Consider the following 54513-nt stretch of genomic DNA (forward strand, 5'->3'; position numbering starts at 1 on the left):
GGCCGGTGGGGCCGGGCGGCCGGTGGGGCCGGGCGGCCGGTGGGGACGGGCGGCCGGTGGGGACGGGCGGCGGCGGGACGGGCGGCGGCGGGGCCGGGCAGCGGCGGGGCCCGGGGGCCGGGCGGCGGCGGGAGCGCGCCCGCGCCGAGCGTGCGGGATCCGCCACTCGAGACACGACGGCGCGAGGATTGACGAATGGCGCACGCAGGGCGTGCTCGATCCGTCACTCGGCGGAGGCCCGGGCCGACCTTGGCGGATCCTGCACGTTCCTCGAGCGGCCGTTCCGGGCCGGCCCTGCCCGAGCGACCGTCCCGGGTCACGCCGGCGGATCGTGGCGCAGCCGTCCTGGGCGGACGACCGACCCGCGCCTCGTCAGCCGCCGAGCGCGAACGCGACGATCGCCGCCGCGTACGGGAAGATCGCGCAGAGGGTCATGCGGGTCGACATGGACGGGAGCGTACCCGCGAAGCGTTCGGCGCCCGCCACCCGCGCTCATCCTCCGCCCGCCCGCACACCCCCGCCCGCACGACGTCCCGCCCGCACGCACACCCCCGCACGCACAACGTCCCGCCCGCACGACGTCCCGCCCGCGCCGCCCCCGCCGTGCCGCGCCCCCGCCCACGGCGCCCCGTCCCTCGTCCGCCCCGCCCCCGGCATGCGTACCGTCGGGTGATGTCGAACCGGTCCGGACTCCTGCGCAACCCGCGGACGTGGACCGTCGTGCCCGCCGCCGTCGCCGTCACGGCCTTCGCGCTGGGCTACCTGATCTGGCTGCTCGTCGGACTCGACAGCGGCCTGGAGTGCCGGGAGACGGCCCTGTCCTGTGGCGGCGGGGGGTGGCGGGCGCTGATCGGGGTGCTGTGGACCGTCGCGGCCGTGACCGGGACGATCGCCCTCGGGGCACTGCTCACCATGGTCGTGCGCAGCGTGCTGGGGGCCTTCGCCCAGCTGCGCGACTGACCGCCCGCCCCGCGGCACCCGCCGACCGGGCGCCCGCCCTCTCCCCTACGCCTTGCCCATCAGGGCCCGCTCGATCAGGTCGATCGACGACTCGAGCTGCTCGACCGTCGCGTCCTGGACCCGGGTGATGCCGATCTGCTTGTTCACCCAGGCGTTGACCTCGCGCTGGGTGGCGCGACGGGTGCGGCCGAGCTCGCCGACGAGGCGGTGGCGGGTCTCACGCAGGCGCTGCCGCTGCTGCCAGAGCGGGACCTCGGTCGCCGCGAAGCCGCCCACGCCGCCGGCGTAGAACGCGTGGCCGCCCGGGCCCGCGCCGACCGGCTGGATCGGTGTGCCCGTCGTCGTCCCGGTGCTCATCCCCGTGCCCGTCGTGGACGCCTGCGGCTTCAGCGGCGTGGCGCCGCCGAAGAGGTCGAGCTGCGCCTCGGCCGCCATGTCGGCGTTCAGGGCCTTGAACTCGGCGACGAGGCCCAGTTCGTCCTCGGGCGTCTCCCCCGGCTCGTCGAGCAGCTGCTCGGGCGCGTCGGGATCGGCGTCCTCCTTGCGACGGAGGAACGGCACGAGCTCCTTGGCGATCTCGCCGGCGTGCGCGCGGAGCGTCGGCTCGGCGGGGATGTAGAGCCAGGAGCCCTCGATCGGGCGGTTCGGGATCGTCCGGACGAAGCGCCCGACGATCTGGCGGAAGATCATCGCCGTCTTCGACGCGGTGGCGTAGACGCCGACCCGCAGGCGCGGGATGTCGACGCCCTCGGAGACCATGTTGACCGCCACGATCCACGGGTCGGTGCTGTGGGTGAACGACTCGAGCTTCTGGTGGGCGGCCTGGTCCGTGTGCATGACGACCACGGGGGGCGTGCCGGTGATGCGGTGGAGGGTCGCGGCGACCTTGCGGGCGTGCTCGCCGTCGGCGGCGACCACGAGACCGCCCGCCTCGGGGTGGGAGTCCGCGCGCAGGCGCGCCAGGCGCCCGTCGGCCTCGCGGAGGATCTTCGGCAGCGCGCCCTCGAGGTCGGTCGAGATCGCCGTCCGGTACCGGCGCGCCCGCTGGTCGCTCGAGACCGCGTCGGCGAACGACGCCTCGACCGTGTCGTCGCCGGACTGCCACGACATCGTGCCGTCGAACGGGATGAACGACACCGGCCGGCAGACGCCGTCGCGGACCGCGTCCGCGTAGCCGTAGGAGTAGTCGGGCTGGGTGACGCCGTCGGAGTCGTACTCGACGCCCGGGATCGCGGACTGGTCGGAGCGGAAGGGCGTCCCCGACAGCAGCAGCCACTGCCGTGCCCTGCCGAAGGCCAGGTCGAAGCCCTTGCCCCACGCCAGCTCCTCACCGAGGTGGTGGGCCTCGTCGGCGATGACGATCGTCGACTCGGTGCACTGCTGCGCGAACCGCTGCGCGGACTGGGCGACGCGGGCGTAGGTGACCGCGACGCCGTGGAAGCCGGCCGGCGGCGTCAGCTCGGGGGCGTCGGGGGCCAGGTGGACGCCCAGGCGGGCGGCGGCCTCGGCCCACTGACGGGTCAGCGGCGCGGTCGGGCAGATCAGCGCGATGCGGTCCGCCTGGCGCGCGTAGAGCATGCGGACGGCCTGCTCCAGGGCGGGTCGGGTCTTGCCCGCGCCGGGTGCGGCGGCGATCAGGAAGACGCCGCGGTCCCACGCGGACATCTTCTCGAGGACCTCCTGCTGCCAGACGCGCAGGCCGGGGGGGATGGGGAGAGCGGTGCTCACGCGACCGACCATCTTGGGGGATCCCGCGGACGGCTGCAGAACCCCTGCTCAGGGCCACGGACGTCTCAGCGATTCCTCACGATCGGGCCTCGTGGCGCTGGCGCCCTCCCGCTATCGTCCGCGCCATGGGGTTCGCCATCGCCATCGTCGTCCTGGTCCTGATCGGCGTCGCCGTCGTGGTGGTGCTGCGCAACCGGTCCGCCGCCGAGGGCTCCGCGCTGCCCGCGCCGAAGGACCCGCTGGCCGACGCGACGGGCAGCCCGCTCGACGCGCTCGGGGTCGGCGCGGTCGTCTCCCACGGCGGCCACGACTACGTCGTGCGCGGCCAGATCCGCTTCGACGAGGACGGCTACGTGTGGTCGGAGTACCACCTCGACGCCGGGCAGGACGTCCGCACCTGGCTGTCGGTCGACCTCTCCGACGGGACCGACGTCGCGCTCTGGAACGCCGTGGAGGCCCCGGGCGGCCTGTCCCCCGACGGCGGCGCGGTGACCTTCGAGGGCCGCACCTACAAGAAGGTCGAGTCCGGTAGCGCGACCTTCACGTCGACCGGCACGACGGGTCTGCCGGACTCCGGCAGGGCGCGGTACGCGGACTACAAGGCCGAGGGCGGCCGCCTGCTGTCGTTCGAGCAGTGGTCCGGCGACGGCTCCTGGGAGGTCTCCACCGGCTCGGCCGTCGGCACCCACCTGCTCGAGATCTACCCCGCCGGCACGGCCGCCGGGGGCGTGGCGTGAGCGACGCCGCCCCGGCCGGGGGGCCCGCACCGAGCCCGCCCGGTGCCGAGGCGCTGGCCGCCGCGCAGCAGGCCCTGGACGCCGCCCGCGAGGCCGTCGGCGCCCTCGTCACCGTCCGCGCCAAGGCGCTGAAGGAGGGCGTCCGCCTGCGGGAGCGGGCCGAGGTCCCCGGCATGGCGGGTCTCGGCGAGGACGCCGCCCTGCAGGAGCGTCGCGCCGAGGCCCTGGAGCCCCGCATCGAGCAGCTCCGCGACCTCGCCCGGCGGGCGGAGCTGGCCTACGAGGCGCTGCGCTCCGACCGGCCGGCCGATGGCCGCTCGACGGACGCACACCGGACCGCCGACGACCGTCCCTCCGGCGCGCCCGACGCCGCGACCGGCGACGCCGACGAGCCCGAGGACCGCTGACGTGCGCGCCCTGATCGACGTCCCCTTCCGCGACGCCGCCGCGACCGACCTGGCCTGGGCCCTGGAGCCCGACGCCGCGCCATCGGCGGGCCTGGCCCACGTCGACGTCGTCACGGGGGCGTTCGACCTGCGGCTGCACGTGCTCGGCGCGTCGCACGCGGTCGAGCTCCTGGTGCCCGGCGGGCGGCGCGTGACCGAGACGGTCGCCTGCGGCATCGCCGGGGGCGTCGCGCTGGACCGCGCCCCGGGGCGGATCGACGCGCACGGTCTGCGCTACGCGTTCTCCGCCGACGTCGAGACCGCCGGCACCGCCGCCGTGGTCGCGCTGGCGGACGAGCTGCACCGGACCCTGACCGAGGACCCCGCCGGCATCGTCGCGACCTTCCCGGGCGCGCCCGGCGCGGCGACCGGCCTGCGGGCGCACGCCACGGCGGACGGGGCGGCCTGGGACACCTGGCACCTCTACCCCGAGCGCGGCGAGGTCGTCCGGACCCGGTCGTCGGTCGCACTGCTGGGGCACCACGTCGCGGTGGATCCCGCCGGCACGCCGGGCACCCGGGCCGCCGGTCCGGCGCCGACCGGGGTCCCGGGGTCCGGCCACGCCGCTCCGCCGACGGTCGACGACCGTCCCCTCACGACCACCGGGGAGGCCCGTCGATGAGCCTGCGCGGCAAGTCCACCGCCACGATCGTCGCCGGCGGCGCGCTGCTGGTGATCGCCCTGGTGCTGCTCGTGGGCGGTCTGTCCTCGTGCGGGTCCTCCCCGCGCTCGTGGGTCAAGGACCACTACACCTCGGCCGGCAAACGCGGCGGTGCCGACGTCTACCGGACCACCCAGAACGTCGCGAAGGTCACGAAGGACCTCACCGACGCCTGGAAGCCCGCGGACCGGCTCACCGACCCCGGCGCCGTGTTCCTGCGCTACCGCGACGACCTGGTCGTCGTCCGGCCGCGCACGGGCGGGGGCACCGAGATCGCGGTCGACGACGCCGACCGCGGCTACGCCAGCTCGTACCCGTACGTGGGCGGGTGGTTCGGCACGTACTCCGGCCGGGCCGAGGGCTTCCGCGGCGGCGGACCGGGGACGGGCAAGTGAGCGTCCGCCGTCGGACCGCCGTCCTCGCAGCGACGCTCGCGCTGCTCCCGACCGTCGGCATCGGGCAGGCCGGGGCCCAGTCGACGCTCTCGGACCCCCCGGAGTTCGGCCGGACCACGACCACGTCGGCCGCGCCACCGACGACCACCGGCACGACCTCGACGGCGCCGACCACCACGCAGCCGACGATCACACGACCCGAGATCACGGCGGCCGAGGCCGGCGACGGCATCCTGCTGTCGGCCGAGGACCGCGTCGAGCTGGCCAACACCCTCGCGGAGGCCACGTCCGAGTCCGGCGTCTGCTTCGGGTACCAGGTCGACCTGGGCGGAACCGGGGCGTCGGACCGCAGCGAGACGCTCTCCGGCGGGGGGCCCGACAAGACGCCCGCCCCGTCGACGTGCCCGAAGGGCTCGGTCATGCTGCGGGTGGGCCTGACCTACACCAGCTCCTCCTCGGAGTCCGAGGACAGCGCGTCGTACTCCGTGAGCTCCACCGCACCCGGCACGCCGAGCAACCCGACGGCGGCCCTGAAGGACCTCACCGGCGTCGGCGACGACCAGCTCCTCGGGGACGACGACGACCTCGCTCTGCGCAACCTCGCCGCCGCGCTGCCCCTGCTGCTCGACGACGCCGAGCCCGCCGAGCTCGCCGCACCGGCCGCGAAGGCCCCCAACGGCGACCGGCTGACCGGCTCTCCCGGCGGGGACTGGATCCGCGCGCACGGCATCGGCATCGGCATCGCGTTCGCCCTGCTCGTGCTCGCCGGCGTGCTCGTCGTCGGCGGCCTGATCGGCCGGCGCCAGGCCGGCCAGCCGAAGCGCCCCTCGCGGCGCACCCGTCCTTCGTCCTCGGGCTCCGGCTCCGACGGACCCTCGTCCTCCACCACGACCACCTGAGCCGGCCATGAACGACACCCTGAACGACCTCCTCAACGGCCTGGGCAGCGCCGCCGCCTACTCCGTCGTCGGCCTGCTCGTGCTCGTCGCGGGCTTCGTCGCCGTCGACCTGGCCACGCCCGGCGACCTGCGCAAGCAGATCTGGACGGACCGCAACCGCGACCTCGTCGCCGTGCTCGCGTCCGGCCTGGCCGCCAACACGATGACCGTCGTCACGGCGATCCTGACCTCGGACGACGACCTCGGCAAGGGTCTCGTCGACGCACTCGGCTACGGGCTGCTCGGCGTCGTCCTGATCGGCCTGGTCTTCAAGGTCGTCGACCTGCTCACCCCCGGGGACCTCGGCGAGATGGTCGCCCACGACGACCACCACCCGGCGGTCTGGATCACCGTCGTGACGCACCTGGCCGTCGGGGCCGTGGTCGCCGCGTCGATCTCGTGACCGCGGACGGCGCCGCGGGCGCCGTCCCCCACGGACGGCCGGAGCGGGACGCGGCGGCCGTCGGGCCGGATCCCGACGCGCCGTCCCCGTCGACCGACGCCGGGACGACCGGCCGCCCGGACGCCGCCGTGGACGACCCGATGAACGGACCCGCCGCGGCACGCCCGATCCGCGCGCTCCTGCTGCTGGCCGCCGGCGCGTGCGCCGCGTGCGCGCTGGTCTACGAGCTGGCGCTGATCGCCCTGGGCGGCGTCCTCGTCGGCGCGACCGTCACGCAGACGTCGCTGGTCGTCTCGCTCTTCGTCTTCGCCCTCGGCCTGGGCGCGCTGGCCGCCAAGCCGCTCCTGAAGCGCCCGCTGCCCGCGTTCGTGGCGATCGAGGTCGGGGTCGCCGTCGCCGGCGGCTTCTCGGTGCTCGCCTGCTACGCCGCCTTCGCCTACGCCGGGGTCTACACGCCCGCCGTGGTCGTCGCGTCGCTGCTCGTCGGCGGGCTCGTCGGTGCCGAGCTGCCGATCCTCATGGAGCTGCTGCAGCGCATCCGCAAGCAGGCCGCCGCCCGGGCGCTCGCCGACCTGACCGCCGCGGACTACGTCGGCGCCCTCGTGGGCGGGCTCGCGTTCCCGTTCGTCCTGCTGCCGCTCTTCGGACAGATGCGCGGTGCCCTGGCCGCCGGCCTCGTCAACCTCGTCTGCGCCGCCCTGATCGTCTTCGTCGTCTTCCGCGGCGACCTGTCCCGGCGCCTCCGGGTCGGCTCCGCCGCCGTCCTGCTGGTCGGCGCGCTCGCCGTCGTCCTCGGGCTCGCCTACGCCGGGCGGTTCGAGGTCTCCGCCCGGCAGCAGCTCTACGACGACCCGATCGTCGTCTCGGAGCGCACGCCCTACCAGGAGATCGACCTCACCGAGAGCCTCACCGTGCGCGGGACGCCCGACGTACGGCTGTACCTCAACGGCGACCTGCAGCTCTCCAGCCGCGACGAGTACCGGTACCACGAGGCCCTGGTCCACCCCGTCCTGGCGGCGACGAGCGCCGCGGCGCGTGGCCGGGGCCTGCGCGTCCTCGTGCTCGGCGGCGGCGACGGGATGGCGGTGCGCGAGGTGCTGCGCCGGCGCGACGTCGCGTCCGTCCACCTCGTCGACCTCGACCCGGCGATGACGCGGCTGGCCCGCACCGACCCGCGGCTGCGCTCCCTGAACCGCGGATCGCTCGACGACCGCCGCGTGCGGGTGACGAACACCGACGCGTTCAACTGGGTGCGCGACCACGAGCAGGACGCCACCGACGACCGCTACGACGCGGTGATCGTCGACTTCCCCGACCCCGACGACCAGGGCCTCGCGCGGCTCTACAGCGCCGAGCTCTACGGCATGGTCCGCACCCGCGTCCTCGCGCCCGGCGGCGTCGCCGTCGTGCAGTCCGGGTCGCCGTACTTCGCCCCGGACGCGTTCTGGTCCGTCGGCCGCACCCTGCAGCTCGGGGGCTGGCGCGCCCGGCCGTACCACGTCGACGTGCCGACGTTCGGCGACTGGGGCTTCTGGCTGGCGGGCCCCGCGGACGGCTCCCGTCCGGCGCCGGCCCTGACCGTCGGGAACCCCGCCGTCCCGGGGCTGCGCTTCCTCGACGAGGCCACCCTGCGCGCCGCCGCGACCTTCCCGGCCGACCGCGGCCCCCGCGACGTCCGGCCGACGACCCTGAACCGCCCGGCGATCCTGGACTACACGCGGCGCGGCTGGGCCGATTACTAGGTCGGTCGGGCCCGCGCCAGGACATCGGCCGGGCCCGACCGGCGCGTTCGACGGCCAGGGGCCGGTCGGCCCGAGGACCTGCACCACCGGCACGGGCCCTCCGGGGGTCCGTGCCACCGTTCCTCGGAACGTTCGCCCCGTCGAGCGAGGTGAACGTTCTCGAGAACGGCAGGCGTGCCGCCGGTCGCCATGCGCGGGCCCCTAGGTCGGTCGGGCGCCCGGGAAGCGGGCGTGCAGCCACATGTCCCACCGGGGGCGCTCGGCCTGGGCGACCATCGCGCCGCCCGGCCCGAAGAGGTGGGCCTGGAGCAGGATCGCCGTCGACTGCCACGTGTGGACGGACAGCTCCACGAGACCCGGCGCCGGGGCCGTGGTGCGCACGAGGAGGTTCGTCGGCCCGACCTCCTCGACCGTCCCGGCCAGGAGCGGCGCGCCGGCCGCGCCGACGATCTGATCGCCCATCGTCGCGTCCTGCAGGCCCAGCGCCCCGAGCAGCGCCGTCCAGGCCTCGTCGCGGCCCGCCGACACGCTCCGCACGACGAACACCCCGCCCGCCGGCTGCCCCGGGAAGTGCTCGCGCGCCAGGACGAGGTTGCGCAGCCCGGCGGCCCAGCCCTCCTCGGTCCCCGCCACCGCCGCGCGGTAGCGGTCGCCCTCCACGGTCAGCCCGCTGGTCAGACGCACCCGGCAGGTGGCCTCGTCGACCGCCTCGACGACGACCTCGGTCCGCCACGGCGGGACGTCGGTCCCCCACTCGCGCTCCTCGTAGGCGAAGCGGTGCGGCTCGTCGTACGCGGTGACCGTGCCGTGGCTGTGGCCGAACGGCCCGTGGTCGGTGACCACCGCGCCGCCGACCCGTGCCTGCACGCTCGCGGGGACGAACCACGTGCTCAGGCCGGCCCCCGTGGCCACCGCCCACCAGACGTCCGAGGGCGTCCCCGGGACGACGGCGGGGACCCGGACGAGGGCGACGTCGGGGGCGTCGGGATGGTCGGCGAGGAGGGGCGGGTCGGTCATCGGGAGACGGCCATCGCAGCAGGCACGCGGAGCCGTGTCAACGCGACGCCCGCGGGTCGGCCGGTCGCGCACCGCCGCGTGCCCGCCCCTATCGTGCGGGGGGTGCTGCTCGCGATCGTCATGGGCATCCTCGCGATCGCGTCGCTCGTCGCGTTCGTCGTGCCCCTCCGGATCGCGATGCGCCACGAGGACGGGCCGCGGACGGTCGGCGGCGGCGTCGCGCCCGGGACCACCGAGTTCGTCGGGCTCTCCCACCTCGAGGTCGGGGTCGAGCTGAAGTTCGACCGCCAGACGTGGTTCGTCTGCGGCGTCCAGCACGTCACCGCCCCGGACGGGGCGACCTGGTCGGCCTGGCACCTCGACGACCGCGGTCAGGGCGGCTGGATGGCGACCGGCGGGCCGGACGAGGACGTCGTCTTCGCGGTCCGTGCAGAGAGTCCGGAGACGATCGATCCCGCGCTCGACGCGGTCACGTGGCGCAAGCACGAGTGGGCGCGCACCACGGTCGACGGCGGGACGGTCCGGGCCGAGGGCGAGCGACGCCTGGCCCGCCGGGGCGGCATGGCCCCCGTGGCCCCGACCGACCTCGAGCGGGTGGTCTTCGCCCGACCGGACCTGCCGGCGCGGCGCCTCGTGCTCGAGCGCTCGGCCGGCGACGAGACCTGGAACGCGTGGATCGGCACCGCCGTGCCCGGCAGCATGATCGACGTCTGGCCGCCCGCCGGCGCGCTCGCGGCGCCCGCGGGCCCTGGGACGGCCGCGGCGCCCGCGCCCGGCGCCTAGCCCTCGTAGACCGCCCCGGCGCCCACGATCGCCTCGACCTCGATCTCGACCTTCAGGCGCGGGTCGACGAGCGCCGAGACGCCGAGGGTGGAGATCGTCGGGCGGGCACCGCGGAGGGCCTCGCCGTACGCGCTGAGCACCGGGCCGCCGTTGACGGGCAGGTCGACGACGAACACGCGCGTGCGGATGACGTCGCGCAGCTCCGACCCGGCCTGCTCCAGCGCGTGCTCGATGGTCTCCAGCGCGAGCCGGGCCTGCTCGCCGGCATCCTCGGGGATCGGATCGTCGCCGCGCGCGGCCGTGGTGCCGGAGACCAGGACGCGGTCACCGACGCGGATCGCGCGGGAGTAGCCCACCTCGGTCTCCCACGGTCCGCCGGAGTGGAAGCGCTGGACGCGGTCCTGGTCGCGGCTCATGCGTCGTAGGTTACGGCGATGTTGCCGGGCGCCCTTGGACGCCCGTCCCACGTCCCCCCTCCCCCGTGCGCCCGACCACGGGCCACGGGGACGGGCGGGAGGGCGTGAGCGGACGCCTCCGGGGGTAGGGACGACGTGCCGATGCCCGTGCCCCACTCCCCCACCGATCGTGCCGGCTCGCGCCGCGACCCCACCTCCGCGCGCGCCGCCAGGCTGGGCATCCCCCTGGTCCTCGTCGTCCTCGCGATCGTCGCGGCGATCGCGGTCTCTGGGCTGCTGGCGGCGGTGTTCCTCGGCGCGGCGGTCGTCGCCGTGGTCGCGGACCTCTGGATCCGTCTGGGCATCCGCAGCCAGGACGATCGCGACGACGAGGCCCGCGCCCGGCGGATCTTCCGCCGACGCGGCCGCTGGCCCTCCGACGACTGACGCGCCTCCGGCGCCGCCCGCGGGTGGATGCCGCCGCTCGCGCTAGTGGCGGAAGTGGCGACGACCGGTGAAGACCATCGTCGCGCCCGTCGCGTCGGCGGCCTCGATCGACAGCTCGTCCCGCATCGAGCCGCCCGGCTGGATCACGGCGGTGACGCCGGCGTCGAGGCCGATCTGCAGGCCGTCGGGGAAGGGGAAGAACGCGTCGGAGGCCATCGCCGCGCCCGTCAGGTCCAGGCCGTGCTCCGCTGCCTTCTCGGCGGCGATGCGGGCGGAGTCCACGCGGCTCATCTGTCCCGCGCCGATGCCGACGGTGGCCCCGTCCTTCGCGTAGACGATCGCGTTGGACTTGACGTGCCGCATGACCCGCCACGCGAAGAGCATGTCGCGCCACTGCTCGTCCGTCGGCTGGGCCGTCGTGGCGACCTTCATCGTCGCCGGGTCGATGACGACCGCGTCGGTGTCCTGGACCAGGACGCCGCCGGCGACCGACCGGACGTCGAGCCGCTCGAGGCCCTTCAGCGGCGCGTCGTCGCCCGTGAGCAGGCGGACGTTGGGCTTCTCGGACAGCAGCGCGAGCGCGTCGTCGTCGAACGACGGCGCGAAGAGCACCTCGACGAAGAGCTTCGAGAGCGCCTCCGCGGCGGCCAGGTCGACCGGGCGGGTCAGGGTGACGATGCCGCCGAAGGCCGAGACCGGGTCGCAGGCCAGCGCGCGCTCGAACGCCTGCAGGCTGGAGTCGCCGATCGCGGCGCCGCACGGGTTGTTGTGCTTGACGATGACCGCGGCGGGCTCGTCGAACTCGCGGGCGATCGCGCGGGCGGCCTCGAGGTCGAGCAGGTTGTTGAACGACAGCTCCTTGCCGTGCAGCTGCGAGACGCCCGACAGGAGGTGCGCCGGAGCGCCGGCCCGGCGGTAGTACGCGCCGCGCTGGTGCGGGTTCTCGCCGTAGCGGAGGGTCCGGTCGCGGACGTAGCCGCGCGAGAAGGTCGGCGGGAACGGGACCCGGCCGCCCGACGCCGGGTGGCCGGCGGGGTGGCCGAGCGGCAGCTCGGAGCCGTCGAACTCGGGCTGGTCCTGCAGGAAGCCGGAGATCGCGGCGTCGTAGCGCGCGGTCGTGGCGTAGGCCTGGAGCGCCAGGTTGCGGCGGGTGACGAGGCCCAGCGAGCCGTCGCCGGAGGCCTGCAGCTCCTCGATCACGGCGGGGTACTGCGCGGCGTCGGTCAGGACGCCCGCGTAGCCGTGGTTCTTCGCCGCGGCGCGGATCAGCGACGGGCCGCCAATGTCGATGTTCTCGATCGCGGCGGCGAGCGTCACGCCGTCCTTGGCGATCGTCTCCTCGAACGGATAGAGGTTGACGACGACCAGGTCGATCCAGCCGATGCCGTGCTCGCCCGCGGCGGTCGCGTGCGTGTCGAGGTCGCGAACGCCGAGGATCCCGGCGAAGAGGTGCGGGTCGAGCGTCTTGACCCGCCCGTCCATCATCTCGGGGAAGCCCGTGATGGTCTCCACCGCGATCACCGGGACGCCGGCGTCGGCGATGGCCTTCGCCGTCCCGCCGGTGGAGATCAGCTCCGTGCCCTGGGCGTGCAGGGCCTGCGCGAGCTCGGTCAGACCGGTCTTGTCGGACACCGAGAGCAGGGCTCGGCGGACGGGGACGCGGTCGGGGGCGGTGGTCTTCAGGGGATCCGGCATGGCGTCCGCCGAGGATAGCCACCGACCCGCCCGCGCCCCGGGTCCGCCGCCCGTCAGCCGGCGCGGAGCGGCCGCAGCTCGCCGCGGGCCGCGCGGCGGACGGCCTCGGGCAGCAGCCGGTGCTCGAGTGGGCGCAGGGCGTCGTGGACCTGTCCCGCGGTCGGCGTGCCGGGCAGCCGGATCGCGTCCTGGAGCAGGATCGCCCCGGTGTCGACCCCGTCGTCGACGAGGTGGACGGTGACGCCGAAGACCTCGACGCCGTGCGCCACGGCCTGCTCGATCGCCCGGATGCCCGGGAAGGCCGGCAGCAGCGACGGGTGGACGTTGACGATGCGGCCCTGAAACGCCCCGACGAAGACCGGGGTGAGGATCGCCATGTAGCCGGCGAGGACGACGAGCTCGACGCCCTCGGCCCCCAGCCATGCGGCGATCGCGGCGTCGCGCTCCTCGCGGGTGGCGTGCTCGTCGCGCGGGAAGACCCGCGACGGCACACCGGCGCCGGCGGCCCGCACCAGCGCCCGCGCGTCGGGCTTGTCGCAGGCCAGGGCGACGACCTCGGCCTCGTGCCCGTGCACCGTGTCGAGCAGGGCCTGCAGGTTGGTGCCCTCGCCCGAGGCGAGCACGCCCACGCGGAGGGGCCGGGTCGGGGTGGCGGGCGGACCGGGCATGACCGCGCCGAGGATACGCGGGCCTACCTGAGCGTCGCCTGCTCGCCCGCGACCTCGAGCACCGGGTACGAGCCGCCCGTCGCCCGCAGCGCGCCGGACTCGAGGAGATCGTCGACCCGCGCCAGCAGGTCGCCCGTGCGCAGGCTCGCGTGACGGGCGTAGGCGGGGAGCCCGTCGTAGCCGCTGACCAGGACCTTCTGCGAGCGGCTGCCGCGGAGGATCTCGGCCACCCGGGTGCGACCGACGGACGGGCGGGCGTCGCGGACGACCTCGACGATCGACGCGTCGACGGCCACGGCCTCCTCGGGGTCCAGCCGCCGGGAGCCACCGGTGAGGCGACGAGCGGCGGACCGGGCGCCCGCGGACTCCCGTCGCCCGGCGGCGCGCGCGTCGGGCGACGTGCCGCCGAGGTCGGGCAGCAGTCCGGGATCGCAGGCGTCGCAGCACGGGACCGTCGGACGACCGGCACGGCCCCGGGCGCCGGGGCCGCCGCGGCGGGCGTCGTCCGCCTCGACCGAGGGGTCGCCGAAGTGGCGGAGCACGGCCCCGCGCCGGCAGACGTCGCTCTCGACGAACTGCCACAGCGCGCGGTACTGCGCCCAGCGCTTCTGCTGCGCCTCGCCCGCCAGCGCCTGGACCTCGAACCGCACGCGCTCGTCGTAGGGCCCGAGCAGGCGGCCCTTCAGGCGGTCGGGCGGGCCGGGCTGCGGCTGGACCATCCCCGCCTGCGTCAGGTGCCCGAAGACCGCGCGGGCGGACTCGCCGTCGACCCCGAGCTCCTGGACCGTCACGTCGAAGCGGTTCTCGCGGGACCCGCGCTCCAGCGCCCGGGCGATCCGGTCCAGCGTCGCGTCGTCGACCTCGCCGCGCTCGATGAAGTACCGGTGCAGGCCCTTGTCGCGCCCGTCGGCGAAGAGGAACGCGTGGGCGGGCTCCCCGTCGCGGCCGGCGCGCCCGGCCTCCTGGTACCACGCCTCGATCGACGGCGGGGCGCTGTCGTGGACGACCGTGCGGACGTCCGCCTTGTCGACGCCCATGCCGAACGCGTTGGTGGCGCAGACGAGCGGGACCTCGCCGCCCATGAAGCGGCGCTGGGCCTCGTCACGTCGGTGGCGGTCCAGACCGGCGTGGTAGGCGACGGCCTCGACGCCGAGGGCCTCCCCCAGGTCGGCGGCCAGCCGGTCGGCGTTGTCGCGGGTGCCGGCGTAGACGATGGCGGGCAGCGCGTCGGGTGCCCCCAGGGCGGCGAGCAGGCGACTGCGGCGCTCGACCTGCCCCGAGCACCGGCGGACGACGAACGACAGCGCCGGCCGGTCGAAGCCCGTGCGCACGTGGACGGGGTCCTCGAGGTGCAGCCGGTGCTCGATGTCGCGCGCGACCTGCGGGGTCGCCGTGGCGGTCGCCGCGAGGATCGACCGGGTGCCCAGCCAGCGCGCCGCGTCGGCGAGGCGGAAGTAGTCCGGCCGGAAGTCGTGCCCCCACTGCGACACGCAGTGCGCCTCGTCGACGACGAACAGGCCGACCGTTGCGTGGCGGATCCGCTCGAGGAAGGCGACGGACCCGAAGCGCTCCGGCGCGACGTAGAGGAGCTTGACGTCGCCCGCCACGGCCCGCTCGACGGCGCGGTTGTTCTCGGCCGGGTCCTGCTGGCCGCTGAGCAGCGCGGCCGGCGGGATCGCCTCCGGATCGGCGGCCCGCACGCGGGCGTTGAGCTGATCGACCTGGTCGCGCATGAGCGAGACGAGCGGCGAGACGACGAGCGTCAGGTCGTCCCGGCACAGCGCGGGCAGCTGGTACGTCAGCGACTTGCCGGCCCCGGTGGGCATGACGACGAGCGCGTCGCGGCCGGTGAACGCGGCGCGGGCGGCGTCCTCCTGACCGGGCCGGAATCCGGGGAAGCCGAAGACGCCGCTGAGCGTGGAGAGCAGCGGGTCGGCCTGGCTCGGGGAGACCGGCATCGGTCCTGCACGGTAGTGGCGCGGGGGGACGACAGCCCGCGCGGCGGCGCTTCGCCGCTCCCCGACGCAGGATCGGCACCGGACCCGAGCCCGACGGGCGTCACGCCCGCCCGCGGAACGCGCCGGTCGGACGCCGTCGGCCCGCGACCTGCCGCCCGCCCGCCCGCTCGCGGCCCGGGACCCGTCGCGAGGCCCCGCACCCAGCGGGTACGGTGCCCACCGACCCATGTCCCCCGTACGCGGTCCCGTCCCCCTCGTCCGTGCGCTGCCCGTGCTCGTGCTCGCCCTGGTCGCCGGCGCGCTCCTGCCGGCGACGGCGGGCGCCGCCTCCGGGCGCACGTACGTGGCGTTCGGGGACTCCTACACTTCCGGCCTGGGGATGCCCGACCAGCGCGCCACGCCGTCGGGCGAGCCGAACTGCTTCCGCTCCGCGCGGAACTACCCGTCGAAGGTCGCGGAGCGCCTCGACCTCGGGGCCGAGCGCACCGGCGGCTGGGCCGACTTCTCGTGCTCGAACGCGACGCTGTCGGGCCAGGCGCTGCTCTCCCCGATCGACCTGCTCGGCGAGGTCGCCCTCGCCGAGCGCGCCGGCGCCCTGGGGAAGGACACGCGCTTCGTCACGCTCACGGGCGGCGGCAACGACCGCTGGGACGCGGCGGGCCTGGGGCTCTTCGCCGGGGCGATCATCTGCCTGAACGACCCGGGGTGCGGCGCGAACCCGCCCGCCCAGACCTTCGGGCGGCCCGGGAGCGTCACCGCCGCGGCCTACGCGGCCCGGGCGCGGCCCGCGATCGACCGCATCCGGGCGCTCGCCCCACGGGCGCGAATCGCGCTGGTCGAGTACCCCGAGGTGCTGCCCGCGTCCGGGCCGCTCTGCCGCACCGACCAGCTCGCCACGACGCCGGCGCCCGCAGGCTCCGCGGCCTACACCCGGGCGGCGACCTCGGCCCTGTTCGCCGCCCAGGGCCCCGCCGCCGACGCCCTCGGGCTGACGTTCGTCGACACGACCTCCGCCACGGCCGGGCACGACATCTGCCAGGAGTCCCGGTTCCGCTGGTACGCGCGCTCCGGGGACACCGGGGCCGATCCCGTGCACCCGACCGAGGACGCGCACTCGGCGATCGCGAAGGTCGTCTACGCCGCCCGGCCCAGCCTGCCGAAGGCCAGGCTCGCGGGTCCGTCGTCGGCCCGGGTCGGGCGCACGGCGACGTTCCGCGCGACGAACCTCGTCCGCGCCACGGGCTACCGCGCCCGCCTGACGCGGCGGCTGAGCGTGGCCGGGCGGACCCGCACGTGCTCCGCGCCCGTCGGGAGTCGCCGGACGGCCTCGGGGACCGCCTCGTTCAAGGGCCGGGTCCCGTCCCGGCTGTCCTGCGCCGGTGCGCCCCGGGCGTCCCGCAGCCGGGCGACCCCGGCGGGCCGCTACACCGTCCGGGTCTGCGCGGAGACGTCGTCGGGCTCCTGTCGGTCGACGGGGTCGACGGTCACGCGGACGGTGCGCCTCTCGCGCTGAGCGCCGCGCCCCGGTCGCCGCACCGTGCGGTCGCTCGGGGGGCGACCGGGACCGTGCCGCCGGGACGTCCGACCCGGACCGTCGTCGGGGCCCTCACCATTAGGGTGAACACCATGAGCCTCCGCGTGCCGGCCGTTGTCGTCGGAACCTTCGCCCTGGGTCTGGGTGCGGCGTCCCCGGCCCTGGCCGCCGACGTGACGACGGAGGCGCAGCTCCGCGCCGCGCTGACCGCGAAGGACCCGACGATCGACCTCCGCGCGGACGTCGCCCTGACCGCGCCGCTGCCGATCGTCTCCTACGCGGCGACGATCGACGGCCACGGGTTCGCCGTCGACGCGCAGCGCCTCGCCCGCGTGTTCTTCCTCGACCCGGGCGCGGGCCGGACGGTCGCGCTCGACGACGTCGCGCTCCGCGGCGGGCGCGCCGTCGGCGGGGCCGGCGGGGACGGCTCCGGTGGTGGCGGCGGCGGCCTCGGGGCGGGCGGCGCGATCTTCCTCAACAGCGGTGCTGCGACCCTCTCTGCCGTCGCCCTCGAGAACGCTGCCGCCGCGGGCGGTCCCGGAGGAGGTGCCATCGCGCGCAACGCCGGGGGCGGCGGAGGGGGTCTCGGCGGTGCCGGCGGCTCGGGGCTCAACGGCGCAGGCGGAGGCGGTGGGTTCCTCGGGGCCGGCGGGTCCGGATCGAACGGCGGCGGGGGCGGAGGCGGGCTCCTGGGGACCGGAGGCGCCGCGAACAACGGTGGTGGCGGTGGCGGCGGCGAGCCAGGAGCGGGCGGCAACGCGGCGGCCTCGGGGGGCGCCGGCGGTGTGATCGGTGGCGCGCCCGGCGGCGCCATCACCACCGAGAGGATCAACAACGTCTTCATGATCGGCGGCTCGGGGGGTGGCGGCGGTGGCGGTTCCGAGCGGAGCGCCGGTACCGACGGCGGCTCCGGGCAGCTGCCGAGCCAGGGGAGCGACGGTGGTGCGGGCGGCGCCGGGGGCATCGGCGGGGGTGGCGGGGGCGGTGGGACCAACGGCCTCCAGAACCCGTCGGCGGGCGGCCCCGGCGGGGCCGGCGGCGACTTCGGCGGCGGTGGGGGCGTCGGCAGCGGGTCCGACGGCGCGACCGCTGCGGGGGCCGGGGGCTTCGGAGGTGGCGGGGGTGGCAGCACATTCGGCGGCCGCGTCCCGGTGCCCGCGGGAGCAGGCGGATACGGCGCCGGGAACGGCGGTGCCTACCGGGCCGACGGTGGTGCCGGCGACGGCCTCGGCGGGGCGATCTTCGTCCGCACGGGGTCCACGGTGGCCCTCCGCGGCGGCACCGTGAGCGGCAGTACCGTCACGGCCGGCACCGGTGCGGGCGCCGCGGCGACGGCCTCCGGACAGGACCTCCACCTCATGGCGGGCGGCGCCGCGGCCGTCGACGGCCCCTCCGACCTCGAGCTCGACGGCACGATCGGCGGCGACGCCGGGGACGCGGGCATCGCGAAGACCGGCACCGGCACCCTGCGCCTGACCGCGGCCAACACGTACACCGGCCCGACCGCGCTGCGCGCCGGCGTCCTCGAGCTCGGCAACGGCACGGGCTCGGCGACGGGCGACGGGCTCCTGACCGTCGGCGACGGCGCCACACTCGCCGGCGAGGGGAGCGCCGACCGGACCGTCCTGGCGTCGGGCGGCACGATCGCGCCGACCCCGGCCGACGACCTGACGCTCGGGTCCCTCGACTGGCAGCCGGGCGGCGTCGTCGGCGAGCGGCTCGCCGGCCTCCCCGCGACGGGCGGCGTCGTGGTGGCCGGACCGCTGACGAAGACCGGGGCGGGGACGCGGACCTTCGCGCTCGACGCCACCGGCATCGCACCGGCCACGACGGTCGTGCTGCTGCGCGCGACCGGCGGCATCACCGGCTTCACGCCCGCCGACTTCGCCGTGACGGGCGCCACCGGCACGCTCGCGGTCACGGGGGACGCGATCACCTTCACGACCCCGGCGGCCCCGGTGGGCCCGGCACCCGTCCCCGTGACCCCGGTCCCGGTCCCCGGCCCGTCCTCCGGGCTCCTGCCCACGCCGCTCCTCCCGTCGACGCCCGCCGCGCCGCCGGCACCGGCCACGCCGTCGAAGCCGTCCGCGCCGCGGCCGAGCCTGCGGCTGACGCGCACGCGGGCCTCCGCCGGCGGCGGGGCCGTCGACCTCACCCTGCGGGTGTCCGGCGCGGGCGTCCTGTCCGGCGTCGCCACCCACGACCGTCCCGGGAGTCGCGCGGCCCCGCGCGCGTCGAGCAGCCTCCGCCCCGGACCCGGCCGCTACGTCCACGCCCGCTCCGCCGCGGTGCGGACGACCTCGACGTCGACCACGGTGCGCGTGCGGCTGCGCCGGACGGCGGCCGGGAACGCCGCGCGGTTCCGGTCCGCCCGCGTCGCGCTGCGCCTGACGGTGCGGTTCGTGGCCGCGGACGGCCGGACCGCCGTGCGTCGGTCGACGGTCCGCGTCGCTGTGCCGCGGAAGAACCGCCTGCGCTAGGCGTCCGGGGCTCGACGGGCCCCGGGCGGTCGGGACCTCCGCGTCGGGCGCGGGGTCCGAGCGGGTCCCCCCGACGCCCGCCGGGGGACCCGGGCCGTTCCCGGGGCGCAGGCCGAGCGCCCCGCCCCGGCCCCTCAGCGCGTGGTGACCATCGGCAGCTGGTTCTCGAGCGCGAACTTGCCGAGGTGACCCTCGGTGCCCTCGAGGGGGTACTCGCCGGTGAAGCACGCGTCGCAGTGCCCGGAGCGGTTGCCGCGGACCGCCTCGTAGACGCCGTCGAGCGAGAGGTACGCCAGGGAGTCGCAGCCGATGTGCTCGCGGATCTCCTCGACGGTGCGCTCGTGGGCGACCATCTCCTCGCGTGCGGACATGTCGACCCCGTAGTGACAGGGGTTGCGGATCGGCGGCGCGGTGATCCGGAAGTGGACCTCCTTGGCGCCGGCGTCCTTGAGCATCTTCACGAGCTGCCGGGTGGTGTTGCCGCGGACGATCGAGTCGTCGACGACGACGAGGCTCTTGCCGCCCACGACCTCGGGCAGCGGGTTGAACTTCAGCCGCAGGCCCTGCTGGCGCAGCTCGTTGCCGGGCTGGATGAACGTGCGCTGGACGTAGCGGTTCTTCACGAAGCCGTCGTCCATCGGGATGCCCGTGGCGCGCGAGAACCCGCGGGCGGCCGGGATGCCGGAGTCGGGCACCGGCACGACGAGGTCGGCGCCGAGGACCGGCGACTCGCGGGCGAGGATCTCGCCCATCCGGCCGCGGCTCTTCTGCAGCAGGTTGCCCTTCATCCGCGAATCCGGGCGGGCGAAGTAGATGTACTCGAACAGGCAGAACGACTCGCGCTGGCCCGGCTGGACCTTCACGGACGTGACGCCGCGCTCGTCGAGGATCACGAGCTCGCCCGGCTCGACGTCGCGGACGTACGTGGCGCCGATGATGTCCAGCGCGCACGTCTCGGACGCCACGACCCACGCGTGGTCGTCGATCTGGCCCAGGACGAGCGGCCGGATGCCCTGCGGGTCGCGGAACGCGTGCACGCGGTCGCGGTCCATCACGACCGTCGAGTAGGCGCCCTTCAGGCGCGGCATGACCTCGACGATGGCGTCGGCCAGCGAGTCCGCCTGCGTGTTGGCCAGCAGCGCGGCCATGATCTCGGAGTCCGTCGTCGCGCGGAACGTGACGCCGCGGGCCGCGAGCTCCGTGTGCAGGTCGACCGCGTTGACGAGGTTGCCGTTGTGGGCGAGCGCGAGCTCGCGCAGGTCGTTGCGGTGGACGGGCTGGGAGTTCTCCCAATCGTTGCCGCCCGTCGTCGAGTAGCGCGTGTGGCCGACGGCGATGTCGCCCGTCAGCGCCCGCAGGTCGTGCTCGTTGAAGACCTGCGACACCAGCCCCAGCGCGCGCTGGGTGATGATGTAGCCGCCCAGGTCGGCGGCGGCGATGCCGGCCGACTCCTGGCCGCGGTGCTGTAGCGCGTACAGCCCGAAGTAGGCGAGCTTCGAGACGTCGTGCCCCGGGGCGTAGACGCCGAAGACCCCGCACTCGTCGCGGGGGCCCTCACGGTGATCTTGGGTGGAAACCATGCGCCGGCGCCGGGAGTAGGGAGCGGGATTTCACCGCGACACCTCTTGCGAAGATAACAGCCGGTTCACCCGGCACTGTGAGGACCCGGCCGACGACCGCCGAAGTGGACGAGGAGCGGACGGGGGGTCCCCGCGCCGCGGGCGGGACGGGCCCGGGTCCACCGCGCCGTAGGCTGGGTGGAGCATGTCGACGCGTACGCCCCTCCGCCCCGGCCCGCTCTCGCCCCGCCGCAAGGTCCCGCGCGAGATCGCGCGCCCCTCCTACGCGCTGCTCGGCGAGCCCGGCCCGACGCAGCCGCCCCGGGCCCGCACCCCGGAGGAGCTCGCCAACATGCGGACCGCCTCCGACATCGCCTCCGCGGCCCTCGCCGCCGCCGCCGCCGCGATCGCCCCCGGCGTGACCACCGACGAGCTCGATGCAGTCGCACACCAGGTGATGATCGACGGCGGGGCCTACCCGTCCACGCTGAACTACCGGGGCTACCCCAAGTCGACCTGCATCTCGATCAACGAGGTCATCTGTCACGGGATCCCCGACCTGCAGACGACCGTCGAGGCGGGCGACATCGTCACGATCGACGTCACCGCCTACTACGGCGGCGTCCACGGCGACCTCAACCAGACCTTCGCCGTCGGCGAGGTCGACCAGCACTCCAAGGACCTGATGGAGGCGACGCGTCGCGCCCTGGACGCCGGCATCGCGGCGGTGAAGCCGGGGGGCCAGGTGCGCGACATCGGCAAGGCGATCGAGCGGTTCGTCCGCGGGCGGTACGGCATCGTCCACCAGTTCGGCGGCCACGGCATCGGCCCGGACTTCCACGACGGCCTGCACGTGCAGCACAACTACGACCGGCGCGGCGGTGGCGAGCGGTTCTTCCCCGGGATGACCCTGACGGTCGAGCCGATGCTGACGCTCGGCAGCCCCGACGCGCGGGTCTGGGAGGCCGACGGCTGGACGGCCGTGACGGTCGACGGCTCGCGCTGCGCCCAGGAGGAGCACACGATCCTCGTGACGGAGACCGGCACCGAGGTCCTGACGACCCACGTCCCGCTGTAGGAGGTCCGGTGCGACGGCGCGACGTGCGCGCCGTCTACCGTTCCCAGGTCGCGCGACCCGCACCCCGCGGTCGCGCGCGGCAGGAGGCCCCCCGATGACCGCACGACCCCGCACGACCATCCGCACGTCGCTCACCGCCTGCGCGGTCCTGGCCGCGTCGCTCGTCGGCAGCGCCGGTGCCGCCGCGGCCCCGGGCGACACCGTCCGGCTCGCGCCACCCGCCGCCCCCGCGCCCGCCGCGACGTCGCGCATCGTCGGCGGCACCGTGCTGCCCGACACCACCCAGGCGCCGTACACCGTCGCGATCTTCACCTCGGTCAGCGCGACCAGCGGCGAGGGCTGCAGCGGCACCGTGGTCGACTCCACGCACGTCGTGACCGCCGCGCACTGCTTCATCGAGGCGGACGGCACGAAGGCCGCGCCCTCGCAGGTCACGGTCGTCGCCGGGACGCCGAGCTACTACGGCGCGCCGAAGGACCCGGGTGCGACGACCGTCGGAGCGCTCGCCGTGCGGACCCACCCGCGCTACGTCCCGGCCGAGTTCGACGACGACGTCGCCGTCGTGACGCTCGCCCGGCCGCTGGACCTGGGCACGGGACGGATCGCCGCGCTGCCGCTGCCCCCCGTCGGCTCGTCGATCCTGCCCCGCGACAAGTACGCCTACGCCTCCCGCGCGGTCCAGCTGACCGGCTTCGGCATCACCGCGACGAACGCGGACGACTTCGGCACGCTGCGCACCGTCGGGGTCGGGGCGATCCCGATCGGCTTCTGCGGGACGGGCTCCTCCCGGGACGCCGCGGGCACCGACGCGCCGGCGATCCTGCTCTGCTCGGACCGGCGGGGCGCCGGGGCCTGCCAGGGCGACAGCGGCGGCACCGCGGCCGTCGGTCCGCTCGGCGCGCGCGTGCTGGCCGGCGTCATCGACACCTCCGGTGCCGACTGCCAGGAGGGCCGCAACCTCTACGCCAACGTCGCCGCACCCGAGATCCGCACGTTCATCGACGCCGCGCTGCGCGAGCAGGACCTGCCGGCCGAGGCCACGCCGCTCTCGCCGCGCGGCGGGGGCAACGTCAAGCTCTCGGGCCGGGCGGTCGTCGGCCGGACCGTCACCTGCCGTCGCGGCTCGTGGCGCAGCGGCTCGCGCTTCCGGTACGCGTTCGTCTTCGTGAAGGGCACGAAGGAGCGCAACCGGGGCCTGAGCACGAAGCGCACCTACAAGGTGCGCTCCAGCGACCGGGGCTGGTCGGTCTCCTGTGCGGTGCAGGCGCGCAATGCGGGCGGCACCGGCGCGACGTTCTGGCCGTTCGCCACGAAGGTCCGCACCCGCTGAGCGGGGACCGGCGGGGACCGCCCCCGGGCGACGCTCGCGCGCGTGTGGCGGTGGCGCGTGAGGCGGTGGTGGTGGCGACGGGTTACCGCTGCCCGCGACCGGCGGCGAGCTCGGCCGACGCCTTGTCGTACCAGGCCTCGTCGATCGCCCCGGTCGCCACGCCCGCCTTGCGGTAGCGCTGCCCGAACTCCCGGCCGGGGCAGGTCCCACGTGGCGTGGTCCTGCGGAACGGCAGGCGCACCACGACCTGGGCGACGTTGTTGCCCTCGTCGGACTCCCAGAGCGCGTTCCCCGGATCGGCCGTGTGCACGTAGGCGAAGCAGCCCCGCAGCCCGGTGACGTCGATCCACTGCTCGGGGTAGGCCGGCGGGTAGGTGTCCGACCAGCCGACCGAGGTGCCCAGCGTGACGGCGCGACGGTCCCGGTCGGTGCTGCAGGCGGGGTAGACCTCGCGGCGGGGCGTCCCGCTCAGACCGGGCCGGGTGCGTTCGAGGTCGCGCAGGCAGTACGCCACCTTCGGGCCGGTCCGGACCACCGCGGTCTTCGTCCCCGCGGCGTCGAGCGCCCACAGCTCGAACCGGGCCGCGTCGTGGAACTTCCAGTAGCGCCGGTTCAGGTGCCCGTACTTGTACTCCAGGCGGCCCGGGGTGTCGATCCGCCGCGTCCCGCCGTCCGCCCGGCGCACGAGCTGGTCGGCCTCCATGAACTTCGACCCGCCGACGATCCTTCGGCCGCGCAACGACGCCGGCCCGGCCCCGACGTTCTCGATCGAGTTGCCGGCGCGCAGCAGGACGCGTCCGCGGCCCGGTCGGTCCGTCCGCAGCCCGAACGGGCGGCGCATCATGAGGTCCGGGCAGCGGAGCGCACCGGCGTCCGGGGCGGTGCACGGGTTGTTCGGGTCGACGGGCGACTGACGGGTCGTTGCGGTGGCCGACGGCCGCTCGTCCCCGTCCCCCAGCGCGGCGGACACGGTGCCCGCACCGGTGGCGACGAGGGCGGCCGCGAGGACCGCGATCGACAGGGTCCTGGCGCGGCGCACGGCGGGGGATCCTACCCGCCGTCCGGCCCGGCGACGGGCGATGCGGCCGGGTCTGGACGGGTGGTGACGGGGCACCACCCCGCGGGCGTGGTCCCGGTGCCGGCGCGAGGACAGGGGGGCGCACGGGCCGGTCCTCCCCCGTCCCCGGCCGCGTCCGGGTCGGACCGCTCGTCGGCCTCCGAGGTCCGCGGCGATCGGGGGCCGGTCAGAGGGCCAGTCGCGGGTACTCGATCGCCGGACAGCGGTTCATCACGACGGTGAGCCCCGCGGCCCGCCCCCGCTCCGCGGCCGCGACGTCGATCACGCCGAGCTGCAGCCACGCGGCGGACGCACCGATCTGCGCGGCCTCGTCGACGTGGACCCCGGCCTCCTCGGACCGGCGGAAGACGTCGACGACGTCGATCGCGTGGTCCTCCCGGGCGGCCGCCAGCGTCGGGTAGGCCCGCTCGCCCAGGATCTCCTCGGCCTGCGGGTGGATCGGCACGATCGTGTTGCCGCGCGAGCGCAGGAGCGCGGCGATCCGGTGGCTGTCGCGGTCCGGCCGCGGCGAGCACCCGACGACGGCCCACACCCGCGGCGTCGCCAGCAGCTCCCGCACGGTCCCGTCGTCGACCCCGTCGATCGTGCTCATGGGCCGAGGCTACGGGACGGCGCCGGCGGGGCCGGCGGACCGCCGGGGCCGCCGGGCGATCAGGCCGCCGGGCGGTCAGGTCGCCGGGCGGTCAGGTCGCCGAGCGGTCGGGCGGCCGGACGGTCGGGCCGCCGCTCACCGGCCACGACGACGGGCGCGCCGCGCGGCGCGCTCACGCGCCGCCACCGCCGCGCGCAGCCGCGGAAGGCCCAGCGCCGCGGTCACCGTCACCGCGCGCAGCCGCTCGTCCTCGATCTCCGCCACCGAGAGGTCCCAGCCCGAGACGACGTAACGCGTGCCCCGCAGGTGGTCGAAGCGGGCCAGGCGCGCCAGCTCGACCCCGTCGGCGACGACCACCGCGTCCTCCGCCTGCGACCCGAGCGTCCGCAGCCGCGCCACGACGGCGCCCCCGACGGCGAGGTCCGCCTCCAGCGTCCGGCGCCGCAGGCTCTCGACGGCCCGGCGGACGAGGACCTCGCCCTGTCGCACGCCGAAGACGTCCACGAGCAACCCCGGGGGTGCCGACGCCGCGTCGGCGACGAACGGCGCCTCGGCCAGCACGAGGCCGGTCGTCGCCCGCAGCAGGCCCTCGGCGTCGCCCTCGGCGACCGGCCGGCCGTCGCGGCGGACCTCGACGGCGTGCCCCAGGCGGCGGTCCCGGATCGTCCGGACGGTGAGGTGGCCCGGGGACCACAGCTCGTGGACGAGCACGCACGGACGGTAGCCGCGCGGCGGCCGGGGAGGCGCCGGTGCCCCGCGTCCGCCGCCGGGCGCGGGTGCCGTCCTCCGGGAGGATCGGCCGGCCGGACACCCCGGGGACCGTCCGGGGGCGGCGCTACCTTCGATCGGTGAGCTGGCACACCCGGCGCCTGGCGGCGTTCGACCTCGAGACGACGGGCATCGACGTCGAGCAGGACCGCGTGGTCACCGCCGCGGTCAGCGTCGTCGGCGGCGGACTGCCGACGGCGTCGCGTGCCTGGCTCGTCGACCCCGGCGTCGAGATCCCCGCCGGCGCGAGCGCCGTCCACGGCATCAGCACGGAGCAGGCCCGTCAGGACGGCCAGGACCCGGCCGAGGCGGTCGAGCAGATCACGGCCGCGCTGGCCGAGCAGCAGCTCGCCGGCGTGCCGATCGTCGCCTTCAACGCCCGCTTCGACCTGACGATCCTCGACCGCGAGGCCCGGCGTCACGGCGTCGTGCCCCTGATCGACCGCATCGGGGGCCCCGACCGCCTGCTCGTGGTCGACCCGTTCGTCATCGACAAGCAGGTCGACCGCTACCGCCGAGGGCGTCGCACGCTGACGGCGGTCTGCGAGCACCACCGCGTGCCGCTGCTCGACGCGCACGACGCCAACGCCGACGCGCTGGCCGCCGCCCGTGTCGCGTGGCGCATGGCGACCACGCTCATCGACATCGGCGGCGCCGAGCTGACCGAGCTGCACCGTCAGCAGGTGACGTGGGCCGCCGAGCAGGCCGCGTCGCTCGAGGAGTACTTCGCGGCGCAGGGCCGTCCCGAGCGCGTCGAGGGCCAGTGGCCCTGCGTGCTCGTCGCGGCGCTCGCCGTCGCCTGACCGCGACGATCAGGGTCGGAAGCTCCTGCGGACGTCCTCCGGGACGTCCGAGGTGTCGTAGATGCCTCCCCGGGGCCTGCTCTCGAACACCGTGATCGTCAGTCGGTCGATCGGGCGACCGAAGTCGAAGTCGAAGAACACCGTGCGGGGCGCCGCGGTGCACCCGCGCTCGTCCTTCCCGGGAAGCCGCCGGACGCTGATGTCCCCGCTCTCCGTCGTCACCTTCATGTACGCGGAGTAGCCGTCGCCCCTGCCCGACGCCGAGCAGCGGTCGTCGAGCTTCGCGCGGATCTTGACGGTCTCCCGGGTCGGGAACGTGACGCGGCCGTAGCCGTGCGCGCGGCCGGACGTGACCGTCGTCCCGGTCTGCAGGTCGAAGGTCGCGGTCCGGGCCGCCTCGGCGGACCCGCAGAGGAGCAGGCCGGAGACGGCGGAGAGCGCGGCGGCGCGACGGACGGTGCGGAACGTGGACATGGAGACGGTCCTCCGGGTAGGGGACGGGCGTCCCTGCACCATGACGTGCCGGGCGGCCGTCGCGGGAGCCCTCTCAGCGTCCTCTCACGAGACCCGTCGGCCGGCAGCGTCGCCGCGGTGCGATCGGTCGCGGCCGCTCCGAATCCACGTCTCGGTGCCACCCGGCGACCGAGACGTGGATCCGGGGCGCCCAGGACCACCGATCCCGCCCTCGGTGCCACCCGGCGACCGAGACGTGGATCCGGGGCACCCAGGACCACCGATCCGGGTCTCGGTGCCACCCGGCAGTCGAGACGGGGATCCGGGGCGCCCAGGACCACCGATCCCGGTCTCGGTGCCATCCGGCAGTCGAGACGGGGATCCGTGACGCAGACCCCGCCTCCCGCGGTCCCGCCGCGGACGCTCCGAGCCCGCCCGCCCCACCCCCGGAATGGCGCTCTACGCGAAGAGCCGCCCGAGCGCGGCGTGCGCCTCGCGCAGGTCGCTCAGCGCGACGTCGGCGGTCTGCTCGCCGCAGCGCACCGAGAGGCCGTCGCCGCCGACGGTGCCGATCACGGTGACGGAGGTGCGCTCGGCCAGGGTCGCGAGCGCCTCGGCGGTGCCCGAGACGACGAAGCCGCCCGGGGCCTCGCCGAAGAGCGACGCGCGGCCGTCGGCGTCGTCCTGCGCGTAGGGCGACAGCTCGACCGTCGCGCCCAGGTCGCCGGCCAGGACCGACTCGGCGAGCGCCGTGACCAGGCCGCCCTCCGCGATGTCGTGGCAGCTCGACAGCGCGCCCTCGCGGACGGTGTCGCGGACCGCGGCGATCGCGGCGGCGGTCCGCTCGAGGTCCCATGCGGGCAGGCCGTCGGGGATCGCCCCGCCCTGGAGCTTGGCGATCTCCGACAACGCCAGCTGCGGCGAGAACGCACCGACGAGCGCGACGAGGTCGCCCTCGGCCGCGAAGCCGACCGGCGCCGTGATCGAGACGTCCGGGACCTTGCCGACCATGCCCACCACGGGCGTCGGGTAGATCGGGCCGGTCGTGCCCTCGTTGTAGAGCGAGACGTTGCCACCGACGACCGGGGCGCCGGTCGCGCGGCAGGCGTCGCCGAGGCCGCGCACGGCCTCGGTCAGCTGCCAGGCGATGTGCGGCTTCTCGGGGTTGCCGAAGTTCAGGTTGTTCGTCAGGCCGAGCGGCTCGGCGCCGACGCACGCCAGGTTGGCGGCGCACTCCAGGACGTTCCAGACCGTGCCGACGTACGGGTCGGCGGCGACGCGGCGGCCGGAGCCGTCGATCGCGACGCCGACGCCGGAGATCGCGCCCCCACCCACCCCGCCGGCCGGGGCGTCCGACCCGGCCTCGGGGGCCGGCGACGGGTGTCCCGCGCCGACCGCGTCGCCGCCGCCGACCGAGAACCGGGAGGCGGGCCCCGGGACCATCAGGACCGCGGCGTCCGTCTGGCCGGGGCGACGCACCGTGCGCGACTGCACGATCGAGTCGTACTGCTCGAAGAGCGGCCGGCGGTCGGCCACGTTCGAGGACGCCAGCAGCGCCAGCAGCGCGTCGCCGGCCGGCAGGCCGTCGGCGATCCGCCGCGGCGGCGCCGGGTAGATCGGCTCCGTCGGCTTCTCGGGGAAGATGTCGTAGAGCGGGCAGTCGTCGACGAGCGCGGGGATCGGCATGTCGCCGACGAACGCGTCGCCGTCGAAGATGCGGAACGCGCCGGTGTCGGTGACCACGCCGATCGCGGTGCCGTGGACGTCCCACTTGTCGGTCACCGCGATGACCTCGTCGACCTTGTCCGGGGTCACCACGCAGAGCATGCGCTCCTGCGACTCGGAGACCATGACCTCGAAGGGCTGCAGCCCCTCCATCCGGCGCGGGACGAGCGCGACGTCGAGGTCCAGGCCGACCTCGCCCTTGCTCGCCATCTCCGACGCCGCCGACGTCAGGCCGGCGGCACCGAGGTCCTGCAGCGAGACGAGCAGGTCCAGCTCGAGCAGCTCGAGCGAGCACTCGACGAGCTTGGACTCCTCGAACGGGTCGCCGACCTGCACCGTCGGGCGCTTGTCCGCGTCGTCCGCACCGAGCTCGGCCGAGGCCAGGACGGACGCGCCGCCGATGCCGTCGGCACCGGTCGCGGCGCCGAACAGCACGACGACGTTGCCCACGCCGGTGGCGGCCGAGCGGATCAGCCGCTCCTCGCGGACCAGGCCCAGCGCCATCGCGTTGACCAGGCAGTTGGTCTCGTACGGCCCCTCGAAGTAGACGTCGCCGCCGATGTTCGGCACGCCGATCGAGTTGCCGTAGTGGCCGATGCCGCGGACCGCGCCGTCGAGCAGGAAGCGGGAGCGCCGGCGGCCGGACTCGCCGTCGTCGTCGCCGATCGACGGGGCCGGCACCGCCTGCGTGTCCCCCGCGCCGCCGACGCCGGAGCTCGGCTCGGTGACCGAGGGGGCGAGCGACGGGTGCGCCACGTCGCCGTCGACCTCGCCGAAGCGCAGCGCGTCGAGGACCGCGATCGGCCGGGCGCCGAGCGCGAAGATGTCGCGCAGGATGCCGCCGACGCCGGTGGCCGCACCCTGGAAGGGCTCGACCGCGGAGGGGTGGTTGTGCGACTCGACCTTGAACGCCACGGTCCAGCCGTCGCCGACGTCGACCGCTCCGGCGTTCTCGCCCGGGCCCAGGACGATCGCCGGGCCTTCCGTCGGCAGCGTGCCGAGGAGCTTCTTGGAGTGCTTGTACGAGCAGTGCTCGCTCCACATGAGCGAGAACATCGCCAGCTCGACCTGCACGGGCTCGCGGCCGAGCTTCTGCACGACCAGGTCGTACTCCGAGGCGGTCAGGCCGAGCGCCTTGGCGTTCTCGAGGCCCGGGGCGTCGCCCTCGGGCACCGCGCCGGCCGGGAGGTCGCGGGGCGCGGGCAGGGCGTCGGAGGGAGCGTGCGTCATCAAGGGCCTGGGCTCGGGAACGGCGGAGGGGCCCGGGGCGGGAGGCCCGCGAGCCCGTGGATCGTACCGGGGCACCAGCCTGCGCCCCGGCCCGGCGACGGGAGGCCGGACTCAGCCCCGGCGGCGGCGCAGCGGCCCGTGCGGGCGCGGCGCGCGGGCCGGCGCGTCGAGCTGCTGCCAGGCGTCCTCACCCACGAGGTGGGCGACCCAGCCGCGGATCTCCCCGTCGTCGACGATGCCGCTCATCCGCACGTGCAGCACGACGACGTCCCCGTTCGCCGCCAGCATCCGCTTGTCGAGCTCGTAGGACGTCTCTCCCGAGCGGATCGCGACGTCCCGCCGGTGGGCCTCGCGTGCCACGTCGTCGACCTGGGTGACGTCGTCGACCTTCGACCCGACGAGCTGCATCTCGCGGTGGCCCAGGAGCCCTTCGAGCGCGGGGTTGACCCGCAGCCACTCGCCGCGGGCCGAGACGAGGCCGACCCCGACGAACGAGGCGCCGAAGAGGACGTCGAAGACGCGCGAGAGCTCGACGACGACGCCCTCCTGCTCGCGGGCCCGGGTGACGTCGCGGGCGACGACCACGCAGCCCGGCGCGGCGGTCCCGAACGGTGCGGGGTGCAGCGTGAACTCGCAGACCCGGCCGCCGGGCAGGCCGTCGACGAGGAGGGACGAGCGCGCGCCGCGCACCGCGGCGGCGGCACGATCCGCGAGCGCCTGCTGGCCCCGCAGGGGCAGGACCTCGGTCAGCGTGCGCCCGGCGAGGTCGCCGCCGCTGCGCCCGAAGTGGTGGTGCAGGCCGCCGTAGGCGACCCGGACGACCCGGTCGGGGCCGGCCGCCAGGATCGACAGCTCCGGGTCCGCGGCGAGCGCCTCGAGCATCGCGACCGGGTCGCGCGAGGGCATGGCGGGGAGGCCGTGGTGGTCGGCCGCGACCGCCGGGCCGGCACCGGTGGCGGCCGGGCGGGAGCCCGCGAGCGGGCGCCGGGCCGGGGGCCCCGCCGGAGGAGCGTCGGCGTGGGCCCGCGCCGACCAGCCCGCGAACCTGCCGACGGTCGGCGGCTCGCCGGCCACGGGGGTCGGTGCGGGGAGCAGGGGTGCCGACGGGCGGGGACCGGCCAGGGGTGAGCGCAGCGACGGATCGGGGACGACCGTGGCCGGGACCGCCGGGGGGTGGACCTCGACGACGAAGCGGTCGCCGTCCTTCCTGCAGGCGACGAGGTCGCGACCGAACGCGCCACGCAGGTCGCTGCCCAGAGCCGTCGGCCGGACGAGCGTCACCGCGTACTCCGCGGACCCGCCGCCCAGCCGGGTCACCTCGACGCCGCCGACCCCGCGGATCCGCCAGAGGACGAGCGCGACGTCCTCCGCGCCCTCCGCGGTCGACACGGGACGCACGACGACGCGGGCGGTCCCCCGCGTGAGGGACCCGGAGCCGAAGGCCGGGAGGCGGTCGGGCGGGAGCGCCGGCGCGGCGGTCGCCGGCCGCTCGCGCCTGGGGGTCGACTTCCACTCCGCCATCTGCGCCGCAATCTACCCCCCGGGGGAGCCCCCGTGGGAGGGCGCACGACCGCTCGTCAGGCGCGTGCGCCCTGCAGCAGCGACCGGAACAGCACGAGGCCGTCGGTCGAGCCCGTCAGCGCGTCCACCGCGTGCTCGGGATGCGGCATCAGCCCGACGACGTTGCGCCCCTCGTTGCAGACGCCGGCGACGTCGTCGAGCGACCCGTTGAAGTTGCCGCCTGCCGCATAGCGGAAGACGATCTGGTCCTGGTCGGCGATCTCGGCGTGCAGCTCCGACGGCGCCCACCAGCGACCGGACTGGTGCTTGGCGGGGATCGAGAGCAGCTGGCCCTCGGTGGCCGCGGCGGTCCAGTCGGTCTCGGTGGTCTCGACCGAGAGCTGCACCTGCCGGGAGACGAAGCGCCGGTCGGCGTTCTGCAGCAGCGCGCCGGGCAGCAGCCCGGCGGCGCATAGGACCTGGAAGCCGTTGCAGATCCCGAGCACCGGACCGCCGTCGCGGGCGAAGTCGGCGATCGCGTCCATCACGGGGCTCAGCCCGGCGATCGCGCCGGCGCGGAGGTAGTCGCCGTACGAGAAGCCGCCGGGCACGACGACCGCGTCGACGCCCTTCAGGTCGCGGTCGCGGTGCCACAGCAGCTCCGCGTCACCGACGTGGCCGGCGGCCAGCAGCGCGTCCACCTCGTCGCACGAGCCCGGGAACTGCGGCACACCGATCCTCACGACGCCACCCCCGACCGGTTCCCGGTCTCCTTCGGATGGGATTCCCACCCACCCGACTCGAACTGCGGAACCCCGATGCGAAGCGGCATGCGGAGCCTCAGCCCGCGACGGCGGCGCCGTCGACCTGGATCTCGTAGTCCTCGATCAGCGGGTTCGCGAGGAGCTTGTCGCAGATCGCCGCGACCTCGGAGGCATCGGCGGCGTCGAGCTCGACGAGTCGGCCGATGCGGACGTCGGACACGCCCTCGAAGCCTAGCTGCGGCAGCGCCTGCTCGACGGCCGTCCCCTGGGGATCGAGGATGCCGGCCTTGGGCCGGATGAGGATGCGGACGTGGGGCATCGCGGCGGGGTCCTTGCGGGGTCGGTGAGCACGGCCCGCCCGCCCCGCACGGGGTCCGCGGCGAGCGCTGGTGCCCGCCGATGGTACCGGGTAGGTCCGGGTGCCACCCGGGCGCCGCGGACGCCCGCCGCCCCCGGAGCCCGAGGTGGCCGTGTGCGAGCATGGGTGGTCCTGGCCGAACGTGAAAGTTCGTCGACCCCGCGTCACCCCGCCGGTCCTCCCGTCCCGGCCGCCGTCCCGTGTCCTCGCCCCCAGCTCCTGCCGCCCCGGCGCCCCGCCGCCTGCCCGTCGCGATCCTCGCGTTGGCCATCGCCGCGTTCGCGATCGGCTCGACCGAGTTCACGATCATCGGGCTGCTGCCCGAGGTCTCCGAGGACCTGGACGTCTCGATCCCGACCGCGGGTCTCCTGGTCTCCGGCTACGCCATCGGGGTGGTGATCGGGGCACCGCTGATGACCGCCGCGGGCACCCGCGTGCGCCGCCACCGCATGCTGCTGCTGCTGATGGCGATCTTCACCGTCGGCAACGTCCTCTCGGCGATCGCCCCGTCCTACGGACTGCTGCTCGTCAGCCGCGTCCTCTCCGCCCTGCCCCACGGGGCGTTCTTCGGCATCGGCGCGGTGGTGGCGTCGGAGCTCGTCCGGCCCGAGCTGCGCCACAAGGCCGTGGCCTCCATGTTCACCGGCCTCGCGCTGTCCAACGTGATCGGGGTGCCGCTCGGCACCCTCCTGGGCCAGGAGCTCGGCTGGCGCGCCTCGTTCTGGGTCATCGCCGTGCTGGGACTGGTCAGCCTCGTCGCGATCCTCCGGCTGATCCCGCCGATGTCCGCCGGCACCTCGCTGCGCCACGAGCTCGAGGCCTTCCGCCGCGGGCGGGTGTGGCTCGCGCTGGCGGTCATCGTCTTCGGCTTCGGCGGCCTGTTCACGATCGTCGGGTACATCAAGCCGCTGATGACCGACGAGGCGGGGCTGTCGGAGACCGCCGTGCTGCCCGTCCTGGCCGTGCTCGGCCTGGGGATGGTCGTGGGCACCCGTCTGGTCGACGTCGTCACGCGCGGCCGCGACCTGACCCGCGTCATCCCCGTCCTGCTGGCGGCGATGGTCGTCGTGCTCCTGCTGTTCGTCGTCGGCGCGCACTGGGCGCCCGCCGCGATCGTGCTCGTCTTCCTGCTGGGCACGGTCGCCTTCGCCGCCGCCACGCCGATGCAGGCGATGACGATGGACGTGGCCGCCGAGGCCCCGACCTTGACCTCCGCCGCGGCCCAGGGCGCGTTCAACCTCGGCAACGCGCTCGGCCCGGCGCTCGGCGGCGTCGCGATCAACGCGGGCTTCGGCTACGCGGCCCTGGGCTGGGTCGGCGCGCTCATCGGCTGCGTCGGCGTGGCGCTGGCGATCGTCTTCGCGCGGCGGACGGCCGCGACGCCCCGTGCGGGGCACGTCGTCGGCTCGCCGGCGGACTGAGGCCCGAGGAGGACCGCGACGCCTCGGCGCCGCGGTCCTCGAGGAGCTCCTACCTGCGGGTGCTCTTGCGGGGGAGCGTCCGGGTCGCCTTCAGCGTCCGGTTCTCGTTCGCCGTGACGAAGGTCGACCGGAGGGTCAGCTTCGCCCGCGGGTTGGCCTTCAGCAGCCGGCGCCCGGCGGCCGTCGGCTTGATCGTCACCGTGATGCGGGCCGCCTTGGTCACCCGGCGGACCGCGGTGCCGACCGTGCGGTCCTTGCCGCGCACCCGGATCGTCAGCGTGTAGCTGATGCGACCGGCCTGCGGGACCAGGTCCCGGAACTTCACCGTGCGCAGCGACTTCGAGATCGTCGCGGCGCCGGGGGCCTTCTGCAGCCCCGCGACGGTCAGCGCCGGGGTCAGCGCGTCCTGCTTCGGCGCGGGCGCCGGAGCGGTGACGGGGGCCGGTGCCGGGTCGGGCACCAGCACCGGGGCGGGCGCGGGCGTCGGGACGACCGGCTTGGGCTCGTCCGCCGCCAGCGCGTAGCCGGCCGGCAGCACCTTCGCCGCCGGGGCCTTGACCTGACCGCCCGCGGCGCCGGGGGCGTCGACCGTCGGCAGGCGCAGCTCGAGGCCGGAGACCCCGACGGGCGCCTGACCGGAGGCCGGCAGCGCGTACGGCGCATCGCGACCGAGGAGCTCGAGCTTGACCGTGTGGCCCTCGGCGACCTTCCAGGCCTGCGGGTGCAGCTGGAAGACCTGGCGGCTCGTCGTGCCCGGGTTCGTCGGGCGGTAGGTGCCGCGCGCGATCAGCCGCTGCATGCCGGCCGGATCGACGTCGTACAGGCGCCCGACCACGGCGTCGTTGACGTTCTTCACCGCGAGGTCGGCCAGGATCGTCGGCGCGCCGGCGATCGTGTAGCCACCGGCCGGGGCCGCGGGCGTCTCGTAGATCGCGGCACCGGTGGTGTCCGTGTCGTTGCCGGAGGTGCAGACGTCCGGGACGGGCTGGGCGTCGGGCTTGCGCGGGTCCGCCGGGGAGAACCGGTTGACCGGGGTGGTGTCCGCCGCGACGGTCTGCGCCGCCGCGTCCGCGAGGCGCACCTCGCCCTTGGCCAGCGAGGCCCAGTTCTTCGCCTCGAAGACCGTGCCGCCCGAACCGATCGGGCAGACGCTCGTGATCGCCGTGACGCCACCGACGGCGTCGGACGGGGTCGCACCGTCACCGCGGACGTAGTGGGCGAACCACTCGTTCTCGGCGGTCGCGACCCTCGTCGCGTCGGCGACGCCCGGGCTCGCGGCGGAGCGGTTGGCGTGGCCCAGGTCCAGACCGATCAGCTTGATCGGCGTCGTCGGGTGGTTCGCGCGGACCTTGTTGTAGTACCGCAGCGCCTCGTCGACCGGGAAGAGGTCGTCGTTCCAGCCGTTGGAGATCAGCGCCGGCGCGGGCGCGACGCTGTCGTTCGTGCCGTAGGAGCCGTGGCTCGGGAACTGCTCGAGCTGCTGGTCGACGAACGGCTCACCGTCGTAGGGGCCGCCGCTGAGGTTGGTGTTGAGCCAGACGGCGATGTTCGCCGTCGGGTCGGAGTTCGGCGGCGCGTAGTAGCCGGTCTGATCGCCGCCGCCGTAGAGCTGCAGGTTCCAGACGAGCTTCTGGATGCCGAAGCGGCGGTCGCCGGCCGGGCCCGAGTACGGGTTGTAGGCGGCGTAGTCGAGGCCGCTGCCGTTGGGCATGAGCGCCTGGATCAGGTCGGACCAGCCGTACTGCGGCGCGGTCGCGGCGATCTTCATCGGCGTCTTGTTCCTGGGGCTCGTCCACGGGACCAGCGTGCCGTCGGGCTGCTGGACGCGGTCCTTCAGGGCGCCGAGCTGCGCGGCCATGCCGCCGCCGTAGGAGCCGCCCGTCGCGCCGATGCGCTGCGGGTCGATGACGCCGTCGTCGGCGAGCATCCCCATCAGGTGCTGTGCGTCGTGCACCTCGTAGGCGTTCGACATCAGGTGGATGACGCTGCTGGCACCGCAGCCGGCGGGCTTCGCCGGCTGGTTGGCGCCGAGCTGCGGGAACTTGCCGCAGGAGCCCCAGAAGCCGCGGTCGGTGATCGAGAAGACGGCGTAGCCCTGGGCGAGCCACCGCTGGGCGGTCCCCGAGGACGGCAGGATCTTGGCGCTGCCGTAGCCGTGGTAGAGGCCGACGACCGGGAAGTTGCCGTCCGGGCCGGTGGCGGGGACGGGCGGCAGGGCGACGGACACGTCGATCGGGGTGCCGTCCCAGCTCGGGATGCGCGAGACGCCCGCGGGCACCTGGCCGCTCGGGCCGCCGCACCAGCGCTGGCCGTTGGTCGCGTCGGCCGTCTTCTGCACGTTGCAGGCGATCTTGGCCGCGCCGGCGTCGTTGAACACGGACGGCACGGCGGCCTGGGCCGTCGCGGCTGGCGCGAGGGCCAGTGCCGCGGCGACGGCGCCGATGATCGAGGTCTTCCTCATGTGGCTCCCCTCCTGATCCTGCTGGGGCCGCGGGCCGGAGGGACCGCGCGGACCGCCGCGTACTCGACGCGACGGGCCACCGTAGGCCGGAAACCGTTCACACGGGAGAAACTTTCGGGGCCGTGGCCGGATGGCCGATGGCCCCGGCGATCCTCAGGCGGTGCGGCGGCGGCGCAGGAACGGGTCGGCGAGCGCCGGGGCGACGTAGCCGCGGTCGGCGGAGGAGATCGTCGTGCCGGGCGGGACGATCTCGTCGATCCGGTCCAGGACGTCCTTGCTCAGCGTCACGTCGACGGCGCCGAGCTGCGTCTCGAGCTGCTCCATCGTGCGCGGGCCGACGATCGGTGCCGTGACGCCCGGGTGCTGCAGGACGAACGCGAGCGCCAGGTGGACGAGCGTGACGCCGCTCTCCTCGGCGAGGACGGCGAGGTCCTCGGCCGCGTCGAGCTTTGCGGCGTTCTCCGGGTTGTCGAGGTCGTAGCGGGCCGGCATGCGCTTGGCGCGGGAGGAGTCCGGCGCGTCCTGCCCCTTGCGCCAGCGACCGGTCAGCCAGCCGCCGGCCAGCGGGCTCCACGGGATGACGCCCATGCCGTACCGCTCCGTCACCGGCAGCAGGTCGGCCTCGATGCCGCGGACGAGGATCGAGTAGGGCGGCTGCTCCGTGACGAACCGGCCCAGACCGCGCTTCTCGGACACCCACTGCGACTCGACGACCTCGTGCGCCGGGAACGTCGAGGAGCCGAATGCGCGGATCTTGCCCTCGCGCTGCAGGTCGGTCAGCGCCGAGAGCGTCTCCTCGACGTCGGTGTCGGCCTCGGGGCGGTGCACCTGGTAGAGGTCGATCCAGTCGGTCTGCAGGCGCCGGAGGCTGTTCTCGACCTCCTGCACGATCCAGCGGCGCGAGTTGCCGCGCTTGTTCGGGTCGCCGCCGGGCTCGCCCATCGGGACGTCCATCGGGGCGTGGAACTTCGTCGCGAGGATCACGTCGTCGCGACGGCCGGCGCTCAGGGCCTTGCCGACGATGATCTCCGACTCGCCCTGCGAGTAGACGTCGGCGGTGTCGATGAAGTTGATCCCGGCGTCCAGCGCGCGGTGGATGATCCCGATCGACGTGTCGTGGTCGGGCTCCCCCCACGCGCCGAACATCATGGCCCCCAGACAGAGGGGGCTGACCTGCATGCCGGTGCGACCGAGGCTGCGGTAGTCCATCCACCGACCATACGACCGGGCGGCCGCCTCGCCTGAGCGACGGGCGATCGCTGGCCCCCGGGCGTCGTCGGCGCGGCCCGCGGCGAGCCGGAACGCGCGGTCATCCGAGGGCTTCCCCGGTCACCGCCCGGCGAGCCGGTGCAGCTCCGCGCGGACGTCCGGCCCCGCGTCCCGCGCGTCGAAGACGACGACGCCGGTGGCGACGCTCAGCCCGGCGACGACCCGGCCGTCGACCGCCGCCACGACGACGGGCTGGGCGGGCACCGTCTCCCCCAGCCGGTGCGCCAGGTCGCGGAGCTCCACCTGGTCCATCGCCGTCGGGGCGCGCACCGCCACCTCGGGCGGGTGCGTCGGACCGCGGTCGGGCTGCGGTGCGCGGTCGTGCCGACGGGTCCGTCCCGCCCGCTCGGGGTGCCCGCGACGCAGGGGGCTGGGGTGCTGCTGGATACGGGGCGTGGTGCTCACGGGTGCCTCCTCGGGGTGGACGTCCACCGTCCCGCGCCGGCGGGCCGATCTCCAGCGCGATACGGCATGCCCATGCCGGGTCGGCATGCCCGGGACCCGCGGGTCCGGCGGTACCGTGGGGACATGGACCTGCTCCAGCTGCGCGTGCTGCGCGAGGTCGCGCGGTGCGGGTCGATCTCGGCCGCCGCCGAGGCCCTCGACTACACCCAGCCGGCGGTCTCGCGGCAGCTCGCGGCCCTCGAGCGGACGGCCGGTCGCCCGCTCGTCGAGCGCACCGCGCGAGGCACGCGGCTGACGCGCGTCGGCGAGGTGCTGCTGCGCCGCGCCGACACGATCCTCGCCGAGCTGGAGGCGGCGCGGTCGGACCTCGACCGGCTCGAGGAGGACGACCGCCGGCCCGTCCGCCTGACCGCCTTCGCCACGGCGATCGCGACGTTCGTCCCCGACGCCGTCGCCGTGGTCCGGCGGGCGCTGCCCGACGTCACCGTCGAGGTGCGGCTCAGCGGCGACACGCGCATGGGCGCATCCGACCTGCGCGCCGACCGGCTCGACGTGGCGCTCGTCAACACCGACGGCCGGGCGACCCCGCCGGCCCGGGAGCACCTCGTCCGGCGCGACCCGTTCTGGTGCTGCCTCCCGGTCGGCCATCGGCTCGCGGACCGCGACGTCGTGCCGTTCGCGGCGCTGCGGGACGAGCCGTTCCTGCTGACCGCCGACACGCTGTGCGCCGAGCGGGCGATCATCCTCGAGGCGTGCGCCACCGCGGGGTTCCGGCCCCGCGTCACCGGCCACTGCGACGACCCCGCCGTCACGCAGGGGCTCGTCGCCTCCGGCGTCGGGGTGGCGGTCGTGCCGGAGATGGCGCTCCTGCGGCTGCGCGACGACGTGGTCCTGCGGCCGCTGGCCGTCCCGCTCAGCCGGCGGGTGGTCGCGCTCGTCCCGCACGAGGCCCCGCCCCGTCCGGGCCGCGACGAGCTCGTCGCCGCGCTGCGGGAGGCAGGCGCGTCGTGGCGGAGCCCGGTGACCCCGTCCTCGAGGTCCGCGGCCCACGCCCGGGCTACGCTCCGCGCATGACCGTCGCGCTCATCCTCCTGGCCGTGATCTTCGGCGCCGCCGGCGTCGCCAAGGTCGCCGGTGCGCAGTTCACCCGCGACAAATTCGCCCGGTGGCCGATCGACGAGCGGTTGCGGGTCAGGATCGGTCTCGTCGAGATCGTCCTGGCCGTGCTGGCGCTGATCGGCATCGCCAGCGAGCCGGTCGCGATCGTCGCCGCGCTCGGCGTGATCGTCGCGATGGTGATCGCGTTCCGCATCCACCTGGCCGCGAAGGACCCGATCGCGCTGACCAGCGGCGCGCCGTTCGCGGCGGCGCTCGGGGTGCTGGTGCTGGTCCTCGCGATCGTCTGACCGGAGCCGCCCCGACCGCTGCCGCGACCCGGGCTCAGCCCGTGCCGGCGCCCGTGCGCTCGTACCAGGCCGACAACGGCTCGCCCGTGATCCGCTCGTAGGCCTCGGCGTAGCGCTCGCGCGTCCCGGCCACGACGTCGTCCGGGATCGCCGGGGCCGGCGGCCGCTTGTCCCAGCCCGAGGCGGTGGCCCAGTCCCGCACGTACTGCTTGTCGAACGACGGCGGCGTCTCGCCGACGACGAAGCCGTCGACCGGCCAGTAGCGCGAGGAGTCCGGCGTCAACGCCTCGTCGCCGAGCACGAGCTGGCCGGTGGCGGGGTCCAGGCCGAACTCGAACTTCGTGTCCGCGAGGATCACGCCGCGCGACCGCGCGTGCTCGTGGGCGTGGCGGTAGAGCGCGACCGCGGCCTCGCGGACCCGCGTCGCCAGCCCGTCGCCGTCGCCGTCCTCGGCCAGCGGCGCCAGCAGCTCCGCGGCCCGGGCGAAGTCGATCGCCTCGTCGTGGCCGTCGCCGACGTCGGCCTTCGTCGACGGGGTGAAGAGGGGCACCGGCAGCTCCTGGCTCTCCTGCAGCCCGGCGGGCAGCTCGATGCCGGAGACGTGCCCGGTCGCGAGGTAGTCCGTCCACGCCGAGCCCGTGATGTGCCCGCGGACGACGGCCTCGATCGGCAGCATCGTGAGCCTGCGGACCACGACGCCGCGGCCGCGCGCCTCGACCGGCACGCCGTCGGTGTAGGAGACGACGTGGTTGGGGACGATGTGGGCGGTCTGGTCGAACCAGAACGCCGAGACCCCGGTGAGCACCGCGCCCTTGCCCGGGATCGAGTTGGGGTGGACCGCGTCGTAGGTGGAGATGCGGTCCGAGGCGACGAGCAGCAGGCGACCGTCGCCGGCGTCGTAGATGTCGCGCACCTTGCCGCGGGCGATCAGGCGGAGGGCGTCGAGGCTGCTCACGGCGGGCAGGCTACCGACCCGCCGGCCCGCGACCCCGGCGCGCTGCTCCTCGCGGCGCCCGGAGCGAGCGCGGGCGCCGCGTCGGCCCTAGAAGCGGCTGAGCGCCCGGGCGCTGAGCCGGAATCCGTGGCCGGCGCGGTTGGTGCAGCGGAACGCGCCCCGCAGCGACCGGCATGTCGCGCCGTCGATCGTCACCCGCGACCCCACGCGCACGGTCCGGACCCGCCCGGAGCCCAGGCTCCCGAGGAGGGCGCCGCACTGGTCCACGCGCCTGGACCGCCCACCCGGACCGAGGAACACGCTCGGGTTGTAGCCGCCGTCGCAGCCGCGCGACGGCAGGAACGACTGCTCCGAGATCGAGCAGACCAGGCCGCGGGTGATGCCCAGGCGGCCGACCGACCTGGCGTCCGAGCAGACGATCGTCCCGGACGGCGAGGCGACCCTCCGCGCCTGCGCCTCGGGGACCGCGAACCCCACGGCCCCCGCGCACGTCGCCACGATCGCCGTCAGCCGAGCCGCTCGCATCCGCGGATCCTAGCCCGGTCCGGGGACCGTCTCCGGTGCTCATCGCGCGCTGGGCCGATCGCGGAGGGCCGGGCCCCGCCGGCGCGCGAGGAGAGCCCGCAACCGGGCGATCCGTGCGGGCCAGGGCGAGTGCTCCGCCGCGGCCGCCTGCAGCGCGTCGACGGCCCGGCCGGTCGGCCAGTCGGGGTCGGCGAGCACCTTCCGGTCGGTCAGACCGATCGCGGCGATCGGCCGTCCGACGGCCAGGGCCAGCAGCACGGGCTCGCGGGGCACGTCCCGGCCCTCTCGCGCCGCCAGGGCCCGCAGCGCGATCCGGTCGTCGTCCGTCGCGTGACGCAGGACGACCGCGTCGTCGGGGACGCGCGGCCCGGCGCCCAGCAGCCGGGCGTGCAGGTCGATGCGGCGGTCCAGGCCACGGCGGGCGGCGTCGAGGTGGGTGGTGGTGTGGTGCAGCATGAGGGGCGGTCCTTCCGGCCGTCGGGGTCGATGGGAGGACCGTCCTCCGTCCGGCCGCGGTTCTCCATCGCACCTGGGCATGCGTCCCATGCGTGCCGCGGCCTCCCCCGCGGGCGCATGGCGGGCATGTCGGACGCGCATGGACGACGCCGGCGGAGCGGTCTACGCTCGACGGAGCCATGGAACTCCTGCACCTCCGGGTCCTGCGCGAGGTGGCGCGGCGCGGCTCGATCTCCGCCGCCGCCGACGCGCTGGACTACACCCAGCCGGCCGTCTCACGGCAGCTCGCGATCCTGGAGCGCCAGACCGGGCAGGCGCTCGTCGAGCGCACGCCGCGCGGGGCGCGCCTGACATCGTCGGGCGAGGCCCTGCTGCGCCACGCCGAGGACATCCTCGCCCGCGTCGACGCGGCGCGGGACGAGATGGAGGCGATCGCGACGCTGCGCGGCGGCCGCGTGCGGGTGTCCGCGTTCCCGAGCGCGATCGGCTCGTTCGTCCCGTCGGGACTGCGGGCCTTCGGCGAGCGGCATCCCGACGTGCAGGTCGGCTTCCGGGTCGCCGAGGCGGGCCCGGCGATCGAGCTGCTGCAGCGCGGCGCCGTGGACGTCGCGGTCACCAGCCTGGGCCTGGCCGGCGGGCCGCCGCCGGGGCTGCGGGCCCACGCCCTGATCGACGATCCGTTCCTGCTCGCCCTCCCCCCGGATCACCCGCTGGCGGACCTCGCCGAGGTGCCGGTCGCGGCGCTGGCGGGCGAGCAGCTGATCATCGGGAACCCGTCGACCTGCCCGGACTGCGAGGTCATGCTGCTGGCCTGCCAGGACCACGGGTTCGTCCCGGATCGCTCCTACGCGGTCGACGACTACGGCGCGGTCCTCGGGCTCGTCTCGGCGGGGCTGGCGGCCGCGATGGTCCCGCAGCTCGCGCTGACCGGCCCGCGCACGGACGTCGTGATCCGCCCCCTCGACGCGCACCTCGTGCGCCACATCGTGGCGATGACCGTCGACGGCCCCGGCGGCTCGGCGGCGGACGAGGCGATGGTCGCGGCGCTGGCCGACGCGGCGGCGGCGCACCGCGTGACGGGCGCCCGGGCGGCCGGCGTCCCCGCCGGCGCCTGACCGCCGCTCCCGCCCCGCGTCCGCGCCCTGCGTCGACGACGGCCCTCATGTCCCGCGCCCTGCGTCGGGCCCGGCCCCGGCGTCCGCGTCCGCGGTTGCAGCTTCCATTCCCTCCGGGCATACACTGGCCGGGATGCAGCGTCCGATCCTGCCCTCGACGCACGACCTCGAGGCGTTCGTCGCGGCGATCGAGGCGGGGACGATGGGCGGGGCGGCCGAGGCGCTGGACCTGACGCAGTCCGCGGTGACCAAGCGGATCGCGCGGCTCGAGGCCCAGCTGGGCACCGTGCTGCTGGAGCGGGGGCGCTACGGCGTGCGGCCGACCGGCCCCGGCGGGTCGCTCTACCCCGAGGCGCGGCGGGCGCTCGAGACCCTGCGGCGCGCGACGGAGCTGCTGCGCGAGGAGCGCACGGCGCGGCACGAGACCCTGCGGATCACGGCGAGCCACACCGTCGGCGAGTACCTGCTGCCGGACTGGCTGGCCACCCACCGGCGGACCGGCGCGACGTTCCACGCGACGATGCGGATCGCCAACTCCCCGGCGGTCCTCGAGGCCGTCCGCGAGGGCGACGCGGACCTCGGGTTCGTCGAGCACGGCGGCGACGCGTCGGGTCTCGAGACGCTCGTCGTCGGCCGCGACGAGCTCGTCGCCGTGATCTCGACGGAACACCGCTGGGCGGCCCGCCGGACGATCGCCGTGCGGGAGCTCGTCGGCGAGCCGTACATCACGCGCGAGCCGGCGTCGGGCACGCGGACGGTCGCCGAGGACGCCCTGGCCAAGGCCGGCGTGCGCCTGCAGCCGGCGCTCGAGGCGCAGAGCCTCGAGACCGTCAAGCGGTCCGTCGCCGGGGGTGGCGGCTTCTCGCTGCTGTCGCCGCTGGCCGTCGCGCACGAGGTCGATGCCGGGTCGCTGGCCACCCGGCAGGTGCGCGGGGTCGACCTGCGCCGCGAGCTGCGCGCCGTGCGCCGCAGGACGCGCACGACCGTCCCCGGGACGGGCGCCGAGCCGGCGCGGCAGCTGTGGCGGTGGCTCGCCGCGGAGGTCGCGCCGGACGACCGCGCCTAGCAGGTCGAGGGCCCCCGAGGGGCCGGTCCGCGCGGGCGGGACGACGTCCCGCCGGCCATGAATATCGGCCCCTGGAGGGGGGTACCGAGTCGCGTGGTCGGAGTCCGCCGACCGCCCCACCAGGCACCCGTCCCCTTGTCCGTCCCCGCCATCTCCCGCGACGCCGCGAGCCTCGAGGCCCTGCGCCTGGCCGTCGACGACCTCGACCAGCAGGTGACGATCCTCGGGCCCGACGGCCGCGTCGTCCACGTCAACGCCGCCCGGCGTGCGTGGATCGCCGAGGACCCCTCCCGGCCGGGGCCGGTCGCGGACCACGACCCGCTCGCGGCCGCCGCCGAGGTCGGCCCCGGGGCCCGGGCGATCGCCGCCGGGATCCGCGGGGTGCTCGACGGCGTCCTGGAGCACTTCGAGGCGGAGTACCCCTGCCGCGACCGGTTCTTCGCGCTCCGCGCCACGCCCATGGCCGTCGACGGGGTCGGCGTGCTGGTGGTCCGCACCGACGTCACGGATCGCCACGTCGCTGCGAGCGGGGGGCTCCCCGGTCCCACCGCGCGGATCGTCAGTCGCCGCGTCGTGGCGCAGCGGCTCGACGACCTGCTGGCGGCCGGGCCCGTCGGGGTGGTCTCGATCCGGCCGCGACGCACCGGACCCCGCAGCCTGGAGCGCTCGTCGGCCGGCCGCGAGGACGTGGTGCGCCGGACCGCCGAGCTCGCCGAGCAGCTGCTGCCGGCCGGGGTGCTCACCGGGCGGTCCGGAGCCGACCGGCTGGTCGTCCTCCTGCCCGGCGTCGACGACGCGGACCTGCGCCGCGCCGCCGTCCCCCTGGCCGCCGGGTGGCGCGCCCGCATCGGCCGGCCCAGTGACCTCGAGGCGACGATCGAGACCGTCCTCGCGCTGCCCGGCGAGCGCGCCGACGACGTGCTCACGCGGGTCGCCGGGGGCCTCGCCCTCGGCGCCGGCGACCTGCCGGCGACGACCGTCGTCGGCGCGGTCGCCGCGGGCTGAGCGAACCCCGGCCCCGAGGCCCGCGGGCCCTCAGTCCGCCGCGGGCTCGACGACCGGCACCGCCGAGGTCCGCGCCGCGATCCGCCGGCGATGGTGTCCGGCGGCTCCCAGGAGCGCCGCGTCGACCTGCGCCCGCTTGAGCAGCCAGTGCACGTCGGCCTCCCACGTGAAGCCGATGCCGCCGTGCAGCTGCACCGCGGCGGCCGTCACGGTGCGGCCCGCGTCCGACGCCGCGGCCTTGGCCATCGCCGCGGCGACGGGCAGCTCGGCGGCCAGCCGCGCGCGCTCCGCCTCGTCCTCGGCCGCGTCGACCGCGTCGGCGACCCACGCCGCGTTGTAGGTCATGACGCGCGCCATCGCGACGTCGCGCAGCATCTGCGCGGCCCCGTGCTGGACCGCCTGGAACGACCCGACGGGCCGCCCGAACTGCTTGCGCTCCCGCACGTAGGCGACGGTCATGTCGAGCGCGCGCTGCGTGACGCCGACGAGCTCCGCCGCGACGACCACCGCCGCGCGGTCGAAGCCCGGACCGGTCGGCGTCGGCGTGCCGCCGAGCCACTCGCCCCGCATGTTCAGCTCCTCCTCCGGGTCGAGCTCCGGGATCCGGATCCGGCCGTGGCCGCGCGTCGGGTCGATCGCGCGGACCGGCTCGGCGATGCCGGCGCCGGGGGCGTAGAGCGCGGCCGGGCCGCCGTCGGGGTCGCCGACCAGCAGGAGCGCCGCGTCCGCCGCCCCGGGCACCGGCACGCGGTCGCCCGTGAACGTCGTGGCCCCGCGCAGCTCGCCCGAGGCGAGGTGCGAGAGCCAGTCCTCGCGCTGCTGCTCGGTGCCCTCGTGCTGCACCACGAGCGCCGCGGTCGTCGTGCCGAGCCACGGCACGGCGGCCACCGCATAGCCGAGCTCCTCGGTGATCGCGCAGAGGTCGACGAGACCGAGGCCCTGGCCCCCGTGCTCCTCCGGGATCGCGATCCCGGTCCAGCCGAGCGTCGCGAGCTCGGACGTCAGCGCGGCGTCCTCCCCCGGCACCCGGGCCAGGTCGGGCATGCCGGTGGGCTCCACGTCCGCCTCGGCGACGACGGTGCGCAGCCGCGCGAAGCTCGCGCGGGCGGCGAGCAGGTCGCGCGCGGCGCGCTGGATCTCCTGCTGGTCCTCGGACAGTTCGAATCGCATCGGTCGCTCCTACGTCGTCGGTGCTGCGGGGTGCGGGGCGCGGGGGCTCATGCGCGCGGGAGCCCGAGCACGCGCTCGGCGATGATCGACTTCTGGATCTCGGTGGTGCCGCCCTCGATCGAGTTGCCGCGGGCGCGCAGCAGCTCGTAGCCCCATCGGTCCTCGCCCGAGAGCGCGTCGGCGCCGACGACGTCGACGGCGAGCTGGACGAGCAGCTGGTTCGTCTCGCTCCACAGCCACTTCGTCAGCGACCCCTCGGGGCCGGGCTGGCCGTACTGCTCGATCGCGGTCAAGCCCTTCCAGGCCATGAGCCGGATCGCCTCGGTCCGCAGGTGCAGGTCGGCGAGGCGGTCCGCGACGACGGGATCCTCGGACCGGCCGTTCTCGCGCGCCGTGGCGACGAGGCGGTCCAGCGCCTGGCGCAGACGCACCTGGAGGAAGAACGCCAGACCGGCGCGCTCGTTCATCAGCGTCGTCAGCGCCACCTTCCAGCCGTTGCCGACCCCGCCGACGACCATCGACTGCGGGACGCGCGCCTCGGTGAGGAACAGCTCGTTGAACTCCGGGCTGCCCGTGAGCTGGACGAGCGGGCGGACGTCGACCTCGTCCTGCTCCATGTCGAGCACCATGTAGGACAGGCCCTGGTGCTTCTTCGGGCGGGCCTTCGCGGCCCCGGTGGCGGCCGCCCCCGTCGCGGCACCGGCGCCGGTCGCGGCACCCGCCGCGGCGGCGGCGACGTCCGTGCCGGCTGACCCGGCGTCGACGGGGCCGCCGGTCCGGGCCACGAGCATGCACCACTTGGCGTACTGGGCCCCCGAGGTCCAGACCTTCTGGCCCGTCACGAGCCAGTCGGACTCCGGGTCGTCGGGGTCCTCGAGCACCGCGCGCGTGGCGACCGCCGCGAAGTCCGAGCCGGCGTCGGGCTCCGAGAAGCCCTGGCACCACGTCTCGTCCGCGGAGAGGATCGTCGGGAGCAGGCGCTCCTGCTGCGCGTCGTCGCCCCAGACCATCAGCGTCGGACCGGCGAGCAGGATGCCCAGCACGTCGGCCGGCAGCGGGGCGCCGGAGCGGCCGAGCTCCTCGAAGAAGATCGCCGTCTCGGTCAGCGTCGCGCCGCGTCCGCCGACCTCGGTGGGCCAGTGGACCCCGGCCCAGCCGCCCTCGGCGAGGGTGCGCTGCCACTCGCGCCGCCACTCCCAGGACTCGTCCTCGCCGTCGGGCTCGGGCGTCAGCGCGCCGGCGGGACCGTGCTCCGCCAGCCAGGCGCGCAGCTCGTCCCGGAACGTCAGCTGCTCGGGGGTGAAGGTCAGGTCCACGGCTGCTCCTCGGTGATGAACGGTGCTCCGGGAGGATCGCTCCCGTCCGGCCGGGCCGCGCGGTCGCGCTCCCGGGTCGTCCCCAGGCTACGGCGTGCCCCGGAGGGCGGGGGCGGGGTGGCCCGGGAGGCGGCCGAGGACAGGCGGCGATCGCCCCGCTCCGCCGAGGACCGATCCGAGGACGGTGCACACGCGTGCGTGACCCCCTCACACGCGGAACGGTCGATCCGTGTGACCATGGAGTGATGTCCCCCTCCTCCGATCAGCTCCCGGCGCTCGCCGACGTCGAGCAGGCGCTCCGCGCGTCGTGGTCGCTCGAGACCTCCGACGATCCGGACGACTGGTCGCCCGAGAACCCGGCGCTCGGGCAGTGCGCCGTCTCCGCCCTGGTCGTCCGTGCGCTCTACGGCGGCGACATCGTCATCGCGACGGTGCTCGACCGCGACGGCGAGCGCACCCCGGACGGGCACGCGTGGAACGTCCTGCCCTCGGGCGAGCAGGTCGACTTCTCGTTCGACCAGTTCCTCGACGGCGAGGGCCTGGGTCCCGAGATCGTCACGGAGCCCGTCATCGACGGCGACCCGCAGCGCGCGCACCTGCTGGCCGAGCGCGTCTCGCGGATCCTCGGCGTGCCGATCGAGCTGCCGCCGAACCCGCTGGCGGCGCAGGACGCCGTCGGCGACGCCGGCGAGGGCGACGAGCCCGGGCCGAGCCCCGAGGGGCACTGGCGCTAGGCGCGGCGGCCGTCGCCGGACGGCCGCGCCCCGCGGGACCTACTTCCAGCGCCCGAGCAGCTCCTGCGTGTGCTCGGTCAGTGCCATCTGCAGCAGCGGACCGAACGTCACGCGGCCGACGCCGAGCCCCTTCAGGCGCTCCAGGGTGTGCTTCCCGGGGTGCGCCGTGATGTTCACCGGCACGTCGATCGCCTTCACGATCGCGGCGATCAGCTCGTCGTCGTCCTGGATCTTGACCGGGTAGACCGTGTCGGCGCCGGCGGCGACGAGCGCCTCCAGCCGCTCGATCGCCTCGTCGAGCACGGACGACGGGTCCTCCGCGTGGGCGAACAGGTCGGTCCGCCCGTTGATCACGATCGGCACGCCCGCGTCGTCGGCCGCGGCGCGCAGCCCGCCGACGTAGGCGGCGTGCTCCTCGGTCGTGCGCAGCCGTCCGCCCTCGGAGTGGACCGTGTCCTCGAGGTTCAGCCCCGCCCCGCCGGCCTCGACCAGGCCGGTGATCAGGTCGGCCGGATCGGCGCCGTAGCCGGCCTCCAGGTCGACGGAGATCGGCACGTCGACGGACGCGATGATCGGCCGCACGGCCGTCAGGACCTCGTCGAGCGTCTGACCCTCGTTGTCCTTCGCGCCGCGCGAGTCGGCGAGCGGGTGGCTGCCGATGGTCAGCGCGTCGAAGCCGGCGCCGGCCGCGACCTTCGCGGACCAGACGTCCCACACCGTCGGCAGCACCAGGGTGCCGCCGCCTCCGTGCAGCTCCTTCAGGCGCTGCGCGTTCTTCACGGTTCGGTCGTCGGCCATGTCGTTCCTCCGTCGGGGTCGGAGCGGCGTCCGCCGCCCCACCCGCAACTGTCCCATCCGGAGGCCGGCGAAACCGGCGCGCGGGCGATCGCGCCGCCCCGCGCGTCCGTCCGGGCGACCGGGCGGCGAGCGTCGTCGCGCCACGCCGCACGCATCTTTAGGGTGTCCTACATGCGATTCCCCACCCTCGTGGTCGCGGCGGCGGCCACCCTCGCCCTCGCCGCCTGCGGCTCCGACGACGACACGACCCCGGCGGGCGACGGCGCCGCCTCGTCGACCGCCACCACCGGGACCGCCGCGTCGGCGGCCCCCGGCCCGTTCCCCGTCTCGCTCACGCACAGCTTCGGCCGCACCGAGATCGACGAGGCCCCCTCGCGCGTGGCCACGATCGGCTTCAACGAGGCGGACTTCGCGCTCGCGCTCGGGGTCCAGCCGATCGCAGAGCGGCAGGTCCTCGGCGACTTCGACGCCACGAAGCGCCCCTGGATCTCGGAGGCCGCGCGGGCGGCGAAGCCCGTCTCCGTCGGGTCGGACGAGATCGAGTTCGAGAAGCTCGCCGGCGCCCGGCCCGACGTCATCCTCGGCATCTACTCGTTCATCGACGCCGGCGCGTACGGCAAGCTCCGCCAGATCGCCCCGACGGTCGCGCAGGGCAAGCAGTACGAGCTCGGCGCCGAGCCGTGGGACCAGCAGCTGCTCGACACCGGAAAGGCCCTGGGACGCGAGGCGCAGGCCAAGCGGATCGTCGGCGAGGTCGACAGCCGGTTCGACGCCGCCACGAAGGAGCACCCCGAGTTCGCCGGCAAGACCCTGACGGTCGCGTTCGAGGGCGGTGGGACGCTGTTCAACCTGGCCGACTCCGACCTGCGCCAGCAGTACTTCACCGACCTCGGGTTCAAGACGCCCGAGGGCGCCGGCGTCGAGAACATCAGCAAGGAGCGCCTCGACGTCCTCGACCAGGACGTCCTGGTGCTGATCACCGACGACCCGGACGGGATCTCGGACGACCCGCTCTTCGAGCGCCTCGACGTCGCCAAGGAGGGCCGGGTGGTCACGGTCGCCACCAGCGACGCGTTCGCCGGCGCGCTGGGCTTCAACAGCCCGCTGAGCCGTCCGTTCCTGCTCGACCAGGCCGTCCCGCGGCTGGCCGCGGCGGTCGACGGCGACCCGGGCACGGCCGTCGAGGCGACGGAGTAGCAGGACCGGGGGCGCCGGCGGGGGATCGCGGACGCACGTCCGAGCCCACCGGCGCCACGGGCCGCCGCCATCCGGCATGATCGGGACATCGTCCCTTCACCAGGCCCATCGGTCCCGCGCGCGCGGTCTCTGCGCCGCCTGACGCTGCTGGCGGTCGCGCTCGCCGCGGTCCTCGTCGCCTGCCTGGCGCTCGCGCTGCGCGCCGGCTCGGCGGACGGCGCTCCGGGGGACCCGCTCGCGGACCTCATCGGCGGGGTCGGCGGACCGTCGGGCGGCGCGGCGCCCCCCGCACCGCAGCCCCTCGCGGACGGGTGGTCGCGCGTGCAGGACGCCGCCGACGCCGGCCTCGGCGCGAGCCGTCAGACCGGGGCCGGCGACGGCTGGGTCCCCGTCACGGTCCCCGACGTCACGCAGCCCGAGGCCAGCCCGGCCTCCTACGCCGGCTCGGTCTGGTGGTACAAGCGCCGCGTCACCGTGCCCGCCGCGACACCCGGGGCGACCTGGGCGCTGCGCTTCGAGGGCGTCCGCCGGGTGTCGACCGTCTACGTCGACGGTCAGGAGCAGGCCCAGAACGACGACCCGTACTCGCCCTTCGAGGTCGAGCTGCCCGAGTCGTCCGCCGGGCGCACGGTCACCGTCGCGCTGCGCGTGGACGGCCGCCGGCCGAAGCCCCTCTCGGAGGGCTGGTGGAACTGGACGGGCATCGTCCGCCCGGTCGCCCTCGTCCCGCGGGCCCGCCTCAACGCCGTCGACCCGATGGTCCAGGGCGCCACGTCGTGCACCGCCGCCGAGCAGTGCGACCGCACCCTGCGCGTGCGCACCAACGTCCGCAACCGCACCGGCGCCTACCTGCCGCTGCGCCTGCGGGTCAGCGTCACCGACGGCAAGGGCACCGTCCTGGCGTCGACGACCCAGGACCAGGGCGGCGTCGACGGCGGCGCCACGCGCAACGTGTCGCTCGAGCTGCCCGTCCCGAAGGCGCGCCTGTGGTCCCCGTCGGACCCCGCCCTCTACACCGCCACGGTCGACGTCGTCTCCGGCGTGGCGACCGAGCAGCGCGTCGTGCGGCGCGTCGGCTTCCGCAGCGTCACCGCCGTCGGCTCCAAGCTGCAGCTCAACGGGCGCGAGCTCCGGCTGCGTGGGTCCTCGGTCCAGGAGGACCTGCCGGGCCGCGGCGCCGCGCTGCGCGACGTCGACGTGCAGCGGATCGTGCAGGACCTGCAGGACGCCGGGGCCAACGTCACCCGGGCGCACTACACGCTCGACGAGCGGCTGCTCTCGGCGCTGGACCGCGCCGGGATCATGGTCTGGTCCCAGGCCCCGGTCTACCAGAGCACCAGCCGGCTGAACGACGCCGCCTACCGCGACCGCGCCCTGCGCACCAACCAGCGCGCCGTCGTCGCCAGTCGCAACCACCCGTCGGTGATCGTCCACTCCGTCGGCAACGAGCTCTCCGCCCAGGTCGACAAGTTCCCCGGGGCGGTCGACTACCTGGCGCGGGCCCGCGCCGACGCCCAGACGCTCGACCCGTCCGTGCCCGCGGCGATCGACCTCGTCAACTACCCGAACTACCCGATCCAGTCGGCCTACGGGCAGTTCCCGGTGCTCGGCCTCAACGTGTACTTCGGGTGGTACACCGGCAAGTCCGGGAAGCACTCCACGAGCCGCCCGAGCTCGTTCGCCCCGCACCTGCGGCGCCTCCGCCGGATGTACCCCACGGCGGCGATGGCGATCACCGAGATGGGGGCCGAGGGCGTCCGCAACGGGTCCCGCACGAAGAAGGGCACGCTCCAGTTCCAGGCGCGCTACTTCAACCAGATGATGAACGTCATCGACGCCGACCCGGCCCTGTCCGGCGCGCTCTACTGGACCGCCCGCGAGTTCGCGATCAAGCCCAGCTGGACCGGCGGGACGCCCTCCTCCTTCGCCAAGCGCGACGGCATCCACCGCAAGGGACTCCTGACCTACGACGGCCGGCCCAAGCCGGTCTGGACCTCGGCGAAGAACCGCCTGGACGGCAGCGTCTGGGGCGTCGGGGCGGCGCCGCGGACCGCCTACGGCCGCTGAGGGTCGCCGGGGGCGGACGACCACCGACGGCCGCTGAGGGTCGCCGGGGGCGGACGACCGCCCAGGCGGGCAGGTCTCGAGGGGCGGCCTCCGGGACCGCCGAGGCCGACCGGCCTGCGGGGGCCCGGCGCCGACCGAGACGCCCGGGGCGGTCAGACCCCGACGGTCCGGTGGTGGACGGCCAGTCGCTTCTGGAACGTCGTCATCTCGCGCCACGAGCCGACCGCCGCGGGGACCGCGCCGAAGACGGGGATGGCGCGCAGGCCGCGCGAGCGCAGGCCCTTCGCCGAGAACCGCTCGCGCAGGCCCGGCAGCTGCCGCAGGCGCCAGATCAGGCGCAGCGTCGACCACGGGGTCCACTTCTCGGGGATCGCGTCGCGGAGCACCTGGCCGCCGCGGACCACGAGCGCATCGAGCAGCGACCCGTCGTCGCTGCCGTCGGCGATGGCCTCGGCCTGCGCCGCGTCGTCCAGGAGCGCCCAGGCGACCAGCAGGTCCGACGCGATCTGCTCGTCGGTGCGGTCCGGGAAGCGGTCGAGCGTGGCGGACACGCCGGCCCGCGCCTGCTCGACGAGACCGACGACCTCGGTCGGGATCAGGCCCGGGGCACCGAAGGCGCCGGTCAGCGCGCCGCGCAGGCCCACGCGTGCACGGGCGTGGGTGGGGCGATCCGCCCGGCGGGCGGCGGCGCGGTCCTCGGCGGACTCCTCCCGCAGCAGCCCGACGAGCGCGACGAGCACCTGCTCGGGCACGCGGGGCAGGCGACCGGACCCGCTGCGCGGCCGGTAGGCGGCCACCGCGCGGCCGGTGGCGGCGCCGAGCTCCTTGACCTGACGGGGGGAGAGCGGCAGCAGGGGTTCGTCCGGCATGGCGGGGAAGGCTACGCGGCGGGTCCGGACGCGGGCGTGACGGATCCCGGCGGATCGCCCGGCCCCCGTCCCGCCCCGCGATCCCGGGCGGTCCGCCGCTCGACCCGACGCAGCAGCGGGCGGGCCACCGCGAGCATCCCGAGGATCGCCGCGACCGCGGCCCAGAGCAGCGGATCGTCCGCGGAGAGGTGCTCGAGCCGCCCGCCGAGCAGCACGACGATGCACGTCAGCGGCACGTAGCCGACGACGGTGGTCCAGGCGAAGCGCCTCACGGGCACGCCGAGCGCGCCGGGCACGATGCTCGCCAGCGTGAAGGGGACGATCGGGACCAGCCGCGAGGCCAGCAGCGGGAACGCCCCGGCGTGTTCCAGCATGCCGGCGAGCCGATCCACCCGATCGCGACCGAAGAGCCGCCGGGCCGCGGGCGTGCCGATCCACCGTCCGAGCGCGTAGCCCAGCAGGCCGGTCAGCAGCCACGAGACGAGCATCAGCGGCACGCCGATCCAGAACCCGTAGACGTACCCGGCGACGGCCAGCGCCAGCTCGGCCGGATACGGGATCACCGTGTGCACCAGGACGAGCGTCACGAGGACCAGCGCACCGGCGACCCCGAGGTCCCGCAGCTGGTCGCGGAGCGCGCCGGTGTCCCCGTCCAGGGCGTGGCCCAGCGCGTCGTGGAGCGGCGGCACCGCGAGGACGAGCGCGAGCAGGCCTGCCGTGATGGCGACCGTCGCGACGGCCGCCACGGTCCGCGGGCCGACGACGGGGCGCCTGGGGACGACGGGGTCGGCGCGGGCGCCGGGCTCGGCGTCGGCGCGGGAGCCGGCGTCGGCGCGGGGACCGCTGCGAGGGCCGGTGCCTGCCATCCACCGACGGTACGGCCGGGACGCCGGCCGGAGGTGGCGGGACGGTGAACGTCGGCGCGTCCTCTGCGGGCGGGTGTCCTCGCCCCGCGGGCGTTTTCGGCGGGCGGGCGTCTTCGGCGGGCGGATGTCCTCGGCGGGCGGGCGTCTTCGGCGGGCGGATGTCCTCGGCGGGCGGGCGTCTTCGGCGGGCGGGCGTCTTCGGCAGGCAGGCGTCCTCGGCGGGCGGGTGTCCTCGGTCCCCGATCGCGACCGTCCGGCCCGCGGTCGTCAGTCGTCGGCCGCGGCGTCGAAGGTCGCCCGCGCCCGCTCGACCCCCGGCATCGTCTCGGTCGTCCAGGCGAGGAGCGCGTCGATCAGGCCCTGCAGGCTCTTCCCCAGCGGCGCGATCCGGTACTCCACCGCGAGCGGCCGCGTGCCGGTGACGACCCGTTCGACCATGCCGTTGCGCTCCAGCCGCCGGAGCGTCGTGGTCAGCGACTTCTGCGTCACGAGCGGGATCGCGCGGCGCAGCTCGTTGAACCGGAGCGTCCGGTCGCACAGCTCGTCGAGGACCTGCAGCGACCACTTGTCGAGGACCTGGTCGAGCAGCTCGCGGTGCGGCGCGGCGATGACGGCCCGGTCCGGGGCCGCGACGGTGGTGTCGTCCATGAAACCTAGTCTCGTTGAAGTGGCCGCCGGACACCAGGTACACCTGGGATACCACGCACAACGACGTCTCCGAGGACCCGATCATGACCGTGAAGCTCCACTCCCCCGAGGGCATGTTCCAGCCCGTCCCGTACCGCCACGTCTCCGTCGCCACCGGCACGCGCCACGTCCACGTCGCGGGCCAGATCGCCCGCGATGCCGACGGCCGCCCGGTGGCCCCCGGCGACCTCACGGGCCAGACCGGACACGCCCTGCGCAACGCTGCCCGGGGTCTCGCGGGCGCCGGCGCGACCTTCGACGACGTCGTCCGCATGCGCTTCTTCGTCACGGGCTGGAGCCCCGACATGATGGACGCCTTCCTGGCCGGCATCGACGCGGTCGCCGCGGAGCTGGGCATCCCGCAGCCGCTCCCCCCGGTCTCGCTCATCGGGGTGGACTACCTGTTCGAGCCGGACGTCCTCGTCGAGGTCGAGGCTTACGCGATCCTCGACTGACGGGCGGCGGGCGGGGCGGCGGGGCCGGGCGGGCGGGCGGGCGGG

The 54513-nt window shown here is 75.7% G+C and carries 52 protein-coding genes; 25 read left to right on the plus strand and 27 right to left on the minus strand.

The features are described from left to right. Window positions 1-672: 672 nt before the first annotated feature. Complete coding sequence (locus Q7T67_RS13520; protein WP_304790400.1) at window positions 673-960, plus strand: hypothetical protein; 288 nt, start codon at window positions 673-675, stop codon at window positions 958-960. Window positions 961-1005: 45 nt separating this feature from the next. On the opposite strand, the gene Q7T67_RS13525 is transcribed toward Q7T67_RS13520, so the two are convergent. Then, complete coding sequence (locus tag Q7T67_RS13525; RefSeq protein WP_304790403.1) at window positions 1006-2688, minus strand: DEAD/DEAH box helicase; 1683 nt, start codon at window positions 2686-2688, stop codon at window positions 1006-1008. Window positions 2689-2813: 125 nt separating this feature from the next. Between Q7T67_RS13525 and Q7T67_RS13530 the strand changes: the two genes are divergently transcribed. From Q7T67_RS13530 to Q7T67_RS13560, 7 genes are all read left to right on the plus strand, one after another. Continuing rightward, on the plus strand, window positions 2814-3425 hold the full coding sequence (locus Q7T67_RS13530) for a DUF4178 domain-containing protein (RefSeq protein ID WP_304790406.1): 612 nt from the start codon (window positions 2814-2816) through the stop codon (window positions 3423-3425). Beyond that, a complete protein-coding gene (locus tag Q7T67_RS13535) occupies window positions 3422-3832 on the plus strand; it encodes a hypothetical protein (protein WP_304790407.1) in 411 nt (136 codons plus the stop codon). The genes Q7T67_RS13530 and Q7T67_RS13535 overlap by 4 nt, the downstream gene beginning before the upstream one ends. Before the next feature lies 1 nt (window position 3833). Continuing rightward, window positions 3834-4493 (plus strand): DUF2617 family protein, encoded by a 660-nt coding sequence (locus Q7T67_RS13540; RefSeq protein ID WP_304790410.1) that lies wholly within the window; start codon window positions 3834-3836, stop codon window positions 4491-4493. Beyond that, entirely contained in the window at window positions 4490-4927 is a 438-nt protein-coding gene (locus Q7T67_RS13545) for a DUF4247 domain-containing protein (protein WP_304790413.1), read from the plus strand. Before Q7T67_RS13540 ends, Q7T67_RS13545 begins: the two co-directional genes overlap by 4 nt. Further along, on the plus strand, window positions 4924-5826 hold the full coding sequence (locus tag Q7T67_RS13550) for a hypothetical protein (protein ID WP_304790416.1): 903 nt from the start codon (window positions 4924-4926) through the stop codon (window positions 5824-5826). Before Q7T67_RS13545 ends, Q7T67_RS13550 begins: the two co-directional genes overlap by 4 nt. A gap of 7 nt (window positions 5827-5833) precedes the next feature. Further along, a complete protein-coding gene (locus Q7T67_RS13555) occupies window positions 5834-6268 on the plus strand; it encodes a DUF350 domain-containing protein (protein WP_304790419.1) in 435 nt (144 codons plus the stop codon). A 140-nt stretch (window positions 6269-6408) separates the two neighbouring features. Further along, window positions 6409-8010 (plus strand): polyamine aminopropyltransferase, encoded by a 1602-nt coding sequence (locus Q7T67_RS13560; protein ID WP_304790421.1) that lies wholly within the window; start codon window positions 6409-6411, stop codon window positions 8008-8010. A 201-nt stretch (window positions 8011-8211) separates the two neighbouring features. Here the strand turns inward: Q7T67_RS13560 and Q7T67_RS13565 are convergent, their stop codons facing one another. Beyond that, complete coding sequence (locus Q7T67_RS13565; protein ID WP_304790423.1) at window positions 8212-9027, minus strand: SRPBCC domain-containing protein; 816 nt, start codon at window positions 9025-9027, stop codon at window positions 8212-8214. 102 nt (window positions 9028-9129) lie between these two features. On the opposite strand from Q7T67_RS13565, the gene Q7T67_RS13570 reads away from it, so the two are divergent. Beyond that, window positions 9130-9810 carry a hypothetical protein gene (locus Q7T67_RS13570; RefSeq protein ID WP_304790425.1) on the plus strand — a complete coding sequence of 227 codons (681 nt, stop codon included), beginning with the start codon at window positions 9130-9132 and terminating at the stop codon, window positions 9808-9810. Here the strand turns inward: Q7T67_RS13570 and Q7T67_RS13575 are convergent. Further along, entirely contained in the window at window positions 9807-10226 is a 420-nt protein-coding gene (locus tag Q7T67_RS13575) for a Rid family hydrolase (protein WP_304790428.1), read from the minus strand. The two genes, Q7T67_RS13570 and Q7T67_RS13575, sit on opposite strands and share 4 nt — an antisense overlap. Window positions 10227-10367: 141 nt before the next feature. Between Q7T67_RS13575 and Q7T67_RS13580 the strand changes: the two genes are divergently transcribed. Continuing rightward, window positions 10368-10652 carry a hypothetical protein gene (locus Q7T67_RS13580; protein WP_304790430.1) on the plus strand — a complete coding sequence of 95 codons (285 nt, stop codon included), beginning with the start codon at window positions 10368-10370 and terminating at the stop codon, window positions 10650-10652. Between the two features lie 42 nt (window positions 10653-10694). On the opposite strand, the gene purH is transcribed toward Q7T67_RS13580, so the two are convergent. The 3 genes from purH to Q7T67_RS13595 are packed head-to-tail and all read right to left on the minus strand — an operon-like array spanning window position 10695 to window position 14973. Further along, a complete protein-coding gene (gene purH, locus Q7T67_RS13585; protein ID WP_304790433.1) occupies window positions 10695-12347 on the minus strand; it encodes a bifunctional phosphoribosylaminoimidazolecarboxamide formyltransferase/IMP cyclohydrolase in 1653 nt (550 codons plus the stop codon). A gap of 53 nt (window positions 12348-12400) precedes the next feature. Further along, window positions 12401-13015: a phosphoribosylglycinamide formyltransferase gene (gene purN / locus Q7T67_RS13590; RefSeq protein WP_304790436.1), complete on the minus strand. Its 615-nt coding sequence runs from the start codon at window positions 13013-13015 to the stop codon at window positions 12401-12403. Between the two features lie 23 nt (window positions 13016-13038). Further along, window positions 13039-14973 carry an ATP-dependent DNA helicase RecQ gene (locus tag Q7T67_RS13595; RefSeq protein WP_304790439.1) on the minus strand — a complete coding sequence of 645 codons (1935 nt, stop codon included), beginning with the start codon at window positions 14971-14973 and terminating at the stop codon, window positions 13039-13041. A gap of 226 nt (window positions 14974-15199) precedes the next feature. Here Q7T67_RS13595 and Q7T67_RS13600 point away from each other — a divergent pair, with 226 nt between their 5' ends. Together Q7T67_RS13600 and Q7T67_RS13605 are read left to right on the plus strand one after the other, a co-directional pair. Then, the gene (locus Q7T67_RS13600) at window positions 15200-16486 is read left to right on the plus strand and encodes an SGNH/GDSL hydrolase family protein (RefSeq protein ID WP_304790442.1); all 1287 of its coding nucleotides are present in this window, start codon (window positions 15200-15202) and stop codon (window positions 16484-16486) included. A 113-nt stretch (window positions 16487-16599) separates the two neighbouring features. After that, window positions 16600-18987, plus strand: a complete 2388-nt coding sequence (locus tag Q7T67_RS13605; RefSeq protein WP_304790445.1) for a hypothetical protein — start codon at window positions 16600-16602, stop codon at window positions 18985-18987. 134 nt (window positions 18988-19121) lie between these two features. On the opposite strand, the gene purF is transcribed toward Q7T67_RS13605, so the two are convergent. After that, window positions 19122-20567: an amidophosphoribosyltransferase gene (purF, locus tag Q7T67_RS13610; protein WP_304790448.1), complete on the minus strand. Its 1446-nt coding sequence runs from the start codon at window positions 20565-20567 to the stop codon at window positions 19122-19124. Between the two features lie 184 nt (window positions 20568-20751). On the opposite strand from purF, the gene map reads away from it, so the two are divergent. Together map and Q7T67_RS13620 are read left to right on the plus strand one after the other, a co-directional pair. Further along, window positions 20752-21624 carry a type I methionyl aminopeptidase gene (gene map / locus Q7T67_RS13615; RefSeq protein WP_304790451.1) on the plus strand — a complete coding sequence of 291 codons (873 nt, stop codon included), beginning with the start codon at window positions 20752-20754 and terminating at the stop codon, window positions 21622-21624. A 94-nt stretch (window positions 21625-21718) separates the two neighbouring features. After that, window positions 21719-22954, plus strand: coding sequence for a trypsin-like serine protease (locus tag Q7T67_RS13620; RefSeq protein WP_304790454.1), 1236 nt, complete (start codon window positions 21719-21721; stop codon window positions 22952-22954). Window positions 22955-23036: 82 nt separating this feature from the next. Here Q7T67_RS13620 and Q7T67_RS13625 read toward each other — a convergent pair whose 3' ends face one another. The 3 genes from Q7T67_RS13625 to Q7T67_RS13635 form a co-directional block, all read right to left on the minus strand. After that, window positions 23037-23993 carry a lysyl oxidase family protein gene (locus Q7T67_RS13625; protein WP_304790457.1) on the minus strand — a complete coding sequence of 319 codons (957 nt, stop codon included), beginning with the start codon at window positions 23991-23993 and terminating at the stop codon, window positions 23037-23039. 205 nt (window positions 23994-24198) lie between these two features. Next, window positions 24199-24624, minus strand: coding sequence for a CoA-binding protein (locus Q7T67_RS13630; RefSeq protein WP_304790460.1), 426 nt, complete (start codon window positions 24622-24624; stop codon window positions 24199-24201). 135 nt (window positions 24625-24759) lie between these two features. Then, entirely contained in the window at window positions 24760-25335 is a 576-nt protein-coding gene (locus Q7T67_RS13635) for a hypothetical protein (protein ID WP_304790463.1), read from the minus strand. Between the two features lie 137 nt (window positions 25336-25472). Here Q7T67_RS13635 and Q7T67_RS13640 point away from each other — a divergent pair, with 137 nt between their 5' ends. Further along, window positions 25473-26195 carry an exonuclease domain-containing protein gene (locus tag Q7T67_RS13640; protein ID WP_304790466.1) on the plus strand — a complete coding sequence of 241 codons (723 nt, stop codon included), beginning with the start codon at window positions 25473-25475 and terminating at the stop codon, window positions 26193-26195. 9 nt (window positions 26196-26204) lie between these two features. On the opposite strand, the gene Q7T67_RS13645 is transcribed toward Q7T67_RS13640, so the two are convergent. The 5 genes from Q7T67_RS13645 to purS all read right to left on the minus strand — a co-directional run bounded on the left by Q7T67_RS13645 (window position 26205) and on the right by purS (window position 32186). After that, window positions 26205-26669, minus strand: coding sequence for a hypothetical protein (locus tag Q7T67_RS13645; RefSeq protein WP_304790469.1), 465 nt, complete (start codon window positions 26667-26669; stop codon window positions 26205-26207). 438 nt (window positions 26670-27107) lie between these two features. Next, entirely contained in the window at window positions 27108-29603 is a 2496-nt protein-coding gene (purL, locus tag Q7T67_RS13650; protein WP_304790472.1) for a phosphoribosylformylglycinamidine synthase subunit PurL, read from the minus strand. A gap of 111 nt (window positions 29604-29714) precedes the next feature. After that, the gene (locus Q7T67_RS13655) at window positions 29715-31124 is read right to left on the minus strand and encodes a PAS domain-containing protein (protein WP_304790474.1); all 1410 of its coding nucleotides are present in this window, start codon (window positions 31122-31124) and stop codon (window positions 29715-29717) included. 56 nt (window positions 31125-31180) lie between these two features. Continuing rightward, the gene (purQ, locus tag Q7T67_RS13660; protein ID WP_304790477.1) at window positions 31181-31834 is read right to left on the minus strand and encodes a phosphoribosylformylglycinamidine synthase subunit PurQ; all 654 of its coding nucleotides are present in this window, start codon (window positions 31832-31834) and stop codon (window positions 31181-31183) included. Window positions 31835-31943: 109 nt separating this feature from the next. Beyond that, a complete protein-coding gene (gene purS, locus Q7T67_RS13665) occupies window positions 31944-32186 on the minus strand; it encodes a phosphoribosylformylglycinamidine synthase subunit PurS (RefSeq protein WP_304790480.1) in 243 nt (80 codons plus the stop codon). 239 nt (window positions 32187-32425) lie between these two features. On the opposite strand from purS, the gene Q7T67_RS13670 reads away from it, so the two are divergent. Then, complete coding sequence (locus tag Q7T67_RS13670) at window positions 32426-33646, plus strand: MFS transporter (protein WP_304790483.1); 1221 nt, start codon at window positions 32426-32428, stop codon at window positions 33644-33646. Window positions 33647-33695: 49 nt separating this feature from the next. On the opposite strand, the gene Q7T67_RS13675 is transcribed toward Q7T67_RS13670, so the two are convergent. The 3 genes from Q7T67_RS13675 to Q7T67_RS13685 form a co-directional block, all read right to left on the minus strand. After that, window positions 33696-36107: a CocE/NonD family hydrolase gene (locus Q7T67_RS13675; protein ID WP_304790485.1), complete on the minus strand. Its 2412-nt coding sequence runs from the start codon at window positions 36105-36107 to the stop codon at window positions 33696-33698. 153 nt (window positions 36108-36260) lie between these two features. Next, on the minus strand, window positions 36261-37316 hold the full coding sequence (locus tag Q7T67_RS13680) for an aldo/keto reductase (protein WP_304790487.1): 1056 nt from the start codon (window positions 37314-37316) through the stop codon (window positions 36261-36263). Window positions 37317-37436: 120 nt separating this feature from the next. Beyond that, window positions 37437-37781, minus strand: a complete 345-nt coding sequence (locus Q7T67_RS13685; protein ID WP_304790489.1) for a hypothetical protein — start codon at window positions 37779-37781, stop codon at window positions 37437-37439. A gap of 123 nt (window positions 37782-37904) precedes the next feature. On the opposite strand from Q7T67_RS13685, the gene Q7T67_RS13690 reads away from it, so the two are divergent. Further along, window positions 37905-38855 carry a LysR family transcriptional regulator gene (locus Q7T67_RS13690; protein WP_304790492.1) on the plus strand — a complete coding sequence of 317 codons (951 nt, stop codon included), beginning with the start codon at window positions 37905-37907 and terminating at the stop codon, window positions 38853-38855. Then, complete coding sequence (locus Q7T67_RS13695; RefSeq protein WP_304790497.1) at window positions 38852-39187, plus strand: DoxX family protein; 336 nt, start codon at window positions 38852-38854, stop codon at window positions 39185-39187. The genes Q7T67_RS13690 and Q7T67_RS13695 overlap by 4 nt, the downstream gene beginning before the upstream one ends. A 34-nt stretch (window positions 39188-39221) precedes the next feature. On the opposite strand, the gene Q7T67_RS13700 is transcribed toward Q7T67_RS13695, so the two are convergent. From Q7T67_RS13700 to Q7T67_RS13710, 3 genes are all read right to left on the minus strand, one after another. Beyond that, window positions 39222-40142: a phosphoribosylaminoimidazolesuccinocarboxamide synthase gene (locus Q7T67_RS13700; protein WP_304790500.1), complete on the minus strand. Its 921-nt coding sequence runs from the start codon at window positions 40140-40142 to the stop codon at window positions 39222-39224. An 87-nt stretch (window positions 40143-40229) separates the two neighbouring features. Next, complete coding sequence (locus Q7T67_RS13705) at window positions 40230-40667, minus strand: hypothetical protein (protein ID WP_304790503.1); 438 nt, start codon at window positions 40665-40667, stop codon at window positions 40230-40232. A 39-nt stretch (window positions 40668-40706) separates the two neighbouring features. Next, a complete protein-coding gene (locus tag Q7T67_RS13710) occupies window positions 40707-41123 on the minus strand; it encodes a hypothetical protein (protein ID WP_304790505.1) in 417 nt (138 codons plus the stop codon). A 179-nt stretch (window positions 41124-41302) separates the two neighbouring features. On the opposite strand from Q7T67_RS13710, the gene Q7T67_RS13715 reads away from it, so the two are divergent. From Q7T67_RS13715 to Q7T67_RS13725, 3 genes are all read left to right on the plus strand, one after another. Continuing rightward, window positions 41303-42238, plus strand: a complete 936-nt coding sequence (locus Q7T67_RS13715; protein WP_304790509.1) for a LysR family transcriptional regulator — start codon at window positions 41303-41305, stop codon at window positions 42236-42238. Between the two features lie 133 nt (window positions 42239-42371). Next, the gene (locus Q7T67_RS13720) at window positions 42372-43304 is read left to right on the plus strand and encodes a LysR family transcriptional regulator (RefSeq protein ID WP_304790512.1); all 933 of its coding nucleotides are present in this window, start codon (window positions 42372-42374) and stop codon (window positions 43302-43304) included. 135 nt (window positions 43305-43439) lie between these two features. After that, window positions 43440-44309, plus strand: coding sequence for a PAS domain-containing protein (locus Q7T67_RS13725; RefSeq protein ID WP_304790515.1), 870 nt, complete (start codon window positions 43440-43442; stop codon window positions 44307-44309). A 30-nt stretch (window positions 44310-44339) separates the two neighbouring features. On the opposite strand, the gene Q7T67_RS13730 is transcribed toward Q7T67_RS13725, so the two are convergent. Both Q7T67_RS13730 and Q7T67_RS13735 read right to left on the minus strand, forming a co-directional pair. After that, window positions 44340-45479 (minus strand): acyl-CoA dehydrogenase family protein, encoded by a 1140-nt coding sequence (locus Q7T67_RS13730; RefSeq protein WP_304790518.1) that lies wholly within the window; start codon window positions 45477-45479, stop codon window positions 44340-44342. A gap of 47 nt (window positions 45480-45526) precedes the next feature. Then, on the minus strand, window positions 45527-46795 hold the full coding sequence (locus Q7T67_RS13735) for an acyl-CoA dehydrogenase family protein (RefSeq protein ID WP_304790521.1): 1269 nt from the start codon (window positions 46793-46795) through the stop codon (window positions 45527-45529). 245 nt (window positions 46796-47040) lie between these two features. Here Q7T67_RS13735 and Q7T67_RS13740 point away from each other — a divergent pair, with 245 nt between their 5' ends. Beyond that, entirely contained in the window at window positions 47041-47529 is a 489-nt protein-coding gene (locus Q7T67_RS13740; RefSeq protein WP_304790524.1) for a hypothetical protein, read from the plus strand. A 39-nt stretch (window positions 47530-47568) separates the two neighbouring features. Here the strand turns inward: Q7T67_RS13740 and Q7T67_RS13745 are convergent, their stop codons facing one another. Further along, a complete protein-coding gene (locus Q7T67_RS13745) occupies window positions 47569-48327 on the minus strand; it encodes an isocitrate lyase/phosphoenolpyruvate mutase family protein (RefSeq protein ID WP_304790526.1) in 759 nt (252 codons plus the stop codon). 171 nt (window positions 48328-48498) lie between these two features. On the opposite strand from Q7T67_RS13745, the gene Q7T67_RS13750 reads away from it, so the two are divergent. Both Q7T67_RS13750 and Q7T67_RS13755 read left to right on the plus strand, forming a co-directional pair. Continuing rightward, complete coding sequence (locus Q7T67_RS13750) at window positions 48499-49524, plus strand: ABC transporter substrate-binding protein (RefSeq protein WP_304790529.1); 1026 nt, start codon at window positions 48499-48501, stop codon at window positions 49522-49524. A gap of 321 nt (window positions 49525-49845) precedes the next feature. Continuing rightward, window positions 49846-51591: a glycoside hydrolase family 2 protein gene (locus Q7T67_RS13755; protein ID WP_304790532.1), complete on the plus strand. Its 1746-nt coding sequence runs from the start codon at window positions 49846-49848 to the stop codon at window positions 51589-51591. A 152-nt stretch (window positions 51592-51743) separates the two neighbouring features. Here the strand turns inward: Q7T67_RS13755 and Q7T67_RS13760 are convergent, their stop codons facing one another. The 3 genes from Q7T67_RS13760 to Q7T67_RS13770 form a co-directional block, all read right to left on the minus strand. Further along, window positions 51744-52460: a hypothetical protein gene (locus Q7T67_RS13760; RefSeq protein WP_304790535.1), complete on the minus strand. Its 717-nt coding sequence runs from the start codon at window positions 52458-52460 to the stop codon at window positions 51744-51746. Between the two features lie 11 nt (window positions 52461-52471). Next, a complete protein-coding gene (locus tag Q7T67_RS13765) occupies window positions 52472-53326 on the minus strand; it encodes a TVP38/TMEM64 family protein (protein WP_304790537.1) in 855 nt (284 codons plus the stop codon). A gap of 267 nt (window positions 53327-53593) precedes the next feature. Next, complete coding sequence (locus Q7T67_RS13770; protein ID WP_304790539.1) at window positions 53594-53974, minus strand: helix-turn-helix domain-containing protein; 381 nt, start codon at window positions 53972-53974, stop codon at window positions 53594-53596. Window positions 53975-54057: 83 nt separating this feature from the next. Between Q7T67_RS13770 and Q7T67_RS13775 the strand changes: the two genes are divergently transcribed. Beyond that, window positions 54058-54468 carry a RidA family protein gene (locus Q7T67_RS13775; protein WP_304790542.1) on the plus strand — a complete coding sequence of 137 codons (411 nt, stop codon included), beginning with the start codon at window positions 54058-54060 and terminating at the stop codon, window positions 54466-54468. Window positions 54469-54513: the final 45 nt, after the last annotated feature.

It is taken from the genome of Patulibacter sp., from assembly GCF_030655195.1.
Taxonomy (GTDB): domain Bacteria; phylum Actinomycetota; class Thermoleophilia; order Solirubrobacterales; family Solirubrobacteraceae; genus Patulibacter.

Coding starts and splice junctions, on each gene's coding strand:
- Q7T67_RS13605 (WP_304790445.1), top strand. CDS start 16,600: ATGAGCCTCCGCGTGCCGGCCGTTGTCGTCGGAACCTTCGCCCTGGGT.
- Q7T67_RS13565 (WP_304790423.1), bottom strand. CDS start 9,027: ATGACCGACCCGCCCCTCCTCGCCGACCATCCCGACGCCCCCGACGTC.
- Q7T67_RS13690 (WP_304790492.1), top strand. CDS start 37,905: ATGGACCTGCTCCAGCTGCGCGTGCTGCGCGAGGTCGCGCGGTGCGGG.
- Q7T67_RS13655 (WP_304790474.1), bottom strand. CDS start 31,124: ATGGCGGAGTGGAAGTCGACCCCCAGGCGCGAGCGGCCGGCGACCGCC.
- Q7T67_RS13750 (WP_304790529.1), top strand. CDS start 48,499: ATGCGATTCCCCACCCTCGTGGTCGCGGCGGCGGCCACCCTCGCCCTC.
- Q7T67_RS13715 (WP_304790509.1), top strand. CDS start 41,303: ATGGAACTCCTGCACCTCCGGGTCCTGCGCGAGGTGGCGCGGCGCGGC.
- Q7T67_RS13545 (WP_304790413.1), top strand. CDS start 4,490: ATGAGCCTGCGCGGCAAGTCCACCGCCACGATCGTCGCCGGCGGCGCG.
- Q7T67_RS13675 (WP_304790485.1), bottom strand. CDS start 36,107: ATGAGGAAGACCTCGATCATCGGCGCCGTCGCCGCGGCACTGGCCCTC.
- Q7T67_RS13765 (WP_304790537.1), bottom strand. CDS start 53,326: ATGGCAGGCACCGGCCCTCGCAGCGGTCCCCGCGCCGACGCCGGCTCC.
- Q7T67_RS13760 (WP_304790535.1), bottom strand. CDS start 52,460: ATGCCGGACGAACCCCTGCTGCCGCTCTCCCCCCGTCAGGTCAAGGAG.
- Q7T67_RS13575 (WP_304790428.1), bottom strand. CDS start 10,226: ATGAGCCGCGACCAGGACCGCGTCCAGCGCTTCCACTCCGGCGGACCG.
- purF (WP_304790448.1), bottom strand. CDS start 20,567: ATGGTTTCCACCCAAGATCACCGTGAGGGCCCCCGCGACGAGTGCGGG.
- Q7T67_RS13740 (WP_304790524.1), top strand. CDS start 47,041: ATGTCCCCCTCCTCCGATCAGCTCCCGGCGCTCGCCGACGTCGAGCAG.
- Q7T67_RS13745 (WP_304790526.1), bottom strand. CDS start 48,327: ATGGCCGACGACCGAACCGTGAAGAACGCGCAGCGCCTGAAGGAGCTG.
- purS (WP_304790480.1), bottom strand. CDS start 32,186: ATGCCCCACGTCCGCATCCTCATCCGGCCCAAGGCCGGCATCCTCGAT.
- Q7T67_RS13595 (WP_304790439.1), bottom strand. CDS start 14,973: ATGCCGGTCTCCCCGAGCCAGGCCGACCCGCTGCTCTCCACGCTCAGC.
- Q7T67_RS13530 (WP_304790406.1), top strand. CDS start 2,814: ATGGGGTTCGCCATCGCCATCGTCGTCCTGGTCCTGATCGGCGTCGCC.
- Q7T67_RS13770 (WP_304790539.1), bottom strand. CDS start 53,974: ATGGACGACACCACCGTCGCGGCCCCGGACCGGGCCGTCATCGCCGCG.
- Q7T67_RS13630 (WP_304790460.1), bottom strand. CDS start 24,624: ATGAGCACGATCGACGGGGTCGACGACGGGACCGTGCGGGAGCTGCTG.
- Q7T67_RS13600 (WP_304790442.1), top strand. CDS start 15,200: ATGTCCCCCGTACGCGGTCCCGTCCCCCTCGTCCGTGCGCTGCCCGTG.
- Q7T67_RS13580 (WP_304790430.1), top strand. CDS start 10,368: ATGCCCGTGCCCCACTCCCCCACCGATCGTGCCGGCTCGCGCCGCGAC.
- Q7T67_RS13520 (WP_304790400.1), top strand. CDS start 673: ATGTCGAACCGGTCCGGACTCCTGCGCAACCCGCGGACGTGGACCGTC.
- map (WP_304790451.1), top strand. CDS start 20,752: ATGTCGACGCGTACGCCCCTCCGCCCCGGCCCGCTCTCGCCCCGCCGC.
- Q7T67_RS13710 (WP_304790505.1), bottom strand. CDS start 41,123: ATGCTGCACCACACCACCACCCACCTCGACGCCGCCCGCCGTGGCCTG.
- Q7T67_RS13720 (WP_304790512.1), top strand. CDS start 42,372: ATGCAGCGTCCGATCCTGCCCTCGACGCACGACCTCGAGGCGTTCGTC.
- Q7T67_RS13705 (WP_304790503.1), bottom strand. CDS start 40,667: ATGCGAGCGGCTCGGCTGACGGCGATCGTGGCGACGTGCGCGGGGGCC.
- Q7T67_RS13695 (WP_304790497.1), top strand. CDS start 38,852: ATGACCGTCGCGCTCATCCTCCTGGCCGTGATCTTCGGCGCCGCCGGC.
- purL (WP_304790472.1), bottom strand. CDS start 29,603: ATGACGCACGCTCCCTCCGACGCCCTGCCCGCGCCCCGCGACCTCCCG.
- Q7T67_RS13555 (WP_304790419.1), top strand. CDS start 5,834: ATGAACGACACCCTGAACGACCTCCTCAACGGCCTGGGCAGCGCCGCC.
- Q7T67_RS13775 (WP_304790542.1), top strand. CDS start 54,058: ATGACCGTGAAGCTCCACTCCCCCGAGGGCATGTTCCAGCCCGTCCCG.
- Q7T67_RS13560 (WP_304790421.1), top strand. CDS start 6,409: ATGAACGGACCCGCCGCGGCACGCCCGATCCGCGCGCTCCTGCTGCTG.
- purH (WP_304790433.1), bottom strand. CDS start 12,347: ATGCCGGATCCCCTGAAGACCACCGCCCCCGACCGCGTCCCCGTCCGC.
- Q7T67_RS13620 (WP_304790454.1), top strand. CDS start 21,719: ATGACCGCACGACCCCGCACGACCATCCGCACGTCGCTCACCGCCTGC.
- Q7T67_RS13730 (WP_304790518.1), bottom strand. CDS start 45,479: ATGCGATTCGAACTGTCCGAGGACCAGCAGGAGATCCAGCGCGCCGCG.
- Q7T67_RS13645 (WP_304790469.1), bottom strand. CDS start 26,669: ATGTCCACGTTCCGCACCGTCCGTCGCGCCGCCGCGCTCTCCGCCGTC.
- purN (WP_304790436.1), bottom strand. CDS start 13,015: ATGCCCGGTCCGCCCGCCACCCCGACCCGGCCCCTCCGCGTGGGCGTG.
- Q7T67_RS13680 (WP_304790487.1), bottom strand. CDS start 37,316: ATGGACTACCGCAGCCTCGGTCGCACCGGCATGCAGGTCAGCCCCCTC.